Raw genomic sequence first — 57,671 nt, 5'->3', positions numbered from 1 at the left:
TAAAAAGCGGTGCACAACCGTCAGGAAGTGAACTGCTCTGCCAGAACCCGCTCCTCGAACGACCGACCGGCGTCGAAGAGCATGGTCAGGGCGATGTCGCGGCGTTCCCGGACCTCGACCCGGGCCACACGCCGGATCTCGAAATCATCGGCCGTGGCGCTTACGGGCCGTTTGTCGGGCTCCAGCACCTCGAAACACACCTTCGATTGATGGGGCAACAGGGCACCGCGCCAGCGCCGGGGCCGGAAGGCGCTGATCGGTGTCAATGCCAGCACCCTGGAGTCGAGCGGAATGATCGGGCCGTGCGCCGACAGATTGTAGGCGGTGGACCCGGCCGCGGTCGCCAGCATACAGCCGTCGCAGGACAATTCCTCCAGCCGCACGCGGCCGTCGACCGAGATCCGCAGCTTGGCGCTCTGGCGGGTCTGACGCAGCAGGGAGACCTCATTGATCGCCAGGCCGCTGTGCGCCTGGCCGGCTTCGGTCCAGGCGTCCATCTGCAGGGGGTGGATGACGGCGCGCCCCGCGCCCGCCAGCCGCTCCAGCAGTCCTTCTTCCTCGAACTCATTCATCAGGAAGCCGACCGAGCCACGGTTCATGCCGAACACCGGGGTCCGTCGTTCCATGACGGTGTGAAGCGTCTCGAGCATGAAACCGTCACCACCGAGGGCGACAATAACCTGGGCCTGGTCCGGCTCGACGGAGCCATATCGCGCGGTCAGCCGCTCACGGGCTGCCTGGGCCTCGGGTCGATCCGAGGCGGCGAAGGCGATGCGGATGGGGGCCGGCGCAGGATCAGTCACGCCCACACGCAAGCCGAGCCGGAAGGCGAAGTCAAACGGCGGTTTTCAGTTGGCCGTGATCACCACCGGACAGAACCTTGAAAGACCGCGCCGCAGAGCCTTGCGACAGGGTGCCTCGCAGCCAGATCGCTTCCCCGCGATCCCCGGGCAGAGACCCGTTGAGTTTGCGCAGCTCGACCAGCAGGGTCGGGAACACCGCGCGGTCGATCCCGACGGCGGCGCAGGCGTAGTACAGGGCTTCCGGCGAGGGTGCCGACAGGGCGGAGCGCACCTGACCGACGGAGAATCCGCCCAGGGCTGCCAGGCCGTGAGAGAACAGACTCAGCCGCTTTTCGCGGACGGCCCGGATAAGAAGACCCGCGCGCAGCTGCCCGGCGGATTGCAGCTTGTCGATCAGCCGTCGCTCCATCTCGTCGCGGTCGCCCTGGTCCTCCGGGTTCTGTTCATGACCGGCGGGACGGGTCACGCCTTGCACGGCGTCCCGAACGGCTATGCCGAGGGCCTGCTCGTCGATTGTGAAGCGGGTGGCAATCGCCTGACGCAGGGCCGTTCCAACCCACTCGTACAACTGCTCGGCCAGGGCCTCGGTAAGCAGCGGATGGCGGGTCAGGGGGCCGCGCAGCGCGGCGATACGGCGGGAGTGTTCGACCAGCCGGCGGACTCCTTCCGTGCTGATCTCCGCAGTGCGGTTGGTTGTCAGGGCCATGAGCACCGCGGGCTCCGCCCGGTCGATCACGGCGTCGGCGACACGGCCGCTGATCTGCGGGCGGCGGGCGACGGAGATCTGGTGCTCGAGGGACGCCTCGATCAGAACACGCAACAGATCATCGTCCTGCAGGATGGGACTGAACTCGAGGATCGGTCGGGCGATTTCGATTTCGTCGAGGGCGAGGACGTTGACGAGCGCCGCGGGGGCCCATTCCGCGTGAGCCAGCTTCTCGGACAGCACCTTGCGCACGTCGCGCTCAGCCTGACGGGCCAGGGTCAGAAATATCTCGCAGAGCACCGGAGAAACGTCGACAGACGGCGGGCAGGCGTCGCACAGGGCCACGACACCCAACAGCAGTCGCTGGCGGGCCTCGGTACTGGGGTCGTGGGCGAGCGCCAACAGATCGCCGAGGCGCGGCGTGGGGCCGGCGGCGTGACTGGCAGGCACGAGTTGGACGAGAACCACAGGCGTCTCCGACGCGCCGACGATGGGACGGACCATACAACGCTAGGCCGAGCCCACTAAGACGCGGTTAACGGAAGCTGAATCTTGACGTCGGCTTCACACGGGTCGAGCGTGTGTGGCCAATCAGAACGAGGACTGCTCCCATGGCCGACGGCACCGCTGCTTCCCTGAAATCCAGGGTGTCCGAGGCGGAGTGGACCGTCCGCGTCGAACTGGCGGCCCTGTACCGCCTGGTGGCCCTGCATGGCTGGGACGACATGATCTTCACTCATATTTCGGCCCGGGTGCCGGGGCCGGAACACCATTTTCTGATCAATCCGTACGGCTTCTATTTCGAGGAGATGACGGCGTCCTGCCTGGTCAAGGTCGATCTGGACGGGAACATCGTTCAGGACACCACCAGCTTCATCAATCCGGCCGGCTTCACCATCCATTCGGCCGTTCACGCCGCACGCGAGGACGCTCGTTTCGTCATCCACCTGCACACGGTGGCCGGTGTCGGCGTGGCGGCGCAGACCGAGGGCCTGCTGCCTATCGGTCAGAACGCCTGCCTGCTGCAGCATCAGGTCGCCTATCACGGCTATGAGGGGCTGGCGTTGAACCATGAGGAGCGCGAGCGGCTGGTGGCCGATCTGGGCGACAAGCCGCTGATGCTGCTGCGCAACCACGGTACCCTCGCGGTGGGCCAGACGGCGGCGGCGGCCTGGATCGGCATGTTCTTCCTTGAGCGTGCCTGTGCCCAGCAGGTCGCGGCCCTGTCCGGCGGCCGGGAGCATGTCCTGTTCGCCCCCGACGCCGCCCAGGCGGAGACAAGGGAGCAGGGCAAGGGCATCGGCTTTATTTCATCCCTGGCCTGGCCGGGGGCCCTGCGCATGCTCGACCGCAAGTCGCCGGGCTACGACGTGTGAAACCGGTCGGCGGTCTTCTGGCCGCAACGGCCCTTCTGGCGGTCGCCGGGCCCGCCATCGCGGGCCCATGGACGCAAGCCAGGGGCAAGGGCCAACTGATCGCCAAATTTGAGGACATGCGGGCCGACCGTGGCTTCGACATGGATGGATTGCTCGCCGATCTTCCGGCGGAGCGCCGGGACACGGTCGCGGGGGTGTTTGCGGAGTACGGCATCACTGACCGGTTGACGGTGCAGTTCAAGGGCGACTGGCAGTCGGGCGAGGATGCTTTTGTCGACTATGAGGGGCGGGGACCCGCCGAGATCGGGGTGACCTGGCAGGTGTGGCGTGCCGAGCGCTCGGCGGTCAGCCTGTACGTCGGCTATGCCGACGGAGGGGAGGGGCGCAACGCCGGCTATGCCGCGCCCGGTATCGGTGACAACGACTGGGAGGTACGGGCGGCGGTGGGTCGTTCCTTCGGCGGCTCCGGGCGCTGGGGCCTGACCGGCTCTTTCGTCGACCTGCAGGCGGCGCGCCGTATGCGACAGGGCTTGCTGGACGAAACCCGGGTCGATGCGACCGCCGGGGTGCACCTCAACGCGGACTGGATGGTGTTGGCTCAGGCCTATGGCGGACAAGCTGATGAGGGGGGCCCACGCTGGCTGTCTGTCGAAGCTTCGGTGGTGCGCGATCTTGGCGACTGGAGCTTACAGGCCGGTTGGCGCCAGGCGATCTCGGGCCGGGAGACCCCGGAAAGCCGCGGACCCGTTATCGCGCTCTGGCGGCGCTTCTGAGCGCGGCCTTTCAGAACGCCTTTCCGGCGACGGAAAGGGAAACAGCATCCGTTACATGAACTTTGATTGCGTCGACGGCGAGAGCCGCTAAGTCGGCTCGTTCAATCTCCAGAGAGCCTGCCGCGTGATCAAACGCCACTTCTTTATCGTCGCCGCTGCAGTCTTGCTGGGGCTGATGATTGTGGCCGTCGTCCTGAGGGTGGCCTTCGCCGGTGACGAGAAGGCCGGCGACGGTCCGGGCGGACGGGGCGGGCCCGGCGGAGGGCGCGGACAGACGGTCTCGGAAGCGGTGATCGGTGTTCGCTCCTTCACCGACGAGATCCGGGTGCTGGGCGTCGCGCGTGGCCGCCGCTCGGTCAATATCACCTCCTCCACCAGCGAGCTGATCACTCGGGTCCTGTTCACCGACGGCCAGCGCGTCCGGGCGGGAGCTCCCCTCGTCGAGCTGCAGGCGCGCGAGGAGGACGCCGGGATTATCCAGGCCCGCGCCCAGGTGGCCCAGGCCCAGCGCCAGTACGACCGATTCAGTGCCCTGGCCGAACGCGGCATCGCGCCCCGGGTGAGCGCTGAGGATGCCCTGACCGGACTTGAGAGCGCCCAGGCCCAGCTGTCCGCGGCCGAGGCCCGGCGCGGCGACCGGTTGATCCGGGCCCCCTTTGCCGGCGTACTGGGGCTCAGCACGGTGACGGCCGGCACCCTGGTCAGTCCGGGCGGCGTCATCACCACGCTCGACGACATTGATGTCGTCCGCGTCGATTTTCCGGTGCCGGAACGGTACCTCGGGGTGCTGCGGGTCGGGACGCCGATCTCGGGCCGGATCGAAGCCTATGGCGACACGACCTTCCCCGGCCGCATCGCCCTGATCGACACCCGCGTGAACGAACAGACCCGTTCGGTGACGGCACGGGCCGAAATCCCCAACCCCGGCGCGCGCATCCGGCCGGGCATGGCGATCCGCGTGGCCATCCAGCAGGGCGTGAGAACGGCCCCCGCGGCACCCGAGGGTGCGGTCCAGTATGAAGGACAGGGTGCCTTCGTCTATCGAATCGCCGCGGGCGCGCGCGGCACGACGGCGCAGCGCGTCGAGGTCGAGACCGGCGCGGTCGAGGGCGGCTATGTCGAAATCCTTTCCGGCCTCGCCGCCGGAGACCGGGTCGTCGGGTCGGGGCTGAACCGGATCCAGCCCGGCGCGCCGGTCACGGTGGCCGGTCGCGGTCCGCCCGCCGCGGCCAAGAGCGCCGCTCGATGATGCTCTCCGATCTGGCCGTCCGCCGCCCGGTTTTCGCCGCGGTGGCCGCCATCGCCCTGTGCGTCATCGGAGCCGCGGCGTTCTTCTTCCTGCCCGTGCGCGAACTGCCGGACGTCGATCCGCCCATCGTGTCGGTGAATACCAGCTATGCCGGGGCATCGGCCGAGGTGATCGAGAGCCGGATCACCGAGCCGATCGAGCAGCAGATCGCCGGCATCCAGGGCGTGGAACGCATCAATTCGACCAGCCGGGACGGACGCTCCAACGTCTCGATCGAGTTTTCGCTGGGCCGCAACATCGACGACGCCGCCAATGACGTGCGCGACCGGGTCTCGCGGGTGGTCGGCCGGCTGCCGAACCAGGCCAATCCGCCGGAGGTGGCCAAGGCGGACACCAACAGCCAACCGATCATGATCCTGTTCCTGCGCTCGTCGAAGCTGAACCGGCTGGAGCTGACCGACTACGCCGATCGCTATCTGATCGACCGCCTGGCCACGGTGCCGGGGGTGGCCCAGGTGCAGATCTATGGCGAGCAGCGCTATTCGATGCGCATCTGGCTCGACCCGGCGGCGCTGGCCGCGCGCGGACTGACGGTCACCGACGTTGAAACCGCCCTGACCAGCCAGAACGTCGAGCTTCCGGCCGGCCAGCTGGAATCGGGCGAGAAGAATTACACCGTGCGCGTGGCGCGGAACTACGCCTTTGCCGAGGACTTCCGGCGGTTGCCGATCGGGACGCGCGGCTCTGCCCCGACCGTGACGGCCGGCGCGACGGGCAGTGTCGGCCTGCCCAGTGGCGCGTCGGGGGCGATCCAGGGACAGGGGGCCTATGTCACCCGGCTCGGCGATATCGCCAGGGTGGTTGAAGCCCCTGAAGAGGATCGCCGGCTGTTCCGGGGCAATGGCCTCGACCAGATCGGCCTGGCCGTCACCCGTCAGGCCCAATCCAATGACCTGGCCATTTCCGCGGGCGTCACCGAACTTCTGAAGTCCATCCAGCCCAACCTGCCCGAGGGCGCGGAACTGGTGGTGGGGTCGGACAACTCGGTCTTCACCTCGCACGCCATCGATGAGGTGTGGATCACCATCGGCATCTCGCTGGTGCTGGTCGCTCTGGTCAATTTCGTCTTCCTCGGCAGTATGCGCGCGGCCTTCATTCCCACCGTCGTGGCTCCGATCTGCCTGCTGTCGACCTTTATCGTGCTCGCACCGCTGGGCTTTTCCCTGAACCTCCTGACCCTGCTGGCCATGGTGCTGGCCATCGGACTGGTGGTCGACGACGCCATCGTGGTGACCGAGAATATCCAACGCCGCATCGACCATGGCGAGCCGCCGCTCGTGGCCGCCGAACGCGGTGCGCGTCAGGTCTTCTTCGCCGTGGTGGCCACAACCATCGTTCTGCTGGCGGTGTTCGCGCCGCTGCTGTTCCTGCCCGGCTATGTCGGTCGGCTGTTTGTCGAACTGGCGGCGGCGATCGCCGCGGCGGTGGCCTTTTCGGCCTTCCTCGCTCTCAGCCTGTCGCCGATGCTGGCGTCCCGCATTCTGAGACCCGCCTCGGGTAGTGGCTGGCTGGCGCGCAAGGTCGACCGGGCCATGGACGCGCTGAAGAACTCCTACGCCAACTCCCTTCAGGCGCTGCTGGGCCGGCGGATCGCGGTCGCGGGCGTCGCGGGCCTGATCCTGCTGGTCGCGGGTGGTGCCGCCGGCATGTACCTCACCCTGCCCAACGAACTGGTGCCCCCGGAAGACCGGGGCCGGGTCTCGGTCCGGGTCCAGGGACCTGAAGGGGCGGGCTTCGACACTACGCGCAGGGTCATGCTGGGGCTCGAACCCATTCTGGCCGAGTACAAGGCCAGCGGCGAGGTCGACAGCTATCTGGTGTCCGCGCCGGGCTTCGGGGGTGGCAGTTTCAACTCGGGCAACGCCGTCCTGATTCTCGCCGACTGGTCCAAGCGGGACCGGGCCGCCGATGAGATATCCCAGGAGTTGAACCGGCGTCTCAGGAGCCAGACAGACGCCCAGGTCAACGCCTCGGTGCCGGGGGCCTTCCAACGCGGCGGCGGCAATTCCAACGCGGTCGAAATGGTGGTCACCGGTGGCGAATATGAGGACATCTTCCGCTGGCTGCAGCCGGTGCTGGCGCGCTCGCTCGAGAACCCGGGCTTTTCCCGCCCGCGCCTGAACTATGAACCCAACTCTCCCCGTTTGCTGGTCGATGTGGATCCGGAAAAGGCGGCCGCGCTCGGCGTTTCGGCCCAGTCGATCGGGCGGACGCTGGAGACCATGTTCGGCTCTCGGCGGGCGACCACCTATCTGCGCGGGGGCCAGGAGTATGACGTCATCCTCCAGACTGAACGCGAGAACCGCCGCACAGTGGCGGACCTCGAGGCCCTTTATGTGCCGACCGGCAGCGGGCAACTCGTGCCCCTGTCCGCGGTGGTCACGACCCAGACCTCGGGTGACACACCTGACCGGCGGCGTCTCGACCGCCAGCGGGCCATCACTCTCAGCGCTGACCTGAATCCCGGCATGACCATCGCCGATGCCACCCGGTTCCTGACGGAAGTGTCGCAGGAGCAGCCGCAGGGTGTGGTCAATACCGAATGGGGCGGGGCCGCGCGGGACCAACAGGAAGCCGGCGGTGCCGTCGCGGCAGCCTTCGGCCTGGCCTTGCTGCTGGTCTTCCTGGTGCTGGCTGCCCAGTTTGAAAGCTGGATCACTCCGGCGGTGATCATGCTGACCGTGCCCCTCGCCGCGGCCGGGGGCCTGTTCGGGCTGGTGATGGCGGGCTCAAGCCTCAACATCTACAGCCAGATCGGACTGATCATCCTGATCGGCGTGGCGGCCAAGAACGGCATCCTGATCGTCGAATTCGCCAATCAGCTCCGCGATCAGGGTCGATCGATCCATGACGCCATCATCGAGTCCTCGACGCTGCGCCTGCGCCCGATCATCATGACCTCGATCGCCACCGCCTTCGGTGCCCTGCCGCTGGTGCTGTGGCAGGGGGCGGGGGCCGGCAGCCGACAGACCATCGGTGTGGTGATCTTTGCCGGAGCGATGTTCGCGACCCTGCTGACCCTGTTCGTGGTGCCGGTGATCTACGGGGCCCTGGCGCGCTTCACCAAGTCGCCCGATTACACCGCCCGCAAGATCGAGGAATGGGAGGCGCAGGAACGCACCGCCCATGCCCCCATTCCGGCGGTGGAATAGGCCTCAGGGCTGCGGCGGCGGCGTGTAGCCGGTCTCGACCTTGAGGAAGGCGATCACGTCGCGGCGGTCCTCCGGATCGGGGATGCCCGCGAAGCTCATCTTGGTGCCCCGCAGGAAGGTGCGCGGGTTCTCCAGCCAGTGGTCCAGCCGCTCCCCGTCCCAGATGAAGTCCGCCTCCGCCATCGCGGACGAATAGTTGAAGCCGGGGTGGATGCCCACCTCACGTCCGAATACGCCGTAGAGGTTGGGGCCGGTCATGTTCGGTCCGCCCTCGGTGATGGTGTGGCATGACCGGCAACGCGCGAAGGCGCGACGGCCGTTGTCGAGATCGCCTGCATTCCAGGGCGCGGGCAGGCCTGTCAGCAGCGCCACCTTTTCTTCCGCGGTTGGCGCGGGCCTGGCCGGGGCGGCGGGCACGCTCGCATCCGAACCCTGTTCCTGGCTACAGCCGGCCAAGGCGACGGCGGCGAGGACGATCAGGGCAGGGCGGCGCATCGGCGGTCTCCGGAGGTGTGGGCCTGTGATAGCCCAACCATGACAACGGGCAACCGTCTGCGGCGAGATGTCGGACTGGACGAATGCCAGTCGCACCTGATAATCAGTGTCAACAAGCGGATTGCCCGCACCGAATGTTCACGAGCTTCATGTCCGATACCCGCAAACTCAGCCAGGCCCGACAGGGCGATCATGGTGTCATCGTCCAGGTCGGCGATCACTGCCACCATGATGAGCACGCGATGGAGCTGGAGCGACGTCTGCTGGAGTTGGGCTTTGTCGAGGGGGCACGGGTCGAGTTGCTCCATGAAGGCCTGTTTGGCCGCGATCCCATCGCGATGAAGGTCGACGACATGCGGGTTGCGCTGCGTCGCCATGAGGCCGCCAGCCTGACCGTCAGATTCGAGCCGATCCGGGCTGCCGAAGCCCAGTTCGTGACAGAAGAGGTCGCCGCCTGATGGATATGGCGGTGCGGAGCGCGCGGATCGCGCTCGTCGGCAATCCGAACAGCGGCAAGACCGCCCTGTTCAACGCACTGACCGGTGCCCACCAGAAGGTCGCCAACTACGCCGGCGTTACGGTCGAGCGGAAGGAAGGCCAAATACGTTCGTCGACGGGCCGGGCGATGTCGGTGCTGGACCTGCCCGGAACCTATTCCCTGCGCGCCCGCAGCCCGGACGAGGAAGTCACCCGCGACGCGGTATTGGGCAAGCTGGCCGGCGAGGAAACGCCGGACGTGATCGCCGTGGTGGCGGACGCCACCAATCTGCGGCTGGTGCTGCGGCTGGTGCTGGAGTTGAAGGCTGTCGGCCGCCCGATGGTGCTGGCCCTCAACATGTATGACATCGCCCAGCGTCAGGGCCTCCGGATCGATCTGGAACGACTGTCTGCCGAACTGGGCCTGCCGATCGTGCCGACAACGGCGACGCGCCGGCGCGGAATCGACGACCTGATCGCTGCTATCGACACGGCGGCAGGTGCCCTTGACACCACCGGCGAAAATGCCTGGACGGTGCCGGACGCCGAAGCTCTTCGCGGCGCGGCGCGCGAGTCCGAGCGGATCATGAAGGCCTGCGTCCGCCCGCCGGAACGGCCCGACACCCTGACGGGGCGGATCGACTCCATCCTGCTGCACCCGGTCGGCGGACTGTTGATCCTGATGGCGCTGCTGTTCGTCATGTTCCAGGCCGTCTTCTCCTGGGCCACGCCCTTCATGGACGGAATCGAGGCCAGCCTCGGCATGCTGGGCGGCTGGGTGGCGGCGGTGATGCCCGACGGCATCTGGCAGAGTCTGATCGTCGACGGCCTGATATCCGGTGTCGGTAGCGTACTGGTCTTCCTGCCGCAGATCCTGATCCTGTTCCTGTTCATCCTGATGCTGGAGGACTTCGGCTATATGGCGCGGGCCGCGTTCCTGATGGACAAGATCATGGGCGGCGCTGGCCTGCACGGACGGGCCTTCATCCCCCTGCTCAGCAGCTTTGCCTGCGCCATCCCGGGAATTATGGCGGCGCGGGTGATCGATTCCAAGCGCGACCGCCTGACCACAATCATGGTGGCCCCGCTGATGACCTGTTCGGCGCGGATTCCGGTCTACACCCTGATCATTGCGGCCTTCATTCCGAACCAGACGGTCTGGGGCTTCGCCAGCCTGCAGGGGCTGGTGATGTTCGGTCTCTACGCCGCAGGCATCATCAGCGCCCTGGCGGTGTCCTTCGTCATTCGCAGGGTGTTCTGGAGGGGGGCGGTCGAACCCTTCATGATGGAACTTCCGGCCTACAAGGCTCCGGACCCGATGAGCGTGCTGTTCAATCTGTGGGTCCGGGCTCGGATCTTCCTCGAGCGGGCGGGACGGATCATCCTGCCGCTGATGGTCATCGTCTGGGCGCTGGCGACCTTCCCCTATCCTCCGGAAGGCGCGACCCTTCCGGCCATCGATTACAGTTTCGCGGGCATGATCGGCCACGCCCTGGAGCCGATCTTCGCCCCCATCGGCTTCAACTGGCAGATGGTCATCGCCCTGGTGCCGGGCATGGCGGCCCGGGAGGTCGCGGTGGCGGCGCTGGGTACGGTCTATGCCGTCGCCGATCCCGAGAGCGCGACCAGCCTGCTCGGCGCGACCCTGGCCGCCCAGTGGTCGCTGGCGACCGGTCTGGCCTTCCTCGCCTGGTACGTCTTCGCACCGCAGTGCGTGGCGACCCTGGGCGTGGTCAAGCGCGAGCTGAACTCGTGGAAATGGATGTGGGTGATGGTCGTCTACATGTTCGCCCTGGCCTATCTGGCGGCCTTCGTCGTGTATCGGGTCGCTGTCGCGCTCGGCGGGGGCTGACCGCGGGCGCTGGTGCCGGTTGCAGGATTCGAACCCGCGACATCCAGTTTACAAAACTGGCGCTCTACCAACTGAGCTAAACCGGCGTCCGCGATGACGGGTCGCCCTTATGCTGGCGTCGGGCGTCAGGCGCAAGTCGTGGTCTGGACAGAGCCGTCGGAGGCCAGCAGCGCCAGCAGGGCGAAACTGGCCAGCCAGTGCTCGCCCATATAGTCACCGGTGACGTGGGGCAGCGCCGCGTCGAGGTGAACATCCGCGGCCTCAAGCGCGATCGGGCGGCGGGGGTCGTCGGCCGGCAGGGCCGCGGCGATCTCGCGCCAGCACCAGGCCCGGCTCAGGTTCAGTCCGTCGAGGTGGGCGATCTTGCCGTCGGAGCGGTCGCTGACGCTGGCGGGCTGGAACAGGGTGGCGGGCTCGCGCCGGGCCAGCCGGGGCAGGAAGCCGTCCAACCAGCCCGCAAACTCGCCATAGGGCAGGATGTGCTGCATCACGGCGGCCTCCATCAGGGCGGGAGACAGGAATTCGTCCTGGGACGGCTCCCAGGCCTGGCAGTCCTGGTCGGAGAGATACCAGGCAAGAACACGCTCGTCGCAGAGCCCAACGAGATCGTGGTCGCGGAGAACCCCGGCGGCCTCCGAGGTCAGACGCAGGGCGAAGGCGGTGTTGAAATGGGTGCCGACCCGGACCGGATAGGTCGCGAGCGGCAGGAAGTCTTTGAAGCGTTCGGCGAAGGCAGCGGCCAGCGGGCGGATTACGGCTGACCATCTCCCGTCCGCTGCGGCGTCGGGGCGGTTCATTTCCGCCGCCAGCATCAACAGCCAGGCCCAGCCATAGGGGCGTTCGAATCCCCGGCTGCCCGGACGCTCCAGATAGGCGGTTTCGGCGGCGACGTTGTCCGCAGTGAACAGCTCGTCGGCCAATGCCGCGATCCGGGCCGCCTCGGGCATGTCCGGATAGAGCCGCACGAGGGTGAACAGGGTCCACCAGCCATGGACGCAGGAATGCCAGTCGTAGCTGCCGAAGAAGATCGGGTGCAGGGCACGGGGGCCCTGTACGTCCTCGGGTCCCGCGAGGACATGATCCATCTTGTTGGGATATTCGCGCGTCACATGGCCGAGGGCGGCGGCGGCGAAACGGGAGGCGGTGGCGGCGTCGAGCGTACGGGCCATCATCAGAACCGGAAGGCCAGGAAATACATCAGGGTGATGTTGACGATCAGGATGGTGGCCGCGGTCGGGATCTGCACCCGGATGACACCGTTGAAGGGGGCCTCGCGGTCGGGCAGGTCCAGCAGGGCGGCGGGCACCACGTTGAAATTGGCCGCCATCGGCGTGGTCAGGGTGCCGCAGAAGCCGGCCAGCATGCCGATGGCGCAGACAATCGCCGGATTGCCGCCGAACTGGAGCACCACGATGGGCAGGCCGACGGCGGCAGTCATCACCGGGAAGGCGGCGAAGGCGTTGCCCATGATGAAGGTGAACACGGCCATGCCGACGCAATAGGCGATCACCGCCAGCAGCCGGTGATCCAGCGGCAGATAGGTGGTGAACAGCTCGCCGATGCGATCGCCGACGCCGGCGATGACGAACACCGCGCCCAGCGACGCCAGCATCTGGGGCAGAACGCCGGCCCAGCCGACGGAATCCATCAGTCGGCGGCCCTCCTGCAGCGGGGCCAGCAGCGGCGGCTTCAGCCAGACCATGGCCAGGGTCAGGCCGGCGACCACGCCGAGGCCGAGCGCGATCAGGGTCGGCTGTTCCGGGCCGAACAGCGGGACGCCGAAGATGACGGTCTTGTCGAGCACCAGAGCGCCCAGCAGGGCGACGATGGGGATCAACAGGGCTGGCACGAACAGCCAGTCGCCGCGCCGTTCGGCGCTGGCCTGGCGCGCCTCGGGCGGGGTTGTGACCGGTTTGCCCTGACCCAGCAGCTTGAAGCCCGCGATCACTGCCAGGGCCACGACCAGCAGGCCGTTGGCGAGGTCGGACAGGTAGGAGCCGAAGAGGAAGCTGACCGCCAGAAGCCCCCAGAAGGCGGTGTTGCCCAGTCGCTTTGGATTGGCGGGGTCGGCGATGCTGAGCACCGAGAAGGCGGCGAAGGTCAGGCCGGCGAAGATGTAGAGCCACTGCAGGGTGATCATTGGCCGGCCTCCGCCTCGGTCATCTGGCGGGCCAGGGACCGGTCCAGCATGACCAGCCGTGTCCCGTGCACCAGCAGGGCCGCAATGGCGGTGGGGATGGCCCAGACCGAAAGCTGCAGGGGTTCGACCATGATGCCGTAGGCCTCAAGGAAGCCTTTGATGAGCAGGATCGAGGCGATGGCGATGAAGATGTCCTCGCCAAAAAACAGGGCGATGTTGTCGACCGCCGCGGCGTGGGCGCGGATGCGATAGCGGACCGCATCGGGCAGGGGGCCGAGGCGCGTTTCGGCCGCCGCCTCGGCCATCGGGGCGACCAGCGGGCGGACCATCTGCGGGTGGCCGCCCAGCTTGGTCTGGCCGAGGGCGGCGCTGATCTGGCGCAGCACGAAATAGGCCAGCAGGATACGGCCGGTCGTGGCCCCCCGCGCCTTGGAGATCAGGATGCGCGCCCGTTCCTGCAGGCCGTAGCGCTCGAGCAGGCCGATCAACGGCAGCACCAGCCAGATCACGCTGATGTAGCGATAGTCGTTGAAGGCCTTGCCGAAGGCCGAGATGGTATCGAGCGCCGCCTGACCCAGTTCGGCGACGCCGACGCCCGGCACGATCACGGCGGCGACCCCGGTCACGACGGCGGCGGCGAGGATGACCGCCAGCGGATTCAGCCGCGCCACGAAGCCGGCGACCAGCACCGCTATGCCCAGAAGAACCCACATACGCCCGTCCCCGTCCTGTTGGTTCGCGAAGCTAGTCCGTTCCGGGGCGCGGAGGGAAGCGGTCAACGACGGCCGCGCCGTAACCGCCGCCGCCCGGTGTTTCGATGACGAAGACGTCCCCCGCCGCCATCTCGACCTCGGCGGTGGCTCCCAGCGGCTCGATCGATCCGTCAGCCCGCTCGACCCGGTTCACCCCGATGGCTCCGTCCTCACCGCCCGCGGCACCGAAGGGCGCGGTGCGGCGGTGGTTGGACAGGATGGCCGCAGTCAGCGGCTCGAGGAAGCGCACCCGACGCACCGCGCCGTCACCGCCGCGACTGGCACCTTCGCCACCCGAACCGCGTCGGATGGAGAATTCCTCGAGCAGGACCGGAAAGCGCGTTTCCAAGACCTCGGGATCGGTGAGCCGGCTGTTGGTCATATGGGTCTGGACCGCTGCGGTTCCGTCGAAACCGGGTCCGGCGCCGGAGCCGCCGGCGATGGTCTCGTAATACTGGCGGGCCTCATCGCCGAAGGTGAAGTTGTTCATCGTGCCCTGGCTGCCGGCCAGAACGCCGAGGGCTCCATAGAGGCAATCGACCACGGCCTGGCTGGTCTCGACATTGCCGGCCACCACGGCCGCGGGATAGCGGGGATTCAGCATCGATCCGTCCGGCACGATCAGCCGGATCGGCTTCAGACAGCCCTCGTTCAGCGGGATGGCATCGTCGACCAGGGTGCGGAAGACGTAGAGGGTCGCTGCCCGGGTGATCGACAGCGGGGCGTTGAAATTGTTGGGCCGCTGGTCGCTGGTGCCGCTGAAGTCGACAACGGCGCTGCGGGCCTCGGTGTCGACCTCGATGCGCACCCGGATGACCGCGCCATCGTCCATCTCGAGCTCGAACCAACCGGGCTTGAGCGCGGCGATGGCGCGCCGCACGGACTCCTCGGCGTTGTCCTGGACGTGGCCCATATAGGCGGCGACCACCGGCCGGCCGAACTCCCCGACCATGCGCGTCAGCTCGTCGCCACCGCGGGCGCAGGAGGCCACCTGGGCCTTCAGGTCGGCCATGTTCTGATCGACGTTGCGCGACGGATAGGAACCCGAGGCGAACAGGGTCCGAGTTTCGGAATCCCGCAGGCGTCCGGCGTCGACCAACAGGAAGTCGTCGATCAGCACGCCTTCCTCCTCAACGGTCCTGGATTCGGGCGGCATCGATCCGGGCGTGATCCCGCCGACGTCAGCGTGGTGACCGCGCGCCGCGACGAAGAAGGCGGGCGCTTCGTCAGCCTCGAGGAACACCGGCATGATGACGGTGATGTCGGGCAGGTGGGTGCCGCCGTTGTAGGGAGCGTTGAGCATATAGACGTCGCCGCGCTTCATGCCGCGCCCGTCGGCTCCGTCACCACGCGAATCGATGACGGTGCGGATGCTCTCGCCCATCGACCCGAGGTGCACCGGTATGTGCGGGGCATTGGCGATCAGGGCCCCGGTCGCGTCAAAGATGGCGCAGGAGAAGTCGAGCCGTTCCTTGATGTTGACCGAATAGGCCGTGGCCCGCAGCGCCTCGCCCATCTGTTCGGCGCAGGCCATGAAACGGCTGTTGAACACCTCCAGCATGATCGGATCTACATCGGTGCCGATGGCGGTGCGGGTCGGCAGGGGCGTGGTGCGCTGGAGGATCAGGTTCAGGGCCGCGTCGGCCGAAGCGCGCCAGCCGGGCTCTACCACCGTGGTGCCGGTGTCCTCCAGAATTATGGCCGGGCCTTCGACGGCGTCGTCGGGACCGAAGTCGGCGCGGCGATAGACCGGCGTGTCGTGATCAGCGCCTGCCATCCGGACCGCGACCCGGGAGACGGCGGTCGGGGATCCGGCCGATGCTGTGTCGACAGGCGTCGACGGCGATTGCCCGGAGGCGGCGACCGCCTCGACCTCCAGCATCTCGACCACCAGGGCCTTGTCCTCGGCGAAGAAACCGAAGCGGAGCCGGTGCAGGGCCTCGAACCCGGTGCGCATCGCATCCGTCGGACCGAAGGGAACCACCAGCGGGGTGTCGGAGCCGGCGAATTTGATCTCGGCCCGGACCAGGGTGGTCAGCGCCGAATCGGCGAAACCCTGGGCGGTCAGATCGCCGCGAGCCTGACGGTCGAGCGCCTTGACCCGGTCGGCCAGGGCCGTGTCACTGAACGATTCCAGCGGCGTCGCGACAGTGGCCTGGCGGATGGACCGGACCTCGGCCAAGCCCATGCCATAGGCTGAGAGGACCCCTGCGAACGGATGCAGCATCACCCGGGTCATGCCGAGGGCGTCGGCCACGAGACAGGCATGCTGGCCGCCCGCGCCGCCGAAACAGTTGAGCACATAGTGGCTGACATCATAGCCGCGCTGGATCGAGACGGACTTGATCGCCTCGGCCATGCTCTGCACCGCGATGGTGATGAAGCCTTCGGCGAGGGTTTCCGGTGTGGCGTCGCGGCCGGTGGCGCGGGTGACCTCGGCCGCGAGGGCCTCGAAGCCTTCGCGTACAGCGTCCTCGTCCAGCGGCTGGTCGCCATCGGGCCCGAACACCGCCGGGAACTGGTCGGGACGCAACTTGCCCAGCATGACGTTGCAGTCGGTGACGGTCAGTGGTCCGCCCCGGCGATAGGCGGTCGGTCCCGGCACGGCCCCGGCCGATTCCGGTCCCACCCTCAGCCGTGAGCCGTCGAAGCGGCAGATGGAGCCGCCGCCCGCCGCCACCGTATGGATGCTGAGCATCGGCGCGCGCAGGCGGACGCCGGCCACCACGGCGTCCGAGGTGCGCTCGTAGTCGCCGGCGAAATGCGAGACGTCGGTCGAGGTGCCGCCCATGTCGAAACCGATCACGCGGTCGAAGCCGGCGGCGCGCGCGGTTTCGGCCATGCCGACCACCCCGCCGGCCGGACCCGAGAGGATGGCGTCCTTGCCACGGAACGCCTCGGCCGCCGTCAGCCCACCGCTGGACTGCATGAACAGCAGCGGGGTCGCGGGGCCGAGATCGGCCCCGACGCGGTCGACATAGGCTCTCAGGATCGGCGACAGATAGGCGTCGGCCACCGTGGTGTCGCCGCGCCCGATCAGCTTGATCAATGCGCCGACCTCATGGCTGACCGAGACCTGTTCGAAGCCGACCTCACGGGCGATGGCCGCCAGCTGTCGCTCATGGTCGGTGAAGCGCCACCCGTGCACGAGCGCGATGGCGACGGCGCGAAAACCGGCCGCCCGCGCTTCGGTCAGATCCGCCCGGGCCCGGTCCTCGTCCAGCGGTTGGTCGAGGCCGCCGTCGGCCCGCACCCGTTCGTCGATCTCGATGACCCGGTCATAGAGCTGGTCGTTCAGCACGATGTGGCGGGCGAACAGGTCAGGTCGACTCTGCCAGCCGATGCGCAGGGCATCGCCGAAGCCGCGGGTGATGGCCAGGGCGACCGGTTTGCCCTTGCGCTCCAGCAGGGCGTTGGTGGCCACGGTGGTGCCCATCCGCACCTCCCCGACCAGGCCGGCGGGGAGCGAGCCGGCCTCTACGCCCAGGACGCTCCGGATGCCTTCGACCGCGGCGTCGGCATACTGTTCGGGATTGTCGGACAGCAGTTTGCGGGTCTGCAGAGCCCCGTCAGGGGCCCGCGCGACGATGTCTGTGAAGGTACCGCCCCGGTCGATCCAGAAGCGCCAGCCTGCCGCCGTTCCGGTCTGTGCCGCGCTCATGATGCTCTCCGACTCGCCCATTCCGGACCGCTTATCGCAGACTTTGCGGCCTCTGTTCGGTCACAGGCCTGTCGCCGGGCCGCTCGGGTTGCTAGATCGACGGGACCAGACCAAGGACGCGCCATGACCGAGACGATCGAACTGTGCCACTGGATCAACGGCGAGAAGGTCTCCGCCGACCGTCCGGGTGAGAGCCTCAATCCTTCGGACACCCGCGAAGTGGTCGCCCGTACGCCGGACGGCAGCGCCGACGAAGTGGATGCGGCGGTGGCGGCGGCCAAGGCGGCCTTTCCGTCCTGGTCTGAGGCATCGCCTGAGTTGCGCTCCGACATTCTGGACCGCGCCGGCACCCTGGTGATGGAGCGCCGCGAGGTGCTGGGACGGCTGCTTTCGCGCGAGGAGGGCAAGACCCTGGCCGAGGGGATCGGCGAGACTGTCCGTGCGGGCCGGGTGCTGAAATATTTCGCGGGCGAGGCCCTGCGCGTCCACGGCCAGAACCTGGCCTCGGTGCGCCCCGGTGTGGAGATCCAGACCTACCGTCAGGCGGTCGGTGTCTATGGCCTGATCACGCCGTGGAATTTTCCGGTTGCCATTCCAGCCTGGAAGGCCGCGCCGGCGCTGGCGTTCGGCAATACGGTGGTGATGAAGCCCGCGGGCCTGACGCCGGCGACGGCCGAGGCCCTGATCGCCATCCTGCATGAGGCGGGGCTGCCCAAGGGCGTGCTCAACATGGTCATCGGACGCGGCCGGGTGGGGCAGGCCATCGTCGATCACCCGGATGTGGACGGGCTCAGCTTCACCGGCTCCCAGGGCGTCGGCGCGGGCGTCGCGATGGGGGCCGTCAAGCGCCAGGCGCGGGTCCAGCTTGAGATGGGCGGCAAGAATCCACTGATCGTGCTGGATGACGCCGATCTGGATCGGGCGGTGCAAATCGCCCTCGATGGGTCCTTCTTCGCCACCGGCCAGCGCTGCACGGCCTCCAGCCGGCTAATCGTGCAGGACGGCATCCATGATCGTTTCGTCACGGCCCTGGCCGAACGGGTGGCGGCCCTGCGGGTCGGCGATGCGCTGGACCCGCAGACCCAGATGGGTCCCGCCGTGTCCGAGGACCAGATGGAGACCTCCTATCGCTACATCGAGGTGGCGCGGGGCGAAGGTGGCCGGATCGTCACCGGCGGTACCCGCCTGCAGATGGAGAAGCCGGGCTGGTACGTGCAGCCGACCCTGATCGCGGACACCGAGGCCGGCATGCGGATCAACCATGAAGAGGTGTTCGGTCCCGTCGCTTCGACCATCCGGGTCAAGGACTATGACCAGGCCCTGGAGATCGCCAACGGCGTCGAGTTCGGCCTGTCGGCCGGCCTCGTCACCAGCTCGCTGAAGCACGCCCGCGACTTCCAGCGGCGGGCCAGGGCGGGCATGACCATGGTCAATCTGCCGACGGCCGGGGTCGACTATCACGTTCCGTTCGGTGGCTCGAAATCGTCCAGCTACGGGGCCCGTGAGCAGGGTTTCGCGGCGGTCGAATTCTTCACCCAGACCAAGACGTCCTATTCCGCAGGCTGAGACGGCACCGGACCATGTCAGTCCGTCGTGGGTTCGGACCACGGTGGGACCGGCAGGCCCTTGCTCTTGAGAAACGCGGGATTGAACAGTTTGGAGGCGTAGCGGGAGCCGAGGTCGCACAGGCAGGTGACGATGGTCCTGCCCGGCCCGAGTTCCCGGGCCAGCCGCACGGCCCCGACCAGATTGACGCCGGCCGACCCGCCGAGCGACAGGCCCTCCTCGCGCACCAGGTCGAACAGGACCGGCAGGAACTCCGCGTCCTCGACGCGATAGGCCTGGTCCGGCGTGAAGCCCGCCAGATTGCCGGTGATCCGGGCCACGCCGATGCCTTCGGTGATGGAGGAGCCCACGCCGGACATCTCGCCCATGGTGAACCAGTTGAACAGGGACGCCCCTGCCGGATCGGCGAGGGCCACCTGGATGGCGGCGTCCCGTTCCTTCAGGAAGGCTCCCACGCCCGCGATGGTGCCGCCGGATCCGACGGCGCTGACGAAGCCGTCGATCCGTCCTTCGGTCTGCGCCCAGATCTCCGGACCGGTGCCGGTGTAGTGGGCGTCGCGGTTGGCGGTGTTGTCGAATTGATTGGCCCAGAAGGCCCCGTCGGGGAGGGACGCGTCCAGCTCCCGCGCCAGTCGACCGGAGTGATGGACGAAATGGTTCGGGCTGGAGAAGGGCGCGGCATCGACCTCGATCAGCCGGGCCCCGAGGGCGCGGATGGCCTGCTTCTTCTCGTCCGACTGGGTCCGGGGCATGACGATGACCACGGGATGGCCGAGGGCCGCGCCGACGAGGGCGAGGCCGATGCCGGTGTTGCCGGCGGTGCCTTCGACGATGGTGCCGCCCGGCCGCAGTTCACCGCTGACCCTGGCCGACTGCACGATCGACAGGGCAGCGCGGTCCTTGATCGACTGGCCGGGATTGAGAAACTCGGCCTTGCCCAGAATCTCGCACCCGGTCGCTTCCGAGAGACGGTTGAGCCGGATCAGCGGCGTGTTGCCGATCAGCTCGACGACGGACCGGACGGGGGCATGGGATACAGGCACGGGCGAAGTCTTTCGACGAGAAGGATCAGACGGACCCGATCACCCGAGGGGAGCGGCCGACCCCGCACATGGCTACCGCACCCGGCCTTGTCCACGCCCGCCCCGCCGTCGACCCGTCGCCATTCGAGGCGTTGACGGGGCACCGTCCTGTTCCTGTCAGGGATTGAGGGTGTAGCCGCGCTGCTGCAGCAGGGCGGAGGCCGTCATGGCCGACAGGGACATCCCGACCTCCGGCAGCAGGTCGGATCTGGTGATCTGGTAGGCCGCGGCCGTCTGGCCGCACAGCCAGATCTCGACGCCGTGCGCCTTCAGTTCAGCGATCGCCCGGGCGCTGCCGTTGGTCGCCCCGTCATTGCGCGCCGCATAGGCCGACTGGGTCAGCAGGTCGGCGGCTGCACCGCCGTGGACGACGATGGCGACATGGATGTCGGAGATCGGGACCCCCGCCTCGACATGCATGTTGATGAAGCGCGCGGCCGAGTCGATGTGGCGGCTCAGCTGGCCGGGCGTGGCCTTGTCGGTCACGTCGAACAGCACCCGGAAGACGGTGCCCTGCGGAATCGGCAGATCGCTCTCGACCGAGGCGATGTCACCGAAGCTGGTGAACACCGGACCGGCGTGGAAGCCCGGGCGGGGTTCGGCGTGGGCCTGGACGGGCAGCAGAAGGAGGGCGATGACGACGGGAATGAATTTCAGCATGGGAGCCTCGCTTTCACGGCCTTGCTAGCAGTCGGGCACCTGGGCCGAAAGCGCGGGCGGAGGATCAGGTCTGGATCGCTGGAGGGGCCGCCATGGGCCTGCCGGTCGAGGGACGCCTGGCGCAGGGGTGAGTGGCGGAGAGGGTGGGATTCGAACCCACGGTGCCCGCAAAGGCACGCCGCATTTCGAGTGCGGTACATTCGACCACTCTGCCACCTCTCCGCGGGGCCGATAGACGCTTGGTCGAGCGAGCGGCTTCTCTAATGGGCCGGGGGCTGCGCCGCAAGCGGGTTCGGGAGAAATCGCTCAGCGCTGCGCCGGAAGGGGCAGGCCGAGGGTCTCGCCGGTGCTCAGGTCACCGTCGATGACGCGGAACAGTTCGGCCGGTCGGCCCCCGGTGGCGGCCGAGAGGCGGCCGGTCGGCTGGACCAGGCCGGTGCGTTCGACACCGCGGCGGAAATTCTGCTTGTGCAGCGACAGGCCGGCGATGGCCTCGGCGGCGGTCTGGAGTTCCGACAGGGTAAAGGCGGCGGGCATCAGGTCGAACAGGACCGGTCGGTATTTCAGCTTGCTGCGCAGTCGGCCGAGGCCGGTGGCGAGGATGCGGCGGTGGTCGGAGGCCATCGCCCGACCCGGCGCGGCGTTGAGCGGTGGGCGGTCCTGGTCGCGGGCGGCCTCGGCGACCAGCCCGGCCTCGTAGAGCAGCTCATAGCGGTCCAGAACCCGGCCCTCGTTCCAGCGATGGGCGGCGGTGGTGGCGAACAGGGTTTCGATCCGGGCCTGACGGCGGGCGTCGCCCGCGGCCCAGGCCGTCAGCTCGGCGACCAGCGGGGCGAGGCAGGCCGGGTCGCCGTCGCGGCGGTCCTCCCAGGGGAAGATGTCCAGCACCGGGGTCCAGCGCGCCTCGGCCAGGGGGGCGTCGGCGGCATCGGCGGTCAGGGCGAGGTAGCCGACCGAGACCTCGCGTCGGCGGTCGGGACCCGGCGTGGCCCGGGGGCTGGCACGGCCGAGGTCGCCGAAGGTGTAGAGCTGTTCGACGAAGCCGAGGTGGAAACCGGTCTGGGCCGTGACGAAGTCGCGCAGGGCCAGTTCGAAGGTGCGGTCGCGGGCCGGGTCGAAGGGGCCGAAGGGCAGGGCGGCGGAGCCGTCGTCGCCCGGCGTGGTCAGGACGCAGGCCTTGCGGTCGCGGAGCGCGATGACGACCGCCGAGAGGCCGATGCGGACACCCTGTTCAGCCGGCGACCCCATCGGCTACTCCGTATGCCAGGCGTCGGCGGCGGGCATCAGGCCGACGGCCTCGGCCAGCACCCGATAGCGCTCGAGGTAGCGTTGCTGGGCGACCGGGGCGGGCAGGGGGTCGATGATCAGGTCGTAGCCCTTGGGTGGGGTTCCGAACAGGGTGAGCCCCTCCTTCTTGCTGAAGCCGGCCAGCTGGGTGGCTTCGAAATAGGCGCAGGCCACGTCGGCCTTCTTGATCAGGGTCTTGATCTCGACGGGATTCTTCGGCGGCAGGCCGAAGCGGACGTGGATGGCCCCTTCCAGCCGGGCCTCGAAGGCCTTGTAGTTGACGCCGAGGGCGGCCTTGAACGGCGAGATCATGTCGCCGATGACGTATTCCGAGGCGTCGTGGAGCAGGGCGGCGAGACGCCATTTCGGCTCCAGCCCCGGCTTGATGTGGGCGGCGATCTCCTCGACGACGCAGGAGTGCTGGGCGACCGAGAAGGCGTGTGCGCCGATGGTCTGGCCGTTCCAGCGGGCGACGCGGGCAAGGCCGTGGGCGATGTCCTCGATTTCGATGTCGAAGGGCGAGGGATCGAGCAGGTCGAGACGCCGACCGGACAGCATACGCTGCCAGGCGCGGGGTTCCTTTGTGGATTTGCGGGGCGTGACGGCCAAGAATATTTCCTGCGCTTGTGGGCAGGGTTGGTGACGCATCGGGACGCCGCGATCAAGACCGGAGCCACTCCGGCGCGGCGGTTAATCCCCGACGTTGAGCGCGACCAGGGCCTTGGCATCCTCGAAAGCACGTTCGCGGTTGCGGTCCCGCGAGCGGACGGTGGCGACCACCAGGGGGCCACCGACGGGGCCACGGGCCTCGTAGCCGACCACCCGCCAGCGCGAGTCCTCGTTGCGGTCGTCGGTCAGGATCCAGCTGACGCGGGTGGCGTCGCCGCCGCCGCTGGCGCGGATCTCGGCGGCGTCATTCCGGGCGTTGATGCTGACACTGTCGCCGTTTCCGCTGGAGCCCGAGACGCGGGCCGAGCCGGTGCTGTCGTCGGCGTCGATATGGAAGCCGCCGATGCGGACGCTGGCCTTGTCGCCCCGCGTTTCAATCTGCAGCCCGGGCAGACGGACCGTGGCGTCGTCGCCCTGGGCCTCGATGACGACGCCCGGCCCGCGGACCGAGGCGCGGTCACCGCGCCCGGCGGACGGTTCAGCGGCGAGCCGGGCCGCTTCGGACTCGGCCTGGGCAGAATCGGCCGCCGCGCCGGCGGCGTCAGCCTCGCCCTCGGCCCGGGCAGCCTCGGCCTCTGCGGCGTTGATGGCGGCCATGGCACGCGGCAGATCGCTGGAGAGGCGCTGTTCGAAGGCCTTGAGCACATCGGCCGGGGACGCGTCGTCCAGCGGCACGAGATGGAGGCTGACCTCAGCCCCCTTGGGGCCGATGTAGGTGCAGACCGTGCCGGCCGCCGAGGCCGATCCCTTGCGGGTCAGGGAGCCGATGGTCTGAGGGCACTGCAGTGTCTCGACGACCTTGAGCACGCCCTTGGCGTCACGGGTCTCGGTGTGGGACGAGGAAATGCTCACGCCGTCACCGCAGGCGGCGAGGCCGGCGAAGGCGCAGACGGTCGGGATCAGAAAGGGACGTAGGGTCATCGACTTGTGGTCCTGGTACGCGTCTATCCTGCGCGCGCTCGATTCATTTGCCAGTGAAATCGCGGTAAGGCGGGTGTCCAAACCTGATCGCCCGTGTGTTCAACCGCCGGGCCGGGCCCCTTCGCGGCGGTGCAGGAAGGCCAGGCGTTCGAACAGGTGGACGTCCTGTTCGTTCTTCAGCAGGGCCCCGTGCAGCGGCGGGATCAGCTTGTTGGGAGACTTTTCGCGCAGGGTTTCGGGATCGACGTCGTCGACCAGCAGCAGTTTGAGCCAATCCAGCAGTTCCGAGGTCGAGGGCTTCTTCTTCAGGCCCGGCGTGTCGCGGATCTCATAGAAGGTCTTGAGCGCCTCGGAGACCAGCCGCGGCTTGATGCCGGGGAAGTGGACATCGACGATGGCCTTCATCGTCTCCGTGTCGGGGAAGCGGATGTAGTGGAAGAAGCAGCGGCGCAGGAAGGCGTCGGGCAGTTCCTTCTCATTGTTCGAAGTGATGACGACCACGGGGCGGACTTCGGCGCGGATGGTCTCGTCCGTCTCCTGGACGTAGAATTCCATGCGGTCGAGTTCCTGCAGCAGGTCATTGGGAAACTCGATGTCGGCCTTGTCGATCTCGTCGATCAGCAGAACGGGGCGGTTCGGGGCGGTGAAGGCCTCCCACAGCTTGCCGGGCTTGAGGTAGTTGCGCACGTCGTGAACGCGGGCCTCGCCCAGTTGGCTGTCGCGCAGGCGCGAGACGGCGTCGTATTCGTACAGGCCGTTGTGGGCCTTGGTCGTCGACTTGATGTGCCAGGTGATCAGCGGGGCGTTCATGGCCTTGGCGATCTCATAGGCCAGCACGGTCTTGCCGGTGCCGGGCTCGCCCTTGATCAGCAGGGGGCGTTCCAGCGCCACCGCCGCATTGACCGCGATCTTCAGATCATCGGTGGCGATATAGTTGGACGTGCCTTCGAAGCGATCGGTCGGGCGGGGCATGGCGGTTCCGGGTTGGGGTTCCCCTCGGGTTAGCGAAGGTGGGGCGGGTAAACAACGTTCATGTGGACGCGGGGACGCGGTGGTCGTGGTTGCTGGGGCGCTGTTCTCCCTCTCCTTCATGGGGAGGGTGGTCGCGAAGCGACCGGGTGGGGAAGTGTGAAGCCGGGCACGGTCGGTGGGGGATTGGCGTGCCCCACCCGGGCTCGGCTGCGCCTCGCCGTCCCTCCCCATGAAGGGGAGGGATATGTTCGGCGCATGACTCATCGCCGCCTGCGGACAGGCGGATGGGGAGGGCGCGGGGCGGCCGGACCTCGTCCGGTGCGAATGTGATTTACCGTTTCGACGAAGCTGACCGGCCCCGCGCAGTCGTTATCCACGCGCCCTCCGGCTGGCGGCCCTGACGTTCGGGCCTTACCGGATCATCCGCCGCCGTCCTTGCGAACGACGACGCGGGGCGGACATGACGCCTTTGGCGTCGGCGGTCCGCATCCAGCAGCGCGCGGCGAGCAGGCGGATGCCATCCATCGACCTCCGCAAGGACCCCCGGACTCTCCTCCGCCCGGGCTTCATCGCTCGACCACAGCCCGCCGACATCGAGGCGTTGGATCCGACGCCCTCCCCACCGACGGGATGGGTGGGAGTCTAAGCGGGGCCGGAACCTCGCTAAGTATAAAGTTTTGCGAATCGGTAGGGCGTTGAAAGGGCAGGATATTTGTTCGTAAACCCGACTAACTATTCGGGAATAGCCAGCACAGCGTCATGGGTTTCTGTCTCCTCCCTGTCGCGTAGCGATGGGGAGGTGGCGCGGCGCATCTTCGCGCCGTGACGGAGGGGTGGCGGCGGCGCGGATTTGGCGGACGCAGCAGGTGCGACGTCGACCCCTCCACCATCCTTCGCCTACGGCTCCGGATGGTCCCCCTCCCCATTCGCTGCGCGACAGGGAGGAGACAGGAGGATCCGCGTCAGAGGCTCCTACTGCGCCCGGCGGATCAGCTCATCGGCCAGTTCGGCGGTGAGGTAGCCGTCGGCGAGGCGGTTGTTGGCGATCTGCCAGTCGCGCAGGGCGGTGCGGGTGTTGGTGCCGACGATGCCGTCGATGCCCTGGGTGTCATAGCCCATGGCGGTCAGGGCGCGTTGGGCCCCGAGGCGCTGGTCGCGCGACAGGGGGGCGTCGTCGGGCCAGCCGGCGACCAGGCCGGGCTTGCCGGCGATGCCGTCGGCGGTCAGGCCGATGGCCAGGGCGTAGCTGACCGAGTTGTTGTAGCGGCGAATGACATAGTGGTTGGGCAGGGCCAGGAAGGCCGGGCCGCGCGCGCCCTGGGGCAGGAGGATGACGGCGTCTTCCAGCGCTTCGGCGGCGTTGGGGGCCCCGCCGCGGGCGAGGCTGACGCCGCGCTGGGCCCAGTAGCGCCACGGATGGCGCGGGCCCTCGGCCTCGGCATAGTTGAAGCCGGTGGGCAGGACGACCTCATAGCCCCAGGTCTGGCCGGTCTTCCAGCCGGCGCGGGCCAGCAGATTGGCGGCCGAGGCGAGGGCGTCGGCGTCCGAACCCCAGATATCGACCTTGCCGTCGCCGGTCTGGTCGACGCCGAGGCGCAGATAGGCATCGGGCATGAACTGGGTCTGGCCCATGGCCCCGGCCCAGCTGCCCTTGAGGCCGGCGCGGTCGCGGCGACCGTCGAGGACGATGTCGAGGGCGTTCTTGAGCTCGCCCTCGGCCCATTCGCGGCGGCGGCCGTCGAAGGCGAGGGTGGCGAGGGAGCGGATGACGTCATAGTCGCCCTGGATGGCTCCGAAGGCGCTCTCATTGCCCCAGACGGAGACGAGGATCTCGGTCGGCACACCATAGCGCTGGGTCACCTCCCACGGCACCCGATCGGTGCGGGCGCGGCCCTGGGCGATGCGGGTGGCCGAGGCGGCGGACTGGACATAGGCCCCGGCGGGGCGGCTGAACTCAGGCTGGTTGCGGTCGAGGCGGATCACCGACGGGTCGGGCGTCAGGCCGGCCAGTTCGCGCTCATAGGCGGCGCGGCGGGCCCCGCCGTGGCGGGCCAGGAAACCCTGTTTCCAGCCCTCGAACCCGGCCTGGTCGACGACGTCGGACGCGGGCAGGGCCGGGACCTCGGCGGCGGGCGCGGCCGGGGGCGGGCTGGTCTGGGCGGCCGCCGTCACGGGCGGCGCATCCGGCAACAGGGGCGCGCAGGCGGCGACGGAGGCGATGAGGAGGAGGCGAAGGCTGATGCGCATGACGATAGCTGTAGAGTCCCCGGAGTTTATCCCGCCATAACAAGTGCGCGAGGCTGGTTAGCGTTGCTGCAATACCGGGGCCAAAGCGAGGCCACAGGGTAAAGGGCGCGTTCACCGTGTCGTTCAGGTCGCGATTAACCGGTCGGGGTTAGGGTGGTCCCGCTCTCTGATACGGCCTGGTGGCGGAGGGGCGACGCGGCGGGGGTGCAACCCCGTTAACCCTCCGTTCAACTCGGAGGCTAGGCCTCCATCTCTTCTTTCTGGGCGCTATCGCTCGCCGCGCGGCGGCTCGCTGCTTGAGCGCGGGGTGGATGGGCGACGGGCCAAGGTCGGCTTCCGACCCATTGCGGACTTTCAGGTCGGGTGGGCGAGGCGCACTATTGCCGTTGATATTACCCGACCGTGGCGAGTTAAATGGGTTCGATCAACAGCCCTTTGAGGAAGCGGGCGAGGCTCGCGGGGCCGTCGATCTGGCCAAGGTAAATACAAGCTGTTCGAGTGCCTTCCGACACAAGTATCCGATCTCGCTTTTCCTCGAAACGCAATCTGACCTCGCCGCCGGGGATGATGGTGAAGGATTGATCAGTCCAACCCCGGACCAGCAAGATTCGGTCGTTATACTCGACGGCTGGAATTCTAAAAACGGCTCTCACAAAGGCTGGCAACTGTCCCAATAGAACAACAACCAAATAAATCGCAACGGCATACACTATTAGCTTTCCGGGATATTCGTTGAAGAACTGGAAGTATGTGCTCGGCAAGTCAAGCAGATTTACGACAATAAGAGTTATCATCCCGAAATAACGCCATATTAAAGATGACCGGTAGTAATATTTGGCAGCAGGCATCGATAAACCTAGCCTCGAGTTGTGTCGGTTGCACTTTTTATGATCGACGCGACCGCAGCCATCGATTTGGGCGCATCTAGGGTCAGCGTAAACGACCTGTGGAACCCTCACCACTGCGATCTGCAAGGTCCGCTTCCCCCCCATAGCGGACTCTCGACCACCGACGGTTCGCGGACCGTCTCCAGTCCCCGGTTGACGATTCCCGGAAGCCTCTCTATACGCACCGCTCCGCCGCGTGGTCCCGACTTCGCGGCTCTTTCATTTTGTTTTGCCCAGGACGACGACCATGAAGGTCCGCAGCTCGCTCAAGTCGCTCAAGACCCGCCACCGCGACTGCAAGGTCGTGCGCCGCAAGGGTGTTGTCTATGTGATCAACAAGACCGACCCGCGCTTTAAAGCCAAGCAGGGCTGATTGCTGCGCTAACGCGGGCGACGCGGTCGCCCGCTGCTTGAGCGCAAAACCGTTTCAGGGCTGCGGACTTGTCCGCAGCCTTTTTCGCGTCTGCCCCCAGCGATCGTTGAATCGCGGGCATTGGCGTGGTTAGCGTCCCTCTGAATTTTACTGGAGTTTCCCCGTGGCCGACGACGCATCCTTCGATTCCTCCCCCGACGTCCTGACCTCGGTCGCCCAGGGCCGGCTGCGCACCGTCATCGAGCGGCTGGAGCGGCTCGAAGAGGACAAGGCCGCCGTCATGGCCGACATGAAGGAGGTCTTCCTCGAGGCCAAGGGCGAGGGCTATGACGTGAAAATCCTGCGCAAGGTCATCCGCATCCGCAAGCAGGACAAGGCCAAGCGGCAGGAGGAGGATGCGATCCTCGACCTGTACCTGGCGGCGCTCGGCGAGATCTGATTTTGAGGGATGAGGGATGAGGGACTAGGGATGAGGGATTAGGGATTAGGGATTAGATGGGGCCGCTGGTCGGTCGCGCATTGATCTGCGACGATCCTTCCTCATCCCTCATCCCTAATCCCCAATCCCTACTGTGAAGCGCAAACCCCCGCCCAGCCCCTTCGAAGCCCAGCGCAAGGCGGCCCAGCGGGCGGCCCTCAATGCTCTCAGACGCGCCCGCCGCTCGGCAGAGAAGGCGGGCGTTTCGCTGTCCGAATGGGAGGGCAAATTCATCGAGTCGGTGTCGGAGCGGGTCAAGACCCACGGCCGGGCCTTCGGCGACCCCGAACTGGGCGCGCCGGGCCAGGCCCTGTCAGCGATGCAGGGCCGCAAGCTGAAGGAGATCACCGCCAAGGCCCGGGGGGAGGAGCCGAAGCGGCGGTGGGGGAAGAAAGACAGGTCCTAGGGCTTAGGGCTTAGGTCTTGGCCGATCCCGAGAGGGACGGTGCCGCTCCCCAAGCCCTAAGCCCTAAGCCCTAAGCCCTGACCACCTAGAACAGGATCTTGCGGAAGGTCAGGCTGATGGTGCGACCTTCGGGGTCGAGGTAGTCGGGCTGGTAGTTGAGCGGGGTGGTGCCGCTGCTGGCCGAGACCTCGGGCCGGGTGTCGAACAGGTTGCGGACCCCGAGATTGATCCGCGCGCCCTTGAGCCAGGGGAATTTCTCGACCCAGGCGGTGCGGGAGTTGAGGTCCATGAACAGGTTGAGATTGACCGTGGCCTGATCGGCGAAGGTCAGGTCGGGGCCGGTGCCGCCGTCGACGCGGGTGCCTTCGCGCCAGTTGGCGTTGACGAAGGCCCCCATGCCGTTGCGGAAGACGCCGCCCTGGGCCTGGATCTCGTTGCGGGAACTGCCGCCGCGCGCGCCGGTGGCGGACCCGTCTAGCAGGTCGAGGACCGGCAGGCCGGAGGCGATGACGATCTCATCCTGGATCCGGTAGGTATGGTAGACCGAGATGTTGAACCGGCCCTGGCCGGGCTGCATGCCGCCGCCGCGTCCACCGCCGCCGCCGCTGTTATGGACCTCGACGCGCGGGCCACCGCCACCACCACCGGGCGGCCGGGCTCCGCCGGGCATGCCGGGGACGGGGGCTGCGGCTGGATTGGCCGTGCCGAAGGCGCGGGAATAGTTGAAGCCGGTGCGGATGTCCTGACGCTCGAAGCGCTCGAAATTCAGCGGCCGGGCGTCGAAGGACGTCAGGGTGCCGCCGACGCGGGTGAAGCGGCCCGGCAGGGCGGCCTCGAGGTCCGGGGTCAGGGTCGGGAAGGCGGCGATGGCGTCTTCGGTCAGGCTGTACGTCCAGGTCGAGCTGAAGCGCAGATCGGTCTCGGACCAGGGCTTGAGGTTGAGACCGGCCTTCCAGACCTGGCGGTTGTCCGAGTTCAGGTTCGCATTGCCGCCGTCGATGCGGGTGATCAGCACCGTCTGGCCGGTGGCGAAGTCGAACACCGGGACATTGGGGGTGAAGATGGTCGGGTCGTTGAGCTGCGAGATCGACGGCGCGCCCTGTTCGTCGGTGTAGCCGAGCGACAGGGACAGTGGCTCGATCGGTGACCAGTTGACGCCGAAACCGAAGGTCGTGAGGCCGCCGAAGTCCGACAGCTCCTCATAGCCGACGTTGAAATTGGCTGACAGGTCGCCGAGCGCGGGCAGGACGTCCTGACGACGGCTGGCGATGGGCAGGCTGAAATTGGCCTGGCCGTTGAAGCGGTCGCGCGACTGGGAGCGTTCGGTGGTCAGGCCGGTGCGGGTGCTGGTCGAGTCCAGCGAGCGGGTGTCGGCCCCGAATTTGAAGGTCGAGGAGATGCCGCCGGCGGGCAGGCGGTAGACGTCGCCGTTCAGCACCAGTTCGGTCGAAAGCACCTGTGAGACGGAGTTGGCGGTGTCGTCCGCCGCGCGGGTGAAGTCGGCTGCGGACAGGGTGCCGAAGGGGTTGGCGGTCGGGTCATTGGCGGTGATGCGGGCCTGGAAGGCCGAGAAGCCGTAGCCGCGCCCCGTCAGGGTGTCGGTTTCGACGCGGTCATAGTTGCCGCTCAGGGTCCAGCGCCAGTTGTCGCCGAGGAAGCCGTCGAGGACGAGGCCGATGCCGCCGGTCAGGGTGTCGGTCTGGCGAGCCAGGGTGTCGGGCGCGTCCAGATAGCTGTCGACCAGGACAGGGGTGGCAAACGTCGAGAAGGGATTGCCGGTGGGCAGGGTCAGGCGGAAGGCCGGCAGGCCGTTGAAGCTGCTGTTCGAGCGGTCCTCGAGACTGCCGCTGACGGTCGCCTGGGTGGTGCCGTTGATGTCGCGCTTGAACGTCCCGCGTACGGTGGTGCGTTCGCTCTGGGCCATCAGGGTGCGATAGGCGCTGAGGCCATCGATGGTGGGGTCACCTTCAACGACGGGAAACGCGCCGGGCGTAGCGGTGCGGTCGATGTCGCGCTCGGTTTCGAACACGGGGGTGGACTGCTCGTATTCGGCGTCAACCGACCAACGGGTCGGGCCCGAGATGTTCAGATTGTTGCCCTTGATCTCGGTGGTGGTGCGGCCGCCCTGGGTCGGCACGCGGCCGGTGAGTTCGCCGGTGACCGAGCGGAAATTGGCCTTGAGCACGAAATTCACCACGCGCTGGTCGGCGCGGTAGCCGTATTCGAGGGCGACCTCCTCGGGGAGGATTTCCATCCGCTCGATCGACTCGGGCGGGAGCCCCATGATCTCGCGGAAGCCGGAGATGCGGCGGCCGTTGACGAGCAGAACCGGCTGGCCGTCGGCGCGACCGCGCGAGCTGCGGGTCAGCGGCTCCAGATAGGACAGCAGTTCGGCGATGTTGGAGGCGCCGTAGGCCTGGATCTGTTCGTTGGTGAGGGTGATGTCGGGCGGGATGTCGGAGTTGACGCTGCCGCGCGGGCGGGCCGTCGTCGTGTTGACGTCGTCCAGAACATAGACTTCCAGATCGGCCGGAGCCCGGGGCGCGGGGTCCTGGGTGGGCGGCGGCGTCTGGGGCGGCACCGGCACGGGCGCAGTCTGGATCAGACCGGCCATGAGGCCGGAGAGGGCGGTGGTAACGAGCAACATGCGAACGGGTCCCGGGGAGAATCTAGCCTTGCAACGGACCCGCCAGAGATTTCCGTCGCATTTCAGCGCGGAAACCAAAGGTTGAGTACGCGGAAAGCGTTCGCCTCTCTTCGGGGTTGACCGGTCGACTGGCCAATGAACTTTTGGTCAGATTCCGGGCTTCGCCGTGGCGTTGCCGGAAAACCTCAGCCGGCTTCCTTGAGAACGCCCTCCAGCCCCTGTTCGCGGACCTTGCGGTACAGGGTCGAGCGACCGATGCCGAGGCGACGCGCGATCTCGGACATATGGCCGGCATAGACCTCGATGGCGTGCTGGATCAGGTCCCGCTCGATCTCCTCGAGGGTGCGCAGATGGCCGCGGTCATCGAGGATGCGGATCGGCGTGTCGGGCAGGGGCGGCAGGTCGATGGAAGAGCCGGTGGTGGCGTCGGCCCCCTCCGTCTCGTCGCAGTCGCGACGATCCACCTCCCCCACAAGGGGGGAGGAGATACCCGAGATGGCCGGGAAGTCGTGCGGTTGCAGGAAGGGCGCGTCGGCCAGGACGATGGCGCGATAGATGGCGTTCTCGAGCTGGCGGACGTTGCCGGGCCAGTCGAAGGCGCAGAGCAGGGCCAGGGTCTCTCCCGAACAGCCGGCGACGCGCTTGCCCTCCTCGACATTGAAGCGGGCGATGAAGTGGTCGATCAGGGCCGGCACATCCTCGCGGCGTTCGCGCAGGGACGGGGCCTCGATCGGGAAGACATTGAGGCGATAGAACAGGTCTTCGCGGAAGGCCCCGGCGCGGACCTGCTGGGCCGGGTCGCGGTTGGTGGCCGAGACGATGCGGACATCGACCTTGACCGAGCGTTTGGCGCCGACGGGATCGACCTCGCCCTCCTGGAGGACGCGCAGCAGCTTGACCTGCATGTCGAGCGGAAGTTCGCCGATCTCGTCGAGGAACAGGGTGCCGCCGTTGGCCTCCTGGAATTTGCCGAGGTGTTTGTCGTGGGCCCCGGTGAAGGCCCCCTTCTCGTGGCCGAACAGGATCGACTCGACCAGATTGGCGGGCAGGGCCCCGCAGTTGACCGCCACGAACGGCTTGCCGGACCGGTCGGAGGCCCCGTGCAGGGCGCGGGCGATGACTTCCTTGCCGACGCCGCTCTCGCCGGTGATCAGGACCGGGATGGAGGATTTGGCGGCGCGGGCTCCCAGCGACTTGACCATACGCATCGGCGGGCTCTGGCCGACCAGGTCGTTGAAGGAGGTGCGGCCGGAGACGTGCTTCTTGAGCCGCCCGACCTCGGCGGTCAGCTGGGTCAGCTGCAGGGCGTTGGAGACTCCGACCAGCAGACGGTCGGCCGAAACGGGCTTGACGAAGAAGTCCTGGGCCCCGGCCTGCATGGCCTTGACCACGGCGTCGACCCCGCCCTGGGCGGTGAGGACGATGACCGGGGTGGTGACCCCGGCGGTGCGGATTTCAGCCAGGGCCTCCATGCCGCTCATGCCCGGCATGACCATGTCGAGCAGGACCACGTCGGCCCCGCCGCCCTTGGTCAGGCGGTCGATGGCCTCGCCGCCGGATTCGGCGTGGACGACGGCATATCCCTCACGCTCCAGTACCGCCTGGGCGATACGGCGCTGGGTGGGATCGTCGTCGACCACGAGAACGGTCTTCGCCATGGGGCAGCCCCTTCAACATCACGATTGCTGGCCGGTCCTCATTGCAGCGGGACTGGCTCATTCCGGGACGTTTTAACCCTCACAAGGTGAAGATCGGGTTGGGGGGCAGGGTGAGTACGGGGTTAACGGGGGGCGGGCACCGGCTCGATCGCTTCCACAGCCAGGTCGCAGTCGAGATTGCGTTCGAGCGGCACCGCAGGCACGCCATCGACCATAAGGTCCGGCCAGGCGGGCGGGACGGGCCGCGCCTCATCCTTGCGCAAGGCGTCGCGCAGGTTCAGGCGACCGGGACGGTTCGGGCCCCGGCAGCGGTTCGGCAGCCAATGGCCGGTCTTCGACCAGGCTCCGGCGGCGTCGCGGGTCCACAACTGTATGGTCCAGTCGTTGGCCACGAGCACTTCCGGCGCGCCGTCACCGTTGATGTCCATGGCGCGGGCCACGCAACGGGCCGCGCCGGCGCATTGCGCCCGTTCGTCGGTCGGCGGGACCGCAATGGCGAAGCCCGGCGGCAGCGCCGCGCCCGCGGGGGCGATTTCATAGTCCGGTTCCCGGTTGGGCGAACCGATGTCGGTATCATCCCAGCGGTTTTCGACGGCCTGGACGTTGCGGGCGCTGCGGGCGATCACCGGGTCGGAAGAGCGGGTGAGCCGAGCCAGTGCGGCGGCGCCTGACCTGCCGCTCTGGAAGCGGAGGAAGCGGTAGTCGAATTTGTCCGGCGTGACCGCGCCGCGCTCCAGTCGTGCGACCTGATCTATCACCGAAAGGCGGGCGGGGTCGGCGATCGGGCTGAACAGGGCGAGGATGACGGCGACCTCCAGCACGGCGGTCCAGACATTGGTCCGCTCCAGCGGCACCATCCAGCCGGCGGCCTTGCGCCAGAAGGGGCTGAGGGCCGCGAAGCCGTAGCCGCCGGCATAGGCGGCACCGATGACGGCGCAGGCGAAGGCGATGATGCGGTCGGGGGTCAGGCCATGCTGGCCGATGCGCAGGGCCAGACCCCAGAAGGCGATGATGATCAGGGGCGTCAGCAGGACGGCGGCGACCCGCACCGTGACCCGCAGGATCAGGGGCGGCAGATTGTCGGCGCGGCCATCCTGATAGGCGGTGTTGATGAGGATGATCAGGGCGGCGGCGGCCGAGAGCACCAGCGCCGTCGCGCTGCCGGTGTTCCACAGACCCTCGAGCCCGGTGAAGGGCAGGGCCCCGAGGAAGCCGGCGGCCAGCACGGTCATGAGCAGCAGCAGCCAGGACAGCAGCATCAGGACGACGCTGCGGACCCCCCGGATCAGCCCGTCGCGGACGTCGGTCAGGTGCACGGCGGTGGCGAAGGTGACGCAGGTCACGGGAATGGAGAACCAGTCCTTGCCGATCAGCTCCTGCAGGAAGTCGAGGCCGATCACCTTGAACAGGGCCGAGCCGAGGAAGAGCAGGATCCACAGCGCGCCGGTGAAGCCGATCGACAGGGCCAGCTGTACCCCCGCCTTCCAGGCCGTGTCGAAATAGGTCGGGAAGGCCGCGATCCATTTGCGTTCCATGTCGGCCGGAAGGACCAGATGGTGGCCGATGAACAGGGCGGTGGCCGCGAACAGGGGCATGGGCCAGGGCAGATAGGGCGGGTAACGCCCCGATTCGAACTCGCCCGAGGCCTGGCTGGCCACGCCGTACCATCCCAGCAGGGCGAGGAAGGCCACGGCACCCAGTGCCCACAGGAGCAGGGTGGTCCAGCGCATCCGGCCCACGCCGGCCAGCAGCACGACCGGGATCATGACGAGGATCAAGGCCAGGGGGGCGAACACCTCGGGGACCGTCGCGGGCCAGTGCATGCCATCGCTGCCGGGTGATGCCGAGCGAAACAGCCACCAGAGGGCAAAGCCCTGGAACAGGCCTATGGCCAGGCGGAAGACGATCAGCAGCGGCGATCCGGTGCGGCCAAGGCTGTTGCGCCCGGTGGCCTCGATAGCGTCCGTCATGCAGTCCCCCCAGTATGCGGCGGCAAACCTGCCCCGAATGTGGGACGGTGTCCCGAGGATTTATCGTGCAGGGGCCGTGCAGGCATGCGGACGCTTGAGTTCTGCGCGCGTGCGTGTATAGAGCGCGCCTTCTCCGTCGCAGCTTCGGCCGCGGCGGTCCTGTCCGAGAACTTCGGGGCGTGGGGGTCACCCAGGCCATAAATGCCAGAGAGCCCTCTGGTGCCGTGGGGAGATGGGGATGCAGACGACGCCAGACGTTCCGGTATCCGGGCGTCGGGGATCTGAGCTTCCTTCGGACATTTCGACCGGCCTGAACGCTTCGCAGCGATGCGACGCGCTTTGGCCAATCCGTCGTCGGGAATAAGCCCGGCGGCGAATACAGACTGGAGACCGCAATGGACCGCGCTCAAAAAGCCGAGTCGATCGAAACGCTTAAAGGCGTATTCGCCGACGCGGGCGCCGTGGTCGTGACCCACAACCTGGGTCTGACCGTTGCGGATATGGAAGACCTGCGTGGACGCCTGCGTACTGCCGGCGGCACGTTCAAGGTGGTCAAGAACCGCCTGGCGCTCAAGGCGCTCGAAGCCGCTGACGGCAGCGAATACCACGGCCTGTTCAAGGGTCCCGTGGGCATCGCGTATGCTGACGACGCGGTGACGGCCGCCAAGATCACCGCTGAATATGCCAAGGCCAACGACAAGTTCGTCGTCCTCGGTGGCTTCATGGGTGACAAGGTTCTGGACGCGAAGGGCGTGGAGGTTCTCTCCAAACTGCCGTCGCTGGATCAGATCCGCGCCTCGTTCCTCGGCCTGCTCAACACGCCTGCGACCCGTATCGCCAGCGTCGTTCAGGCCCCGGCTGCCCAACTGGCCCGCGTTTTCAACGCCTATGCCACGAAGGACGCCGCGTAAGCGGAACCGCCTCTTTCATCTCTGCAAACTCTCTACTGAACCCCAATCCTCCGAAGGAAACATCCCATGGCCGATCTCGCCAAAATCGTTGAAGACCTGTCGAAACTGTCCGTCCTGGAAGCCGCCGAGCTGTCCAAGCTGCTGGAAGAAAAGTGGGGCGTCAGCGCCGCTGCTCCGGTCGCCATGGCCGCTGCCGGTGGCGGCGCCGCCGCTCCGGCCGAAGCTGCTGAAGAGCAGACCGAGTTCACCGTCGTCCTGCTGGACGGTGGCGACAAGAAGATCAACGTCATCAAGGAAGTCCGTGGCGTGCGTTCGGACCTCGGTCTGAAGGAAGCCAAGGACCTGGTCGAAGGCGCTCCGCAGAACGTCGTCGAGAACGTCTCCAAGCAGAACGCCGACGAAGTCGCCAAGAAGCTGACGGAAGCCGGCGCCAAGGTGCAGATCAAGTAAGAAACCCTTTTTGCCCTAACGCGCTTCGCGCTGCTTGAGGGCGATCTGGATTTGAACTGAAGAGACGGGCCGGGGAGCGATCCCCGGCCCGTTTTTCTGTGCGGAATGGACAGGGGCGGTTGGTTGTGTCGGGATGTGCGGACAACGGGAGGGAACCCATGTCCATCAGAATCACCGCCCTGGCCATGGCCGTCCTGTTCGGGCTGACCGGCTGCGGAGAACCGGCCGCCGAAGCGCCGCCGCCCGTTCCGGCGGGGCCGCCATCGCCGCCATCGCCCGACCTGCCGATGACGGCCGTCAGGGCCCGCGAGATCATCGGCGACCTGCCGTTGCCCTGCGTCGAGATGGCGTCGCTGAAGATGGACATGGCGACGTGTGGCGAGCGGGTGAACCGGCCGATCGACCACGAGGCCCTGCGGACCGAACTGCGCGACCTGCGTTGGACCCTCCAGGCGCTGACGCCGGAGGAAGCGCGGACGCAATGCTCGGCGCTGGTGAACGAAATGCGCACCCAACCCAAGCCCCAGGTGTGCTGGGACCTGGGCAACGGCTGATCCCTACCGCCGGCGGGGCGCGAAGATGTCGGCGAGGCGGTCGCGGGTGCCCTCGATGCGGACCAGGCGCGGGTAGCGCAGGCCGCCGTGGTAGTCGAAGGACACGGTGCGGAACTCATCGCCACGTTTGACCACGAGGACGATGGGGTCGGATCGGTTCTTCGCGGCGGTGACGGCCTCGCGCAGGGCGGCGGATGAGGCGACGCGATCACCGACGGCGACCAGATCCCAGCCGGCCCCCAGACCCTGTTCGAAGGCCAGCCCGCCCCAGCGCACGCCGCTGATGCGATTGTTGCCCCCCAGGCTGAAGCCGAGCGAATACTGGAAATCACTGGCCCAGCCGCCCATCAACCGCTTTTCGACCGCGGTCAGGCTGTCGACCCAGGTCAGTTGCCAGCCGGCGCGGGCGAGGCCGTCCAGCGGCGCGCGGGCCTCGGGCCCGACCGCGTCGAGTCGGCTGCGCAGGAAGGTGGCCCAGTCGTGGGGGTGGACCGCGTTCAGATGCGAGACGACGTCGTCGAAGGTGTAGGGCCGCGCCTCCCAGACGCCGTCCTCGACGCCGTAGAAGGCCCTGGCGAAATCATCCAGCGACTTGCGCTCGCGGGTGGCCTCGCGGATCAGGGTGTCGGCGTCGAGCCAGATCAGCAAGGCTTCGCGGTAGTAGTCGCCGGTGCCGCGCATCCACGAGCCCCAGGGGTTGGTGGTGCGGTAGCCGAGCAGATTGTGGTTGGTGACGTCCTGCAGGGCGCGCCACTGGCGACCGGGCTGCTGGTCGTAGAAGCCGGCCACCTCGGCGAGGTTGATCACCGCCTCCTCGACCGTGCCGAGGCCGGAGCGGGGGGTCAGGACATCGCCCCAGTATTCGGTCTGACCTTCATAGACCCACATCAGGCTGTTCTGCGTAGGGACGTTGAAGTTCGGCACGTATTCGTCTGAAGGGCGACGGAATTTTCCGTTCCAGCTGTGGACGTACTCATGCGGGAGCAGGCCGCGGGTGCCGTAGGACGGGTTGGCGGTGGAGAAATAGTCGGGGGCGGCGGTGTTCTCGGACGAGCGGTGATGCTCGAGGCCGATGCCGCCCATCTTCGAGGTCATCCCCAGCAGGAACTCATAGTGGTCGAAGTGGCGGGCCCCGAACAGCCGGTCGGCCTGGTCGACGAGGGCCTCGTATTTCGCGATCCATTCCGGCGTGGCGTTCACCGAGGCGGCGGTGTCGCCGACGATGTTGAGGTGGACCGGCGACCGGCCGCCCGGATCGAGGTCGACGCGGCGATAGTGGGCCCCGGCGAACATCGGACTGTCGGCCAGGTGCTCGAGGGAGATCGGGGCGAAGGTGGCCACGTCGCCGTCGCGGCCGGTGGTGGTCAGGGCCACGCCATACTGCCAGCCCGCGGGCAGGACGACGGAGGGGGCGAAGGTGATACGGCTGTGGGCATAGCCGGCCGGATAGAGCAGGGCCTTCTCCCACTGCAGATTGACCATCTCGGAGGTCATGACCACGCGCCAGACGGCGTTGTCGGGCTGGGTCAGCCATTCGAAACCGAGCTCGATCTCCGTCACGCCCGCCGGGATGTCGAGGTGGAAGGCGTGCGGGTCGACGGTGTCGCGGACCCATTCGATGCGCGCCCCGCCACCGCTGACGGTCAGGCCGGAGATCAGCTGGATCGGGCCGGTGTCGGCGTGGTTGCCGGGGATGAATTTCGGATACTGCAGCACCAGCGGGCCGGCGCTGACCGGCACGGTCTGGCGCACCCGGATGACCTTGTGGTCGAGGTCGGTGAGGTCGACGCGGATGCCGATGACGCCCGGATAGTCGCGGTCCTGCGGCGCGGGGATGGCCGGCAGGGGGCGCGGCAGGCTGGTCGGGGCGGGCAGGGGCGTTTGCGCCTGGGATGTCTGGGCCAGGGCCGGCAGGGCGGCCGAGGTCAGCAGCAGGGCGAGGGCGGCGGTGCGGATCATCTTGGTGTCCCTCACGATCAACGGCGACGCGGGGCGAGGATGTCGCCGAGACGGTCGGGGGTGCCCTCGATACGTTCGAGGCGCGGGTAGCGCAGGCCGCCGTGATAGGCGAAGCGGATGGTGCGGAAGCGGTCGCCCTTCTTCAGCATCATCTCGATCGGGGTCGTATTGCCGGCCGAGGCGGTGATGGCCTCGGCGATGGCGGTGGCGCTGGCGGCGTGACCGTTGACGGCCACGACCTCCCAGCCCGAGGTCAGGCCGGCCTCGAAGGCGGGCGAGCCCCAGCGCACGGCGGTGACGCGGTTGGAGGTGTTGAGGCTGAGACCCAGGGACCAGGCGAAGTCGACGCGGCCCAGTTCGGTGTTGAGGGCGCGGGAATAGCCGTTGGGGGTGGTGCCCCAGGCGAGGCGGTAGCCGCCACGCTCAAGCCCGCCCAGCGGGCCCTGCGCATCGGGACCGACGGCGTCGAGCCGGGTGCGCAGGAAGCCGGCCCAGTCGCCGGTCTGGACGCCTTCGAGCGTCGAGGCCACATCGGCGAAGGTGTAGGGGGCCGGGTCCCAGTCGCCGTCCTGGACGCCGAAGAAGGCCTTGGCGAAATCGTCCAGCGAGCGGCGGCCGTTCGACTGTTCGCGGATCAGGGTGTCGGCGTCGAGCCAGATCATGGCCCCTTCGCGATAATAGTCCTCGCCGCGCTGGACCGTGCCCCACGGCTGGGGACGGCGCTGGACGATGATCGGATCGTTGGTGGTGTCCTGCAGGGCGCGCCATGCGCGGCCGGGATTGTCGTCGGCATAGGTGGCGGCGGTGTTGGCGAAGACGTCCAGCGCCTGCTGTTTGCTCATCAGCCCGGCGCGGGCGGTGAGGACGAGGCCCCAGTACTGGGTCTGGCCCTCATAGACCCAGAGCAGGGAGTTCTGCAGCGGCTCGTTGAGCGTGGGGGTCAGCTGGTCGGCGGGGCGGCGCCATTTGCCGTTCCAGGAGTGGGTGTATTCGTGGCCGAGCAGGTCGCGGTCGGCGAGGGTCGAGGACGGGGCCGTGAAGTAGCGGGTGTCGACGCTGTTCTCGGACGAGCGGTGATGCTCCAGCCCGATGCCGCCCAGCCGGTCGGTGACGGCGAGCAGGAAGTCGTAGTGGTTGAAGTGGCGCGCGCCGTACAGGCGGTCGGCCTGGCGGACCAGTTCGCGATGCCGCTCGATGTGTTCGTCGGTCGCGGCCAGCATGGCGGCGCTGTCGGCGACGATGTTGAGCCGCACCGGCGAACGGCCGCCCGGATCGAGGTCGATCTGGCGATAGTGGGCTCCGGCGAAGACCGGGCTGTCGGCCAGATGTTCAAGGGTGATGGGGGCGAAGACCGCCACGCCGTTCTGGAAGGAGACGGTGTCGAGGGCCGCGCCATACTGCCAGCCGAGCGGCAGGCGCAGGGTCGGCTGGACCGTGATCTGCCGTGAGTAGTAGCCGGCCGGATAGAGGATGGCCTTTTCCCACTGAATGTTGAGCATCTCGTCGGTGATGACGACCCGGCCCTGGGGGGAGTCGATCGGGGTCAGCCATTTGAAGGCGACCTCGACCGCGGTCGCGCCGGCCGGGACCTCGACCTCGAAGGCGTTGGTGCGGACGGTATTGCGCACCCAGCGCAGTTCCTGGCCGTCGGCGGTGATGTGCAGCTGGGCGATGTCGTCGACCGGGCCGACCGGGCCGTGGTTGCCGGGGATCCACTGCGGATAGAGCAGGATCAGCGGGCCGGGACCGGTGACGGGGATGGTCTGCTTCACCGAGACGATGCGCCGGTCGATATCGGTGGCGTCCATCTCGAGGGTGATGACCCCCGGATAGGCCACGTCGCGCGGGGCGGGGATCGGAGCCAGCGGTCGATCCAGGGCCGGGGTACCGACCTGGGCCAGGGCGGGGGCGGCGCCGAACAGCAGGGCGGCGGCGCAGGCGGACAGGATCAGACGCTTCATCAGGGGGACTTCCGGCTGGACGGGCAGGGCGCGCAGATCACGCCGGGCACGGGCGGGGGTCAAGCGAGACCGGCCCGTGTTGGATTAAAACGTCGTCATGTTCGGAGTTCCGCCGTCCCGCTTTCGCGGGGATGAGCGGAGCAAAAAATCAGAGCGCCTATTTTACTTCCAGCAGTTCGACGGTGAACAGCAGGGTCGAGTTGGGCGGCAGTTTGCCGCCGCCGGCCCAGCGTTCGCCGTAGGCCAGTCCGCCCGGGATGACGAATTCGAAGCGCTCGCCGACGCGCATCAGGGCCACGCCCTCGGTCCAGCCCTTGATGACGCGGTTGAGCGGGAATTCGGAGGGCTCGCCGCGGGCCCAGGAGCCGTCGAATTCGCGGCCGTCGATGAAGGTGCCGCGATAGTGGACCCGGACGGTGTCGGTCGCGACCGGCTGTCGGCCCTCGGGCCGGGCGGGACTGATGCGACGGTACTGCAGGCCGGAGTCGGTGGTGGTCCAGCCGGGACGTCCGGCGTTCCAGGCCAGATAGGCGGCATTACCCGCGTCCCAGCTCACCTGGCTGGCCTCGCCGACCGGCGGGCGGACTTCGGAGGTCGGCGGCCCCATCGGCTCGGGCGTCGAGGCGCAGGCGGCGAGGGTCAGGGCGGCGGCGGCGGCGATCAGGGTGCGAGTCATGGCGCGACGCTAGCAGGGGTCGGAGGCGCGCGGAATGCGCTTCGTACCGGCCGGGGCTCGCCGGTCCATAGGTGTACGCTTGACATAACATTATGTAAGCTGGAACATACATTATGTATCAGGGAGCGGACATGTGATCAGGGTTCTGGCGGTATCCGCGCTCGGCATGGCGTTCGGGGCCTTTCTGGCCTGGCCGCTGTTCGACTGGCCGCTGCGACCGGGTTGGGTCGGGGCGGTGGTGCTGTTGCTGGTCGCGGTCGCGGTGCGTCGGCACTGGGACGGGATGCGGCATCGTGATGGTGGCGAGCCCGGTCCGCGCGAGCGTTGCTCGTGGCACGCCCTGGCGGCTCTGGCGCTGGTCAGCGGCCATCTGATCGCCTCGCTGGCGCAGGGAGTCGATCTGCACGTCGGGCAGGGCAATACCCTGGCGCTCGACAACTGGACGCTGATTGCCGCCGCCGGGATCGGCTGGGTCATCGTCCGCCCCGAGCGGATGGAGCAGGACGAGCGTGATCGGGAGATGGCGACGCGCGGCGTGCACGTCGGCTACACCACCTTCATCGTCCTGTTGATCGGCCTGCTGCTGACCCTGGGGTTCGCGCCGCCGGTGGTGGTCGAGCGGCTGTCGCCCTTCGTGCTCGGCAATGTGCTGGTGGTGGTGATCCTGCTGGCGTCGCTGGCCCGGCACGGGACCCAGCTCATCGGCTATCGGGACGCGGCGCGGCCGGAGGACGAAGTCCATGGCTGAGCTGGCCATCGGCAACCACCTGCGCCGCCTCCGTTTCGAGCATGGTGAGATGACCCAGGACGCCCTGGCCCGCTCGGCCGGGGTGACCCGCCAGACGGTGATCTCGCTCGAGGCCGGGCGTTATGCCCCGTCGCTGGAGCTGGCCATGCGGTTGGCCCACGTCTTTCGGCGTGGCGTCGACGACGTGTTTTTCTGGCGAACGCCGCCTTCGCCCTGAACCTCAACCACCCCTGACCCACGACCTCGCGCCGAGGCGCACACAGAAGGATGTGACCCATGACGCCTGTCCGTCGCCCGATCCGCGCCCTGGCCGGAACCGCCGCCCTCATCGCCATGCTGACCGCCGGCACCGCCACGGCGCAGAGTTTCGAGATCTCGCCGGAGGGTCCGGTGGTACATGGCAGCCCGGTGGCCGTCGTGCTCAGCGGGGTCGCGCCCGGCCAGGCCGTCGAGATCAGCGCCGAGCGCCGCTTCGGCCATGACGCGGTGTGGCGCTCAAGCGCGCGGTTCACCGCCGACGGGCAGGGACGCGTCGACCTGACCGCGAACGCGCCGTTGAGCGGCGACTACGCCGGGGTCGATGCCGCCGGCCTGTTCTGGTCGATGCAGCCGACCGCCGACGCCCTGCCCGGTGACTGGCGCTCGGGCGAGGTGCGGCTGCGGGCCCAGGTCGGCGACCGGGTGGTGGCGACCGGCATGACCCGTCTGGTCGGGACCCTGGCGGCCATCGCGGTCGAGGACATACCCGGCTTTCCGGCGGCGCGCCTGTATCAGGCAGAAGGCGGCGGGCGGCGGCCGGTGATCGTGGTGCTGCACGGGGCCGACGGCGGCACCCGGGCCAGCGACCGCTACGGGCGCAAACTGGCCGGGCTGGGCTATGCCGTGGTCGGTCTGCCCTATTATTCCGCCGACTGGGGCGACTACGGCCCGCCGAAGGAGTTTCCGGACCTGCCGGGCAGTTTCATCGACATCCGCATCGACCAGATCGGCGAGTTGCGCGACTGGCTGCGCACGCGGCCGGACGTCGACGCCGACCGCATCGCCCTGTTCGGCGGCTCCAAGGGGGCGGAGTTCGCCCTGATCGCGGCCAGCCAATACGACTGGCTGACCGCGGTGGTGGCCTTTGCGCCGTCGGACCTGGTCTGGGAGGGCTGGGGACTGGAGACGGTGGAGGCCGAGGGCACGCGCTCGTCCTTCTCCTACGGCGGTGAGCCGCTGCCGTTCATGCCCTATGTCGGCTTTGTCGAGGGGCTGCTGGCCGGGCCGGGCAATGCCGATCTGCTGAAGATCCACGAGGACGGGCGGGCGGCCCATCCGGAGCGCGAGGCGGCGGCCCGCATCCGGGTCGAGGATTTCCCCGGCGCGGTCATGCTGGTGGCGGGGGACGCCGACCGGGAGTGGCGATCGGGTCAGATGGCCCGCAATGTGGCGGCCAGCCGGGCCGCGGCGGGCCGGGAGACCGTGCTGCTGGTCTATCCGCAAGCCGGGCATGACGTCGGCGGCGACGGCTGGGCTCCGACGGCCGGAGAGGTGACGCGCGGTGGTGGCACCGTCGAAGCCAATGCGCGGGCCCAGGCCGACGCCTGGCCACGGGTTCTGGCCTTCCTGGAGCGGACGCTACGTCCTGACGAAAGATAGGCGGGGGCCTTTATTTCGTCGGGAAAGCGAGTATATGACCCGGTTCCGCTAACTCAGTATGAGATTCGCGCGAAAGCGCCGAGGCCCGGTTTGTCGCCCTCCGACCGGTGCGAAGGCGCGCTCCTCCCCAAGGAGCCCTGCATTTTGAGGTGTCCTGGTGCCGCAAGGCCCGAGGGTGGACGCCGAAACCGATGGTCACGGTTCGCCCGAGAGGCGGAGCCGTGGCTGCTGCATTGATCGCGACCTGCCCGGGTTGCGTTATGGGAATACAGAATGGCCAAGTCCAAAGCCGAACTCACCGTCGCCCCCGGTCAGTTCGCTACCGCCACCTCGTTCACCGGCAAGAAGCGCATCCGTCACTCGTTCGGCCGCATCCCGGAAGCGGTGCAGATGCCGAACCTGATCGAGGTGCAGCGCGCCTCCTATGAGCAGTTCCTGCAGCGCGAAGTGCGCTCGGGACCGCGCAAGGATCAGGGCATTGAGGCGGTCTTCAAGTCGGTGTTCCCGATCAAGGACTTCAACGAACGCGCCATCCTGGAATACGTCTCCTACGAGTTCGAGGACCCGAAGTACGACGTCGAGGAATGCATCCAGCGCGACATGACCTATGCCGCGCCGCTGAAGGTCAAGCTGCGCCTGATCGTGTTCGAGGCCGATGAAGAGACCGGCGCGCGCTCGGTCAAGGATATCAAGGAGCAGGACGTCTACATGGGCGACATCCCGCTCATGACCGACAAGGGCACCTTCGTCGTCAACGGCACCGAGCGGGTCATCGTCTCGCAGATGCACCGTTCGCCGGGCGTCTTCTTCGACCACGACAAGGGCAAGACGCACAGCTCGGGCAAGCTGCTGTTCGCCGCCCGTGTGATCCCGTACCGCGGTTCGTGGCTCGACTTCGAGTTCGACGCCAAGGACGTGGTTTACGTCCGCATCGACCGCCGCCGGAAGCTGCCGGCCTCGACCTTCCTGATGGGTCTGGGCATGGACGGCGAGGAGATCCTCAAGACCTTCTACGAGACCGTGCCCTACGAGAAGCGCGGCGAAGGCTGGGTCACCCCGTACAAGGCCGAGCGCTGGAAGGGCGTGAAGCCCGAATTCGATCTGGTCGACGCCGACACCGGTGAGATCATCGCCCCCGCCGGCACCAAGATCAGCGCCCGTCAGGCCAAGAAGCTGGGTGACACGACCACGTCGCTGTCGCTGGCCGCCGACGCCCTGCTGACCAAATACCTGGCCGCCGACGCCGTGAACTATGAGACCGGCGAGATCTACGCCGAGGCCGGCGACGAGCTGGACGTCGAGTCGATCGAGCTGCTGGAGAGCCACGGCTTCACCACCATCGACGTGCTGGACATCGACCACGTCACGGTCGGCGCCTACATGCGCAACACCCTGCGCATCGACAAGAACACCGGCCGCGAGGACGCGCTGTTCGACGTCTATCGCGTGATGCGTCCGGGCGAGCCGCCCACCCCGGAAGCCGCCGAAGCCATGTTCAACTCGCTGTTCTTCGACAGCGAGCGCTACGACCTGTCGGCCGTCGGCCGGGTCAAGATGAACATGCGTCTGGAAACCCCGGACGTCTCGGACGAGATCCGCGTGCTGCGCAAGGACGACGTCCTGCGCGTGCTGCAGATCCTCGTCGGCCTGAAGGACGGCGTGGGCGAGATCGACGACATCGACAACCTCGGCAACCGCCGGGTCCGTTCGGTCGGCGAGCTGCTGGAGAACCAGTACCGCGTCGGCCTGCTGCGGATGGAGCGCGCCATCAAGGAGCGTATGTCCTCGGTCGATATCGACACGGTGATGCCGCACGACCTGATCAACGCCAAGCCGGCCGCCGCGGCCGTGCGCGAATTCTTCGGTTCGTCGCAGCTGTCGCAGTTCATGGACCAGACCAACCCGCTCAGCGAGATCACCCACAAGCGTCGCCTTTCGGCGCTTGGCCCGGGCGGTCTGACGCGCGAGCGCGCCGGCTTTGAAGTCCGTGACGTGCACCCGACCCACTACGGCCGTATCTGCCCCATCGAGACCCCGGAAGGCCCGAACATCGGCCTGATCAACTCGCTGGCGACGCACGCCCGTATCAACAAATACGGCTTCATCGAGAGCCCCTACCGTCGCGTCAAGGACGGCCGGGCCACGGACGAGGTGGTCTACATCTCGGCCATGGAAGAGGCGAAATACACGATCGCCCAGGCCAACATCGAGCTCAAGGACGGCATGATCGTCGAGGAGCTGGTCCCGGGCCGGATCAACGGCGATTCCCAGCTGCTGATCAGCGCCGACGTGGACATGATGGACGTGTCGCCGAAACAGGTCGTTTCGGTCGCCGCCGCCCTGATCCCCTTCCTGGAAAACGATGACGCCAACCGGGCCCTGATGGGCGCGAACATGATGCGTCAGGCCGTGCCCCTGGTGCAGTCGGACGCGCCGCTGGTCGGCACCGGCATGGAATCTGTGGTCGCCGTTGACTCCGGTGCCGTGGTCGTGGCCCGTCGTGACGGGGTCGTCGAACAGATCGACGGCACCCGCATCGTGGTCCGTGCCACCAACGAACTCGACGCCGGCCGTTCGGGCGTCGACATCTATCGCCTGTCGAAATTCCAGCGTTCCAACCAGTCGACCTGCATCAACCAGCGCCCGATCGTGCGCGTGGGCGATGAGGTCAAGGTGGGCGACGTGATCGCCGACGGTCCGTCGACGGACCTCGGCGAACTGGCCCTGGGCCGCAACGCCCTCGTCGCCTTCATGCCGTGGAATGGCTACAACTTCGAGGACTCGATCCTGATCTCGGAGCGTATCGTGCGCGACGACGTTTTCACCTCGATCCATATCGACGAGTTCGAAGTGATGGCCCGCGACACCAAGCTGGGACCGGAAGAGATCACCCGCGACATCCCCAACGTCGGCGAGGAAGCCCTGCGCAACCTCGACGAGGCGGGCATCGTGGCCATCGGCGCCGAGGTCCAGCCCGGCGACATCCTGTGCGGCAAGGTCACGCCGAAGGGCGAGAGCCCGATGACGCCGGAAGAGAAGCTGCTGCGCGCCATCTTCGGCGAGAAGGCTTCGGACGTCCGCGACACCAGCCTGCGTCTGCCGCCCGGCGTCGCCGGCACCATCGTCGACGTGCGCGTGTTCAACCGCCACGGCGTCGACAAGGACGAGCGGGCCATCGCCATCGAACGTTCGGAAATCGAACGTCTGGGCAAGGACCGCGACGACGAGCTCAAGATCCTCGAGCGCAACGTCTACGGACGTCTGCACCCGCTGATCCTCGGCAAGAACGCCACCTCGGGTCCGAAGGGCCTGGGCCGTGGTGAAGTGACCGAAGCCAAGCTGAGCGAACTGTCGCGCGGCCTGTGGTGGCAGATCGCCCTCGACGACGAGAAGGCGATGGGCGAGCTCGAGGCCATGAAGAAGCAGTTCGAGGACGCCCGCAAAGCGCTCGACCGCCGCTTCGAGGACAAGGTCGAGAAGCTGCAGCGCGGCGACGAACTGCCCCCGGGCGTGATGAAGATGGTCAAGGTCTTCGTGGCCGTGAAGCGCAAGCTTCAGCCCGGCGACAAGATGGCCGGCCGTCACGGCAACAAGGGCGTCATCTCCAAGATCCTGCCGATCGAGGACATGCCGCACCTTGAGGACGGCACCGCCGTGGATATCGTGCTGAACCCGCTGGGCGTGCCCTCGCGCATGAACATCGGCCAGATCTTCGAAACCCACCTCGGTTGGGCCGCCGCCGGTCTCGGCAAGCAGATCCAGGGCCTTCTGGAGGCCTGGCAACAGGGCGGACAGAAGAAGGCGCTGGTCGATCACCTGACCAGCATCTACGGCCCGGACACGACGCTTCCCGAGTCGGAAGAGGACCTGGTCGAGCTGGCCAGGAACCTGTCCAAGGGCGTTCCGTTCGCCACCCCGGTGTTCGACGGCGCGCACATCAACGACATCGAGGAGCTGCTGGAGAAGGCGGGTCTCGACCGCACCGGCCAGTCGATCGTCTATGACGGCCAGACCGGCGAGCAGTTCAAGCGTCCGGTCACGGTCGGCTACATCTACATGCTGAAGCTGCACCACCTGGTCGACGACAAGATCCACGCCCGTTCGATCGGGCCGTACTCGCTCGTTACCCAGCAGCCGCTGGGCGGCAAGGCGCAGTTCGGCGGACAGCGCTTCGGCGAGATGGAGGTCTGGGCGCTGGAAGCGTACGGCGCGGCCTACACCCTGCAGGAAATGCTGACGGTGAAGTCCGACGATGTGGCCGGCCGGACCAAGGTCTACGAGGCCATCGTCCGCGGCGACGACAGCTTCGAGGCGGGCATTCCCGAGAGCTTCAACGTGCTCGTCAAGGAAATGCGCTCGCTGGGCCTGAACGTGGAGCTGGAGAACAGCTGACGCGAGTGGCGAGTGGCGAGTGACGTGTGGCGAGATTTCGCCCCGTCACTCGCCACCGCCGACTTTCTCGCCACCAGCCACTCGCCACTCGCCACCAAATTATTCGCGGCCCCCGCCGCAGAAGGAAAACAAGATGAACCAGGAAGTCCTGAACATCTTCAACGCGGTCCCGGTCACTCCGACCTTCGACCAGATCAAAATTGCCCTCGCCAGCCCGGAGAAGATCCGGTCGTGGTCGTTTGGCGAGATCAAAAAGCCCGAGACAATCAACTATCGGACGTTCAAGCCCGAGCGTGACGGTCTGTTCTGTGCCCGTATCTTTGGCCCGACCAAGGATTACGAATGCCTGTGCGGCAAGTACAAGCGCATGAAGTACAAGGGCATTATCTGCGAGAAGTGCGGCGTTGAGGTCACCCTGGCCCGCGTTCGCCGCGAGCGGATGGGCCACATCGAACTGGCCGCCCCGGTCGCCCACATCTGGTTCCTGAAGTCGCTGCCGTCGCGCATCTCGCTGATGCTGGACATGGCCCTGAAGGACGTTGAGCGCGTCCTGTATTTCGAGAACTATATCGTCACCGAGCCGGGCCTGACCCCGCTGAAGCAGAACCAGCTGCTGACGGAAGACGAATTCTACCGTTACCAGGACGAGTTCGGCGATGACGGCTTCACCGCCGAGATCGGCGCCGAGGCCGTGCGCAACCTGCTGATCGGCATCGACCTGCACGCCGAGGCCGAGCGTCACCGCGGTGAACTGGCCGACAGTCCTTCGGAAATGAAGGCCAAGAAGGCCTCCAAGCGCCTGAAGCTGATCGAGGCCTTCCTCGAGAGCGGCAACAAACCCGAGTGGATGATCCTGACGGTCGTGCCGGTCATTCCGCCGGAACTGCGCCCGCTGGTGCCGCTGGACGGTGGCCGTTTCGCCACCTCCGACCTGAACGACCTGTATCGCCGGGTCATCAACCGTAACAACCGCCTGAAGCGCCTGATCGAGCTGCGCGCGCCCGACATCATCATCCGCAACGAAAAGCGGATGCTGCAGGAATCGGTCGACGCCCTGTTCGACAACGGCCGTCGCGGCCGCGTCATCACGGGTGCCAACAAGCGCCCGCTGAAGTCCCTCGCCGACATGCTGAAGGGCAAGCAGGGCCGCTTCCGCCAGAACCTTCTGGGCAAGCGCGTCGACTATTCGGGCCGTTCGGTCATCACCGTCGGTCCCGAGCTGAAGCTGCACGAGTGCGGCCTGCCCAAGAAGATGGCGCTCGAGCTGTTCAAGCCGTTCATCTATGCGCGCCTTGACGCCAAGGGCCTGTCCGGCACCGTCAAACAGTCCAAGCGCATGGTCGAGCGCGAGCAGCCGCAGGTGTGGGATATCCTCGACGAGGTCATCCGTGAGCACCCGGTGCTGCTCAACCGCGCCCCGACCCTGCACCGTCTGGGCATCCAGGCGTTCGAGCCGAAGCTGATCGAGGGCAAGGCCATTCGCCTGCACCCGCTGGTCTGCACCGCCTTCAACGCCGACTTCGACGGCGACCAGATGGCCGTCCACGTCCCGCTGAGCCTTGAGGCCCAGCTGGAAGCGCGCGTCCTGATGATGTCGACCAACAACATCCTGTCGCCCGCCAACGGCAAGCCGATCATCGTGCCTTCGCAGGACATCGTCCTGGGTCTCTACTACCTGTCGCTGATCAAGGAAGGCGAGAAGGGCGAGGGCAAGCTGTTCGCCAACATGGGCGAGATCGATGCCGCGCTCGACGCCGGCGTCGTGTCCCTGCACACCAAGATCAAGGCCCGCTGGACCGAGATGAACGCTGCCAGCGAAGTCATCACCAAGGTCATCGACACGACTCCGGGCCGGATGAAGCTCGGCGCGCTGCTGCCGCACAACGCCAACATCGGCTACAGCCTGCTCGAGAAGAACCTGACCAAGAAGGAAATCGGTAACCTGATCGATCAGGTTTATCGCCACTGCGGTCAGAAGGCGACGGTCATCTTCGCCGACCAGATGATGCAACTGGGCTTCCGCGAGGCCGCCAAGGCCGGCATTTCCTTCGGCAAGGACGACATCGTCATCCCCGCCGCCAAGGCCACGCTGGTCGCCGCCACCCGGACCCAGGTCGAGGAGTACGAGCAACAGTACGCCGACGGCCTGATCACCAAGGGTGAGAAGTACAACAAGGTCGTCGACGCCTGGGCCAAGGCCACGGACAAGATCGCCGATGCGATGATGGGCGAGATTGCCCAGCCGCGCGTGCTGGCCAAGGGTCAGGCGCCGGACATCAACTCGGTGTTCATGATGGCCAACTCCGGTGCCCGTGGTTCACAGGCACAGATGAAGCAACTGGGCGGCATGCGAGGCCTGATGGCCAAGCCGTCGGGCGAGATCATCGAGACGCCGATCATCTCGAACTTCAAGGAAGGCCTGACCGTCCTTGAATATTTCAACTCCACCCACGGTGCCCGTAAGGGTCTGGCCGACACCGCGCTGAAGACCGCCAACTCCGGCTATCTGACGCGTCGTCTGGTCGACGTGGCGCAGGACTCCATCGTCACCGAGGACGATTGCGGCTCGACGCGGGGCATCACCCTGCGCGCCGTGGTCGAAGGCGGCGACGTGCTGGTCTCGCTGGGTCAGCGGGTTCTGGGTCGCTATGCGGCCGAGGACATCAAGGAGCCGGGCGGCGAAACCGTCCTGTTCAAGGCTGACACCTATCTGCAAGAGGAAGAAGTCGAGATCATCGACAACGCCGGCGTCCAGTCGGTCAAGGTCCGCTCGGCCCTGACCTGCGAAGCCGAAGCCGGCATCTGCGCCTATTGCTACGGGCGTGACCTGGCGCGCGGCACCAACGTCAACATCGGTGAAGCGGTCGGCGTTATCGCCGCACAATCGATCGGCGAACCCGGCACCCAGCTGACGATGCGGACCTTCCACATCGGCGGCACGGCCCAGGTGGCGGAGACCTCGTTCTACGAGGCGACCAACCCCGGCATCGCCCGGATCACCGGACCCACCGTCAAGGCGGCACACGGCGATCTGGTGGCCATGAGCCGCAACGTCGTCGTCACCATCATGGTCGACGGCAAGGACCGCGAGAGCCACAAGATCCCCTACGGTGCCCGTCTGCGGGTGGTCGAGGGATCCGACGTCAAGCGCAGCCAGCGCCTGGCGGAGTGGGACCCCTACACCTCTCCGATCCTGACCGAGGTCGGCGGCGCGATCCGCTTCGAGGACCTGGTCGAGGGCCTGTCGGTCCGCGAGGAAACCGACGAAGCGACGGGTATCGCCCAGCGCGTCGTCAGTGACTGGCGTGCCAGCCCGCGTGGTGCGGACCTGCGTCCGGCCATGGGCGTCACCGTCGGTGACGGCTATGCCAAACTGGCTTCGGGCTCCGACGCCCGTTACCTGCTGCCGGTGGGCGCGGTTCTGTCCGTGAACAACGGCGACGTGGTCAAGCCGGGCGAGATCATCGCCCGCGTCCCGACCGAGGGTGCCAAGACGCGCGACATCACCGGCGGTCTGCCGCGGGTGGCCGAGCTGTTCGAAGCCCGTCGTCCCAAGGACTGCGCGGTCATCGCCGAGATGGACGGCCGTGTGGAATTCGGACGCGACTACAAGAACAAGCGTCGCATCAAGATCACGCCGGAACTGGACGCCGATGGCAACCAGGCCGATGCGGTCGAATTCCTGATCCCCAAGGGCAAACACATCTCCGTCCACGACGGCGATCTGATCAACAAGGGCGACTACATCATCGACGGCAACCCGGATCCGCACGACCTGCTGCGCATCCAGGGCGTCGAGGCCCTGGCCGAGTACCTCGTCAACGAAGTGCAGGAGGTCTATCGCCTGCAAGGCGTGCCGATCAACGACAAGCACATCGAGGTGATCGTTCGCCAGATGCTGCAGAAGGTCGAGATTCTCGACTCGGGTGAGACCACCCTGATCCGTGGCGACACGGTCGAGGTGGCCGAGGCCGTGCTTGAGAACCAGAAGGTCGAGAAGCGTGGCGGCCGGATCGCCACCACCCAGCCGGTCCTGCTGGGCATCACCAAGGCGTCGCTGCAGACCCGCAGCTTCATCTCGGCGGCGTCCTTCCAGGAGACCACCCGCGTCCTCACCGACGCCTCGGTCAACGGCAAGGTCGATACGCTGGAAGGCCTCAAGGAGAACGTCATCGTCGGCCGCCTGATCCCGGCCGGCACCGGTGCCTATCTCCGCAGCCTGCAGAAGATCGCCAACGAGCGTGACGCTGAACTGACCTCGACCCGCGAGGCGGCCATCGAGCCGCTTCCGGCCGACCTGGCGCTGGAGCTGGAGAGCAGCGAAGGCTGAGCCTCGGTCCTGGACTGAAATGAAGGGGGCGGTGCCGAAAACGGCGCCGCCCTTTTTTATTGTTGGGGCGCTATCGCTCGCCGCGCGGCGGCTCGCTGCATGAGCGCCCGTCTGGGGCGTGAACGTTCGTAGCGCGGGCTTGCTGCTCCAGCGCGACCGGATTGGCTAGCGCGGGCCATCGCGGCGGTCGGTGCGGATGTTCTGGGTCGAGTCGGGGCGGAACGAGGGGTCGAGGTGGGCGCCGGCGACGCCGACTCCGAAATTGGAACCGACGCCATCCTGTGGCCCGACATTGCCGCTGCCCCCCGAGAGGGGGCGGCGACGCGCTTCATATTGGGCCAGGCGGCGGGCCCCTTCGGCGGCGAACGGGCTGCCGCTGGTGCCATCGATGGGCGCGGCGGCGGCGGCGCGCTGGCCGAAGCGGTCGTCGCAGATGGCGCGCTCGGCGGCGCTCAGCAGGGACGGGGAGGCGCAGCCGGGGCCACGGGTGCGCATACCGCGTCCGACGCGGTCGCCGAGGGACTCGGCGCGCACGGCCCAGCCGTCGACGCCGGCGGGAGGAGCGGGGACGCCCGGTGCCGGGGTCCCGATGCGGGGTGCCGGTGGGGCAGGGCTGTCCTCATCCTCGGTCGGATCGCGGAACGGCCGATCACGGTCGGCGGTCGGCGAGCCGGGCAGGATGGGAGCGGTGTCGATCAGCGGTTGCTCGGGCGATGACCGTACGCGGGCGACCTCGCCCGGCAGCATCGGACGGGGCTCGATCTGGACATAGATGATCGGCCCCGGGTCGACATCGAGCAGGCCCGGTATGGTCAGGCCCATGGAACGCAGGCCAAGGTAGGCGAAGATGGCGACGTGGCCGAGCACGGACACGGCCACGATCACCGGCTTGCGCCACCGCTCCGCTCGGGCGGGCCATATCCACGCCGGCCCCCTGAATCGCCATCCACCCGTCATGCGCGCAGAGGAGGGGGCGAGCGTGGCCGTATTGGGGCCTGTTGACGCTCCTTGCGCGGCACGTCACTCGAGACCGATTGCCGCCACCCTTGACCTGCGACCCGCCCGCGCGTAGAAGCCGCCCACTTTCGAGGTGTCCGGTTCGCCGGATTCCGGGATCGTGACAATTGAGCGGACGGGCTGTGCCCGCCGGAACGCCCGAAGCGCGCGTTCCGGTTTTTTCGTTTGGCGGTCGCGTCTCCGGCTCGAGATCAAACCCGGGGCGGCGCGTCAGCGTCGTCCGAAAAGAAGGCTCATGAGGCGCCCCGGCCGAAAGGCACACGCCTCCATCGATTGAAAGAGACGAGTTTCGAATGCCGACTATCAACCAGCTGATCCGCAAGCCGCGCCAACCCAAGCCGGTCCGTAACAAGGTCCCGGCCCTGAAGGGTTGCCCGCAACGCCGCGGCGTCTGCACCCGCGTCTATACGACGACCCCGAAGAAGCCCAACTCGGCTCTGCGTAAGGTCGCCAAGGTGCGTCTGACCACCGGCATCGAAGCCGTGTGCTACATCCCCGGCGAGGGCCACAATCTGCAGGAGCACTCGGTGGTCCTGATCCGTGGCGGCCGCGTGAAAGACCTTCCCGGCGTGCGCTATCACATCCTGCGCGGCGTGCTCGACACGCAAGGCGTCAAGGACCGCAAGCAGCGCCGTTCGCACTACGGCGCCAAGCGCCCGAAATAAGCGACCGCCCCATTCCATTCGCCGGTCCACGCCCTCGGGCTTTGGACCGGCCGTCCGACACCGATTTAGAAGGCCAAGCTCATGTCCCGTCGTCACCGCGCACAGAAGCGCGAAGTTCTGCCGGATCCCAAATACAAGGATCTGATCGTCACCAAATTCATGAACTACGTCATGTACGAGGGCAAAAAGGCCGTCGCCGAGAACATCGTCTACGGCGCGTTCGAAATCCTGGCCGACAAGAAGAAGGAATCGGAGCCCGTCGCGACGTTCCACGCCGCTCTGGACAACGTGGCTCCGGCCGTCGAAGTCCGTTCGCGTCGCGTCGGTGGTGCCACCTATCAGGTGCCGGTCGAGGTTCGTCCCGATCGTCGTCGCGCCCTGGCCATCCGCTGGCTGGTCAACGCCGCGCGCAAGCGTGGTGAGAACACCATGACCGAGAAGCTGGCCGCCGAACTGCTCGACGCCTCGAACAACCGCGGCACCGCGGTCAAGAAGCGCGAAGACACCCACAAGATGGCCGAAGCCAACCGCGCCTTCAGCCACTATCGCTGGTAGCGCCTTCAAAGCGTCACCTGCGTTGACTATCCGAGGATATCCGGCGCGGGCGGTTTGAGCTAAACCGCCCGCGCCCGCCTATCCGCACAGACCGATATTTCCCGAGGGCGCGAAACGCGTCCTGATTTTACTTCAAGGCACGCTCCATGGCCCGCATCAACAAGATCGAGGACTACCGCAACTTCGGCATCATGGCCCACATCGACGCGGGCAAGACGACGACGACCGAGCGGATCCTGTACTACACCGGCAAGAACCATAAGATCGGCGAAGTCCACGACGGCGCCGCGACCATGGACTGGATGGACCAGGAGCAGGAACGCGGCATCACCATCACGTCGGCCGCGACGACCGCCTTCTGGAAAGAGAAGCGCCTCAACATCATCGACACCCCCGGCCACGTGGACTTCACCATTGAAGTCGAGCGTTCGCTGCGCGTGCTCGACGGTGCCGTGACGGTGCTGGACGGCAACGCCGGTGTTGAGCCGCAGACCGAAACCGTCTGGCGCCAGGCCGACAAATACCGCGTGCCGCGTATCGTGTTCGTCAACAAGATGGACAAGATCGGCGCTGACTTCGACGCCTCGGTGCAGTCGATCCGCGACCGTCTGGGCGCCAAGGCCGTGCCGATCCAGTTCCCGATCGGTTCGGAGTCCTCGCTGACCGGCCTGGTCGACATCGTCGCCATGAATTCGGTGGTCTGGGACAACGACGCCCTGGGCGCCAACTTCACCGTCGGCCCGATCCCCGCCGACCTGATGGACAAGGCCGTCGCCGCTCGCCAGTACCTGATCGACAACGCCGTCGAGCTCGATGACGAGGCGATGGAAGCCTATCTGGACGGCACCGAGCCCTCGCTGGAAGTGCTGAAGAAATGCATCCGCAAGGCCGTGCTGACCGGCGCCTTCTATCCGATCCTGTGCGGTTCGGCCTTCAAGAACAAGGGCGTGCAGACCCTGCTCGACGCCGTGGTCGACTACCTGCCGTCGCCGACGGACATCCCGCCGACCCCGGGCATCGACTTCAAGACCGAGGAGCCGATCGTGCGCCGCGCCTCGGACGACGAGCCCCTGTCGGTTCTGGCGTTCAAGATCATGGACGACCCCTTCGTCGGTTCGCTGACCTTCTGCCGCATCTATTCCGGCAAGATGGAAACCGGCATGGGCCTGCTGAACTCCAGCCGCGACCGCAAGGAACGCGTTGGCCGCATGCTGCTGATGCACTCCAATGACCGTCAGGACATCAAGGAAGCCTACGCCGGCGACATCGTCGCCCTGGCCGGCCTCAAGGACACCCGCACCGGTGACACCCTGTGCGATCCCCTGAAGTCGCCCGTCATCCTCGAGAAGATGGAATTCCCGGCCCCGGTGATCGAGATCTCGGTCGAGCCCAAGACCAAGGCCGACCAGGAGAAGCTGGGCGTCGCCCTGGCCAAGCTGGCCTCGGAGGATCCCTCGTTCACCGTCTCGACGGACCATGAGTCGGGCCAGACCATCCTCAAGGGGATGGGCGAGCTGCACCTCGACATCAAGATCGACATCCTGCGCCGCACCTACAAGGTCGACGCGACCATCGGTCAGCCCCAGGTCGCCTACCGTGAAAGCCTCGGCCGCAAGGTCGACATCGACTACACGCACAAGAAGCAGACCGGTGGTACGGGCCAGTTCGCCCGCGTCATGCTGACCTTCGAGCCCGGCGAGCCGGGCACGGGCTTCGTGTTCGAGAACTCGATCGTCGGCGGTGCCGTGCCCAAGGAATACATCCCGGGCGTGGAAAAGGGTCTGAACTCCATCAAGGACGGCGGCCTGCTGGCCGGCTTCCCGCTGATCGACTTCAAGGCGACCCTGACGGACGGGAAATACCACGACGTCGACTCCAGCGTGCTGGCGTTCGAAATCGCGGCCCGCGCCGCCTTCCGCGAACTGAAGGAAAAGGGTGCGCCCAAGCTGCTCGAGCCGATCATGGCGGTCGAGGTCGTGACCCCCGAGGACTATCTCGGTTCGGTCATCGGCGACCTGAACGGCCGTCGCGGCATGATCCAGGGTCAGGACATGCGCGGCAACGCCACCGTCGTGAACGCCTTCGTGCCGCTGGCCAACATGTTCGGCTATGTGAACACGCTTCGCGGCATGTCGCAGGGCCGCGCCCAGTTCACCATGCAGTACGACCACTACGAGCCGGTGCCGCAACACGTCGCCGACGAAGTGATCAAGAAGTATTCCGCTTAATACCAACCCCTGCTTTCGGCGGACCTGTGGTCCGCCGGGGCCCCTGAAAACCCAAGGATAAGCCCCCTGTTCAGGGGACGGAGAGAAGAGAATGGCCAAGGAAAAGTTCGAACGTAACAAGCCGCATTGCAACATCGGCACGATTGGTCACGTTGACCACGGCAAGACGACGCTGACGGCGGCGATCACGATGGTTCTGGCCAAGGCCAGCGGTGGCAAGGCGATGAACTACGCCGACATCGACGCGGCCCCGGAAGAGAAGGCCCGC

The 57,671-nt window shown here is 67.3% G+C and carries 44 protein-coding genes and 2 tRNA genes; 22 read left to right on the top strand and 24 right to left on the bottom strand.

Features of this window, described 5'->3' with window-relative positions; all coding sequences use genetic code 11:
• Positions 1-20 precede the first annotated feature (20 nt).
• The gene (locus tag Q8L83_RS16030; RefSeq protein WP_305288688.1) at positions 21-803 is read right to left on the bottom strand and encodes an NAD kinase; all 783 of its coding nucleotides are present in this window, start codon (positions 801-803) and stop codon (positions 21-23) included.
• A 31-nt stretch (positions 804-834) separates the two neighbouring features.
• Positions 835-2,013, bottom strand: coding sequence for a DUF2336 domain-containing protein (locus Q8L83_RS16025; protein ID WP_305288686.1), 1,179 nt, complete (start codon positions 2,011-2,013; stop codon positions 835-837).
• Between the two features lie 107 nt (positions 2,014-2,120).
• Between Q8L83_RS16025 and Q8L83_RS16020 the strand changes: the two genes are divergently transcribed.
• The 4 genes from Q8L83_RS16020 (at position 2,121) to Q8L83_RS16005 (ending at position 8,119) form a co-directional block, all read left to right on the top strand.
• On the top strand, positions 2,121-2,885 hold the full coding sequence (locus Q8L83_RS16020; RefSeq protein ID WP_305288684.1) for a class II aldolase/adducin family protein: 765 nt from the start codon (positions 2,121-2,123) through the stop codon (positions 2,883-2,885).
• A complete protein-coding gene (locus Q8L83_RS16015) occupies positions 2,882-3,658 on the top strand; it encodes a hypothetical protein (protein WP_305288682.1) in 777 nt (258 codons plus the stop codon). The genes Q8L83_RS16020 and Q8L83_RS16015 overlap by 4 nt, the downstream gene beginning before the upstream one ends.
• 124 nt (positions 3,659-3,782) lie before the next feature.
• On the top strand, positions 3,783-4,907 hold the full coding sequence (locus Q8L83_RS16010) for an efflux RND transporter periplasmic adaptor subunit (protein WP_305288680.1): 1,125 nt from the start codon (positions 3,783-3,785) through the stop codon (positions 4,905-4,907).
• The gene (locus Q8L83_RS16005) at positions 4,907-8,119 is read left to right on the top strand and encodes an efflux RND transporter permease subunit (protein ID WP_305288853.1); all 3,213 of its coding nucleotides are present in this window, start codon (positions 4,907-4,909) and stop codon (positions 8,117-8,119) included. The genes Q8L83_RS16010 and Q8L83_RS16005 overlap by 1 nt, the downstream gene beginning before the upstream one ends.
• A gap of 3 nt (positions 8,120-8,122) precedes the next feature.
• Here the strand turns inward: Q8L83_RS16005 and Q8L83_RS16000 are convergent, their stop codons facing one another.
• Positions 8,123-8,614, bottom strand: coding sequence for a cytochrome c family protein (locus Q8L83_RS16000; RefSeq protein WP_305288678.1), 492 nt, complete (start codon positions 8,612-8,614; stop codon positions 8,123-8,125).
• A gap of 149 nt (positions 8,615-8,763) precedes the next feature.
• On the opposite strand from Q8L83_RS16000, the gene Q8L83_RS15995 reads away from it, so the two are divergent.
• Together Q8L83_RS15995 and Q8L83_RS15990 are read left to right on the top strand one after the other, a co-directional pair.
• Positions 8,764-9,072, top strand: coding sequence for a FeoA family protein (locus tag Q8L83_RS15995; protein WP_305288676.1), 309 nt, complete (start codon positions 8,764-8,766; stop codon positions 9,070-9,072).
• Positions 9,072-10,943 (top strand): ferrous iron transporter B, encoded by a 1,872-nt coding sequence (locus tag Q8L83_RS15990; RefSeq protein ID WP_305288674.1) that lies wholly within the window; start codon positions 9,072-9,074, stop codon positions 10,941-10,943. Before Q8L83_RS15995 ends, Q8L83_RS15990 begins: the two co-directional genes overlap by 1 nt.
• Positions 10,944-10,953: 10 nt before the next feature.
• On the opposite strand, the gene Q8L83_RS15985 is transcribed toward Q8L83_RS15990, so the two are convergent.
• The 5 genes from Q8L83_RS15985 to Q8L83_RS15965 form a co-directional block, all read right to left on the bottom strand.
• Positions 10,954-11,029: transfer RNA gene (locus tag Q8L83_RS15985), tRNA-Thr, on the bottom strand.
• Positions 11,030-11,068: 39 nt separating this feature from the next.
• The gene (locus Q8L83_RS15980) at positions 11,069-12,112 is read right to left on the bottom strand and encodes a DUF2891 domain-containing protein (RefSeq protein ID WP_305288672.1); all 1,044 of its coding nucleotides are present in this window, start codon (positions 12,110-12,112) and stop codon (positions 11,069-11,071) included.
• A gap of 2 nt (positions 12,113-12,114) precedes the next feature.
• The gene (locus tag Q8L83_RS15975) at positions 12,115-13,083 is read right to left on the bottom strand and encodes a DUF979 domain-containing protein (protein ID WP_305288670.1); all 969 of its coding nucleotides are present in this window, start codon (positions 13,081-13,083) and stop codon (positions 12,115-12,117) included.
• Positions 13,080-13,796, bottom strand: coding sequence for a DUF969 domain-containing protein (locus Q8L83_RS15970; protein ID WP_305288668.1), 717 nt, complete (start codon positions 13,794-13,796; stop codon positions 13,080-13,082). The genes Q8L83_RS15975 and Q8L83_RS15970 overlap by 4 nt, the downstream gene beginning before the upstream one ends.
• Positions 13,797-13,827: 31 nt before the next feature.
• A complete protein-coding gene (locus Q8L83_RS15965) occupies positions 13,828-17,496 on the bottom strand; it encodes a hydantoinase B/oxoprolinase family protein (RefSeq protein ID WP_305288666.1) in 3,669 nt (1,222 codons plus the stop codon).
• Positions 17,497-17,619: 123 nt separating this feature from the next.
• Between Q8L83_RS15965 and Q8L83_RS15960 the strand changes: the two genes are divergently transcribed.
• On the top strand, positions 17,620-19,062 hold the full coding sequence (locus Q8L83_RS15960; protein ID WP_305288664.1) for an aldehyde dehydrogenase family protein: 1,443 nt from the start codon (positions 17,620-17,622) through the stop codon (positions 19,060-19,062).
• Between the two features lie 17 nt (positions 19,063-19,079).
• Here the strand turns inward: Q8L83_RS15960 and Q8L83_RS15955 are convergent, their stop codons facing one another.
• The 9 genes from Q8L83_RS15955 to Q8L83_RS15915 all read right to left on the bottom strand — a co-directional run bounded on the left by Q8L83_RS15955 (position 19,080) and on the right by Q8L83_RS15915 (position 27,748).
• Complete coding sequence (locus Q8L83_RS15955) at positions 19,080-20,105, bottom strand: cysteine synthase A (RefSeq protein WP_305288662.1); 1,026 nt, start codon at positions 20,103-20,105, stop codon at positions 19,080-19,082.
• Between the two features lie 156 nt (positions 20,106-20,261).
• Positions 20,262-20,804 carry a DsrE family protein gene (locus Q8L83_RS15950; protein ID WP_305288660.1) on the bottom strand — a complete coding sequence of 181 codons (543 nt, stop codon included), beginning with the start codon at positions 20,802-20,804 and terminating at the stop codon, positions 20,262-20,264.
• A gap of 132 nt (positions 20,805-20,936) precedes the next feature.
• Positions 20,937-21,026 (bottom strand) — tRNA-Ser (locus Q8L83_RS15945).
• Between the two features lie 84 nt (positions 21,027-21,110).
• On the bottom strand, positions 21,111-22,052 hold the full coding sequence (locus Q8L83_RS15940) for an NAD regulator (RefSeq protein ID WP_305288658.1): 942 nt from the start codon (positions 22,050-22,052) through the stop codon (positions 21,111-21,113).
• Positions 22,053-22,055: 3 nt separating this feature from the next.
• The gene (locus Q8L83_RS15935) at positions 22,056-22,649 is read right to left on the bottom strand and encodes an HD family hydrolase (protein WP_305288851.1); all 594 of its coding nucleotides are present in this window, start codon (positions 22,647-22,649) and stop codon (positions 22,056-22,058) included.
• Positions 22,650-22,781: 132 nt separating this feature from the next.
• Positions 22,782-23,681 (bottom strand): methyltransferase type 11, encoded by a 900-nt coding sequence (locus Q8L83_RS15930; RefSeq protein ID WP_305288656.1) that lies wholly within the window; start codon positions 23,679-23,681, stop codon positions 22,782-22,784.
• 99 nt (positions 23,682-23,780) lie between these two features.
• Positions 23,781-24,653: a MoxR family ATPase gene (locus Q8L83_RS15925; RefSeq protein ID WP_305288653.1), complete on the bottom strand. Its 873-nt coding sequence runs from the start codon at positions 24,651-24,653 to the stop codon at positions 23,781-23,783.
• 972 nt (positions 24,654-25,625) lie between these two features.
• The gene (locus Q8L83_RS15920) at positions 25,626-26,900 is read right to left on the bottom strand and encodes a lytic murein transglycosylase (protein WP_305288651.1); all 1,275 of its coding nucleotides are present in this window, start codon (positions 26,898-26,900) and stop codon (positions 25,626-25,628) included.
• Between the two features lie 410 nt (positions 26,901-27,310).
• Positions 27,311-27,748 carry a hypothetical protein gene (locus Q8L83_RS15915; protein ID WP_305288649.1) on the bottom strand — a complete coding sequence of 146 codons (438 nt, stop codon included), beginning with the start codon at positions 27,746-27,748 and terminating at the stop codon, positions 27,311-27,313.
• A 286-nt stretch (positions 27,749-28,034) separates the two neighbouring features.
• Here Q8L83_RS15915 and ykgO point away from each other — a divergent pair, with 286 nt between their 5' ends.
• The 3 genes from ykgO to Q8L83_RS15900 all read left to right on the top strand — a co-directional run bounded on the left by ykgO (position 28,035) and on the right by Q8L83_RS15900 (position 29,044).
• Positions 28,035-28,160 carry a type B 50S ribosomal protein L36 gene (ykgO, locus tag Q8L83_RS15910; RefSeq protein WP_055832286.1) on the top strand — a complete coding sequence of 42 codons (126 nt, stop codon included), beginning with the start codon at positions 28,035-28,037 and terminating at the stop codon, positions 28,158-28,160.
• A 163-nt stretch (positions 28,161-28,323) separates the two neighbouring features.
• A complete protein-coding gene (locus Q8L83_RS15905; RefSeq protein ID WP_305288642.1) occupies positions 28,324-28,599 on the top strand; it encodes a DUF2312 domain-containing protein in 276 nt (91 codons plus the stop codon).
• A gap of 133 nt (positions 28,600-28,732) precedes the next feature.
• Positions 28,733-29,044, top strand: a complete 312-nt coding sequence (locus Q8L83_RS15900) for a hypothetical protein (protein ID WP_370868406.1) — start codon at positions 28,733-28,735, stop codon at positions 29,042-29,044.
• Positions 29,045-29,129: 85 nt separating this feature from the next.
• Here Q8L83_RS15900 and Q8L83_RS15895 read toward each other — a convergent pair whose 3' ends face one another.
• From Q8L83_RS15895 to Q8L83_RS15885, 3 genes are all read right to left on the bottom strand, one after another.
• Positions 29,130-31,691, bottom strand: a complete 2,562-nt coding sequence (locus Q8L83_RS15895) for a TonB-dependent receptor (protein WP_305288640.1) — start codon at positions 31,689-31,691, stop codon at positions 29,130-29,132.
• Positions 31,692-31,876: 185 nt separating this feature from the next.
• Entirely contained in the window at positions 31,877-33,349 is a 1,473-nt protein-coding gene (locus Q8L83_RS15890) for a sigma-54 dependent transcriptional regulator (protein WP_305288638.1), read from the bottom strand.
• Positions 33,350-33,471: 122 nt separating this feature from the next.
• Complete coding sequence (locus Q8L83_RS15885; RefSeq protein ID WP_305288636.1) at positions 33,472-35,319, bottom strand: DUF4153 domain-containing protein; 1,848 nt, start codon at positions 35,317-35,319, stop codon at positions 33,472-33,474.
• Between the two features lie 395 nt (positions 35,320-35,714).
• Here Q8L83_RS15885 and rplJ point away from each other — a divergent pair, with 395 nt between their 5' ends.
• The 3 genes from rplJ (at position 35,715) to Q8L83_RS15870 (ending at position 37,234) form a co-directional block, all read left to right on the top strand.
• The gene (gene rplJ / locus Q8L83_RS15880) at positions 35,715-36,230 is read left to right on the top strand and encodes a 50S ribosomal protein L10 (protein WP_305288634.1); all 516 of its coding nucleotides are present in this window, start codon (positions 35,715-35,717) and stop codon (positions 36,228-36,230) included.
• A 66-nt stretch (positions 36,231-36,296) separates the two neighbouring features.
• Positions 36,297-36,680: a 50S ribosomal protein L7/L12 gene (gene rplL, locus Q8L83_RS15875; RefSeq protein WP_305288632.1), complete on the top strand. Its 384-nt coding sequence runs from the start codon at positions 36,297-36,299 to the stop codon at positions 36,678-36,680.
• Positions 36,681-36,838: 158 nt separating this feature from the next.
• On the top strand, positions 36,839-37,234 hold the full coding sequence (locus tag Q8L83_RS15870; RefSeq protein WP_305288630.1) for a hypothetical protein: 396 nt from the start codon (positions 36,839-36,841) through the stop codon (positions 37,232-37,234).
• 3 nt (positions 37,235-37,237) lie between these two features.
• Here the strand turns inward: Q8L83_RS15870 and Q8L83_RS15865 are convergent, their stop codons facing one another.
• From Q8L83_RS15865 to Q8L83_RS15855, 3 genes are all read right to left on the bottom strand, one after another.
• Positions 37,238-39,193, bottom strand: coding sequence for a M61 family metallopeptidase (locus Q8L83_RS15865; RefSeq protein WP_305288628.1), 1,956 nt, complete (start codon positions 39,191-39,193; stop codon positions 37,238-37,240).
• A 17-nt stretch (positions 39,194-39,210) separates the two neighbouring features.
• Positions 39,211-41,154, bottom strand: a complete 1,944-nt coding sequence (locus Q8L83_RS15860) for a M61 family metallopeptidase (RefSeq protein ID WP_305288847.1) — start codon at positions 41,152-41,154, stop codon at positions 39,211-39,213.
• Positions 41,155-41,311: 157 nt separating this feature from the next.
• Positions 41,312-41,830, bottom strand: coding sequence for an FKBP-type peptidyl-prolyl cis-trans isomerase (locus tag Q8L83_RS15855; RefSeq protein WP_305288626.1), 519 nt, complete (start codon positions 41,828-41,830; stop codon positions 41,312-41,314).
• Positions 41,831-41,963: 133 nt separating this feature from the next.
• Between Q8L83_RS15855 and Q8L83_RS15850 the strand changes: the two genes are divergently transcribed.
• From Q8L83_RS15850 to rpoC, 5 genes are all read left to right on the top strand, one after another.
• Positions 41,964-42,578, top strand: a complete 615-nt coding sequence (locus Q8L83_RS15850; RefSeq protein WP_305288624.1) for a hypothetical protein — start codon at positions 41,964-41,966, stop codon at positions 42,576-42,578.
• Complete coding sequence (locus Q8L83_RS15845; RefSeq protein ID WP_305288622.1) at positions 42,571-42,795, top strand: helix-turn-helix transcriptional regulator; 225 nt, start codon at positions 42,571-42,573, stop codon at positions 42,793-42,795. The genes Q8L83_RS15850 and Q8L83_RS15845 overlap by 8 nt, the downstream gene beginning before the upstream one ends.
• Before the next feature lie 59 nt (positions 42,796-42,854).
• Positions 42,855-44,216, top strand: coding sequence for an acyl-CoA thioester hydrolase/BAAT C-terminal domain-containing protein (locus tag Q8L83_RS15840; RefSeq protein WP_305288620.1), 1,362 nt, complete (start codon positions 42,855-42,857; stop codon positions 44,214-44,216).
• 273 nt (positions 44,217-44,489) lie between these two features.
• Complete coding sequence (gene rpoB / locus Q8L83_RS15835) at positions 44,490-48,608, top strand: DNA-directed RNA polymerase subunit beta (RefSeq protein ID WP_305288618.1); 4,119 nt, start codon at positions 44,490-44,492, stop codon at positions 48,606-48,608.
• Between the two features lie 133 nt (positions 48,609-48,741).
• Positions 48,742-52,938: a DNA-directed RNA polymerase subunit beta' gene (rpoC, locus tag Q8L83_RS15830; protein WP_305288616.1), complete on the top strand. Its 4,197-nt coding sequence runs from the start codon at positions 48,742-48,744 to the stop codon at positions 52,936-52,938.
• Positions 52,939-53,103: 165 nt separating this feature from the next.
• On the opposite strand, the gene Q8L83_RS15825 is transcribed toward rpoC, so the two are convergent.
• Positions 53,104-53,823: a hypothetical protein gene (locus Q8L83_RS15825; protein WP_305288614.1), complete on the bottom strand. Its 720-nt coding sequence runs from the start codon at positions 53,821-53,823 to the stop codon at positions 53,104-53,106.
• Positions 53,824-54,248: 425 nt separating this feature from the next.
• On the opposite strand from Q8L83_RS15825, the gene rpsL reads away from it, so the two are divergent.
• The 4 genes from rpsL to Q8L83_RS15805 all read left to right on the top strand — a co-directional run.
• Entirely contained in the window at positions 54,249-54,620 is a 372-nt protein-coding gene (rpsL, locus tag Q8L83_RS15820) for a 30S ribosomal protein S12 (protein ID WP_055832311.1), read from the top strand.
• Positions 54,621-54,701: 81 nt separating this feature from the next.
• The gene (gene rpsG / locus Q8L83_RS15815; RefSeq protein ID WP_305288603.1) at positions 54,702-55,175 is read left to right on the top strand and encodes a 30S ribosomal protein S7; all 474 of its coding nucleotides are present in this window, start codon (positions 54,702-54,704) and stop codon (positions 55,173-55,175) included.
• A 146-nt stretch (positions 55,176-55,321) separates the two neighbouring features.
• Positions 55,322-57,403 carry an elongation factor G gene (gene fusA, locus Q8L83_RS15810; RefSeq protein WP_305288601.1) on the top strand — a complete coding sequence of 694 codons (2,082 nt, stop codon included), beginning with the start codon at positions 55,322-55,324 and terminating at the stop codon, positions 57,401-57,403.
• A 91-nt stretch (positions 57,404-57,494) separates the two neighbouring features.
• Positions 57,495-57,671: GTP-binding protein (locus tag Q8L83_RS15805; RefSeq protein WP_305288845.1), on the top strand; the 177-nt coding region annotated here is incomplete at its 3' end.

This window comes from Phenylobacterium sp. (assembly GCF_030680185.1).
Lineage (GTDB): Bacteria > Pseudomonadota > Alphaproteobacteria > Caulobacterales > Caulobacteraceae > Phenylobacterium.
This window is presented reverse-complemented; position numbering and strand designations above follow the sequence as displayed.

Coding starts and splice junctions, on each gene's coding strand:
- Q8L83_RS16025 (WP_305288686.1), bottom strand. CDS start 2,013: ATGGTCCGTCCCATCGTCGGCGCGTCGGAGACGCCTGTGGTTCTCGTC.
- Q8L83_RS16020 (WP_305288684.1), top strand. CDS start 2,121: ATGGCCGACGGCACCGCTGCTTCCCTGAAATCCAGGGTGTCCGAGGCG.
- Q8L83_RS16005 (WP_305288853.1), top strand. CDS start 4,907: ATGCTCTCCGATCTGGCCGTCCGCCGCCCGGTTTTCGCCGCGGTGGCC.
- Q8L83_RS16000 (WP_305288678.1), bottom strand. CDS start 8,614: ATGCGCCGCCCTGCCCTGATCGTCCTCGCCGCCGTCGCCTTGGCCGGC.
- Q8L83_RS15995 (WP_305288676.1), top strand. CDS start 8,764: ATGTCCGATACCCGCAAACTCAGCCAGGCCCGACAGGGCGATCATGGT.
- Q8L83_RS15990 (WP_305288674.1), top strand. CDS start 9,072: ATGGATATGGCGGTGCGGAGCGCGCGGATCGCGCTCGTCGGCAATCCG.
- Q8L83_RS15980 (WP_305288672.1), bottom strand. CDS start 12,112: ATGGCCCGTACGCTCGACGCCGCCACCGCCTCCCGTTTCGCCGCCGCC.
- Q8L83_RS15975 (WP_305288670.1), bottom strand. CDS start 13,083: ATGATCACCCTGCAGTGGCTCTACATCTTCGCCGGCCTGACCTTCGCC.
- Q8L83_RS15970 (WP_305288668.1), bottom strand. CDS start 13,796: ATGTGGGTTCTTCTGGGCATAGCGGTGCTGGTCGCCGGCTTCGTGGCG.
- Q8L83_RS15965 (WP_305288666.1), bottom strand. CDS start 17,496: ATGAGCGCGGCACAGACCGGAACGGCGGCAGGCTGGCGCTTCTGGATC.
- Q8L83_RS15960 (WP_305288664.1), top strand. CDS start 17,620: ATGACCGAGACGATCGAACTGTGCCACTGGATCAACGGCGAGAAGGTC.
- Q8L83_RS15950 (WP_305288660.1), bottom strand. CDS start 20,804: ATGCTGAAATTCATTCCCGTCGTCATCGCCCTCCTTCTGCTGCCCGTC.
- Q8L83_RS15940 (WP_305288658.1), bottom strand. CDS start 22,052: ATGGGGTCGCCGGCTGAACAGGGTGTCCGCATCGGCCTCTCGGCGGTC.
- Q8L83_RS15935 (WP_305288851.1), bottom strand. CDS start 22,649: ATGCTGTCCGGTCGGCGTCTCGACCTGCTCGATCCCTCGCCCTTCGAC.
- Q8L83_RS15930 (WP_305288656.1), bottom strand. CDS start 23,681: ATGACCCTACGTCCCTTTCTGATCCCGACCGTCTGCGCCTTCGCCGGC.
- Q8L83_RS15925 (WP_305288653.1), bottom strand. CDS start 24,653: ATGCCCCGCCCGACCGATCGCTTCGAAGGCACGTCCAACTATATCGCC.
- Q8L83_RS15920 (WP_305288651.1), bottom strand. CDS start 26,900: ATGCGCATCAGCCTTCGCCTCCTCCTCATCGCCTCCGTCGCCGCCTGC.
- Q8L83_RS15915 (WP_305288649.1), bottom strand. CDS start 27,748: ATGCCTGCTGCCAAATATTACTACCGGTCATCTTTAATATGGCGTTAT.
- ykgO (WP_055832286.1), top strand. CDS start 28,035: ATGAAGGTCCGCAGCTCGCTCAAGTCGCTCAAGACCCGCCACCGCGAC.
- Q8L83_RS15895 (WP_305288640.1), bottom strand. CDS start 31,691: ATGTTGCTCGTTACCACCGCCCTCTCCGGCCTCATGGCCGGTCTGATC.
- Q8L83_RS15890 (WP_305288638.1), bottom strand. CDS start 33,349: ATGGCGAAGACCGTTCTCGTGGTCGACGACGATCCCACCCAGCGCCGT.
- Q8L83_RS15885 (WP_305288636.1), bottom strand. CDS start 35,319: ATGACGGACGCTATCGAGGCCACCGGGCGCAACAGCCTTGGCCGCACC.
- rplJ (WP_305288634.1), top strand. CDS start 35,715: ATGGACCGCGCTCAAAAAGCCGAGTCGATCGAAACGCTTAAAGGCGTA.
- rplL (WP_305288632.1), top strand. CDS start 36,297: ATGGCCGATCTCGCCAAAATCGTTGAAGACCTGTCGAAACTGTCCGTC.
- Q8L83_RS15870 (WP_305288630.1), top strand. CDS start 36,839: ATGTCCATCAGAATCACCGCCCTGGCCATGGCCGTCCTGTTCGGGCTG.
- Q8L83_RS15865 (WP_305288628.1), bottom strand. CDS start 39,193: ATGATCCGCACCGCCGCCCTCGCCCTGCTGCTGACCTCGGCCGCCCTG.
- Q8L83_RS15860 (WP_305288847.1), bottom strand. CDS start 41,154: ATGAAGCGTCTGATCCTGTCCGCCTGCGCCGCCGCCCTGCTGTTCGGC.
- Q8L83_RS15855 (WP_305288626.1), bottom strand. CDS start 41,830: ATGACTCGCACCCTGATCGCCGCCGCCGCCGCCCTGACCCTCGCCGCC.
- Q8L83_RS15845 (WP_305288622.1), top strand. CDS start 42,571: ATGGCTGAGCTGGCCATCGGCAACCACCTGCGCCGCCTCCGTTTCGAG.
- Q8L83_RS15840 (WP_305288620.1), top strand. CDS start 42,855: ATGACGCCTGTCCGTCGCCCGATCCGCGCCCTGGCCGGAACCGCCGCC.
- rpoB (WP_305288618.1), top strand. CDS start 44,490: ATGGCCAAGTCCAAAGCCGAACTCACCGTCGCCCCCGGTCAGTTCGCT.
- rpoC (WP_305288616.1), top strand. CDS start 48,742: ATGAACCAGGAAGTCCTGAACATCTTCAACGCGGTCCCGGTCACTCCG.
- rpsL (WP_055832311.1), top strand. CDS start 54,249: ATGCCGACTATCAACCAGCTGATCCGCAAGCCGCGCCAACCCAAGCCG.
- rpsG (WP_305288603.1), top strand. CDS start 54,702: ATGTCCCGTCGTCACCGCGCACAGAAGCGCGAAGTTCTGCCGGATCCC.
- fusA (WP_305288601.1), top strand. CDS start 55,322: ATGGCCCGCATCAACAAGATCGAGGACTACCGCAACTTCGGCATCATG.